The organism is Anabaena azotica SJ-1 (assembly GCF_047275885.1).
GTDB lineage: Bacteria > Cyanobacteriota > Cyanobacteriia > Cyanobacteriales > Nostocaceae > Trichormus_B > Trichormus_B azotica_A.
In genome coordinates this window covers 4,554,360-4,612,030 of the sequence record NZ_CP178454.1, presented here as the reverse complement: position 1 = coordinate 4,612,030, position 57,671 = coordinate 4,554,360, and the positions used below count along the sequence as shown (strand labels likewise).

Annotated in this window: 29 protein-coding genes; 14 read left to right on the top strand and 15 right to left on the bottom strand. The window is 38.1% G+C overall.

Annotated features, from left to right (window positions below; translation table 11 throughout):
• Positions 1–146 precede the first annotated feature (146 nt).
• The 6 genes from ACLLO5_RS20035 to ACLLO5_RS20010 all read left to right on the top strand — a co-directional run bounded on the left by ACLLO5_RS20035 (position 147) and on the right by ACLLO5_RS20010 (position 14,183).
• On the top strand, positions 147–1,298 hold the full coding sequence (locus ACLLO5_RS20035) for an ABC transporter ATP-binding protein (protein ID WP_413172251.1): 1,152 nt from the start codon (positions 147–149) through the stop codon (positions 1,296–1,298).
• A 5-nt stretch (positions 1,299–1,303) separates the two neighbouring features.
• Positions 1,304–2,386, top strand: coding sequence for a spermidine/putrescine ABC transporter substrate-binding protein (locus ACLLO5_RS20030; RefSeq protein WP_413176141.1), 1,083 nt, complete (start codon positions 1,304–1,306; stop codon positions 2,384–2,386).
• A gap of 84 nt (positions 2,387–2,470) precedes the next feature.
• Positions 2,471–3,388, top strand: coding sequence for an ABC transporter permease (locus ACLLO5_RS20025; RefSeq protein WP_413172250.1), 918 nt, complete (start codon positions 2,471–2,473; stop codon positions 3,386–3,388).
• A 154-nt stretch (positions 3,389–3,542) separates the two neighbouring features.
• Positions 3,543–3,803 (top strand): UPF0175 family protein, encoded by a 261-nt coding sequence (locus ACLLO5_RS20020; RefSeq protein ID WP_413172249.1) that lies wholly within the window; start codon positions 3,543–3,545, stop codon positions 3,801–3,803.
• Complete coding sequence (locus ACLLO5_RS20015) at positions 3,796–4,290, top strand: DUF3368 domain-containing protein (protein WP_413172248.1); 495 nt, start codon at positions 3,796–3,798, stop codon at positions 4,288–4,290. Before ACLLO5_RS20020 ends, ACLLO5_RS20015 begins: the two co-directional genes overlap by 8 nt.
• Before the next feature lie 308 nt (positions 4,291–4,598).
• Positions 4,599–14,183: a Calx-beta domain-containing protein gene (locus ACLLO5_RS20010; RefSeq protein WP_413172247.1), complete on the top strand. Its 9,585-nt coding sequence runs from the start codon at positions 4,599–4,601 to the stop codon at positions 14,181–14,183.
• Between the two features lie 251 nt (positions 14,184–14,434).
• Here the strand turns inward: ACLLO5_RS20010 and ACLLO5_RS20005 are convergent, their stop codons facing one another.
• From ACLLO5_RS20005 to ACLLO5_RS19950, 12 genes are all read right to left on the bottom strand, one after another.
• Positions 14,435–18,103, bottom strand: coding sequence for a response regulator (locus ACLLO5_RS20005; RefSeq protein WP_413172246.1), 3,669 nt, complete (start codon positions 18,101–18,103; stop codon positions 14,435–14,437).
• Positions 18,104–18,199: 96 nt separating this feature from the next.
• A complete protein-coding gene (locus tag ACLLO5_RS20000) occupies positions 18,200–23,161 on the bottom strand; it encodes a GAF domain-containing protein (protein ID WP_413172245.1) in 4,962 nt (1,653 codons plus the stop codon).
• 375 nt (positions 23,162–23,536) lie between these two features.
• Positions 23,537–24,010 (bottom strand): chemotaxis protein CheW, encoded by a 474-nt coding sequence (locus ACLLO5_RS19995; RefSeq protein WP_413172244.1) that lies wholly within the window; start codon positions 24,008–24,010, stop codon positions 23,537–23,539.
• Positions 24,011–24,116: 106 nt separating this feature from the next.
• Positions 24,117–24,479: a response regulator transcription factor gene (locus tag ACLLO5_RS19990; RefSeq protein ID WP_413172243.1), complete on the bottom strand. Its 363-nt coding sequence runs from the start codon at positions 24,477–24,479 to the stop codon at positions 24,117–24,119.
• Positions 24,480–24,970: 491 nt separating this feature from the next.
• Positions 24,971–26,206: a response regulator gene (locus ACLLO5_RS19985; protein WP_413172242.1), complete on the bottom strand. Its 1,236-nt coding sequence runs from the start codon at positions 26,204–26,206 to the stop codon at positions 24,971–24,973.
• Positions 26,207–28,298: 2,092 nt separating this feature from the next.
• The gene (locus ACLLO5_RS19980; RefSeq protein WP_413172241.1) at positions 28,299–29,564 is read right to left on the bottom strand and encodes a glycosyltransferase; all 1,266 of its coding nucleotides are present in this window, start codon (positions 29,562–29,564) and stop codon (positions 28,299–28,301) included.
• A 107-nt stretch (positions 29,565–29,671) separates the two neighbouring features.
• On the bottom strand, positions 29,672–30,931 hold the full coding sequence (locus ACLLO5_RS19975; protein WP_413172240.1) for a glycosyltransferase: 1,260 nt from the start codon (positions 30,929–30,931) through the stop codon (positions 29,672–29,674).
• 89 nt (positions 30,932–31,020) lie between these two features.
• Entirely contained in the window at positions 31,021–31,488 is a 468-nt protein-coding gene (locus tag ACLLO5_RS19970) for a DUF2141 domain-containing protein (RefSeq protein ID WP_413172239.1), read from the bottom strand.
• Between the two features lies 1 nt (position 31,489).
• Complete coding sequence (locus tag ACLLO5_RS19965; protein ID WP_413172238.1) at positions 31,490–32,494, bottom strand: glycosyltransferase family 2 protein; 1,005 nt, start codon at positions 32,492–32,494, stop codon at positions 31,490–31,492.
• Positions 32,495–32,538: 44 nt separating this feature from the next.
• On the bottom strand, positions 32,539–33,543 hold the full coding sequence (locus tag ACLLO5_RS19960; protein ID WP_413172237.1) for an NAD-dependent epimerase/dehydratase family protein: 1,005 nt from the start codon (positions 33,541–33,543) through the stop codon (positions 32,539–32,541).
• Positions 33,544–33,587: 44 nt separating this feature from the next.
• Positions 33,588–34,766 carry an ABC transporter permease DevC gene (gene devC / locus ACLLO5_RS19955; protein WP_413172236.1) on the bottom strand — a complete coding sequence of 393 codons (1,179 nt, stop codon included), beginning with the start codon at positions 34,764–34,766 and terminating at the stop codon, positions 33,588–33,590.
• Between the two features lie 153 nt (positions 34,767–34,919).
• Positions 34,920–36,128, bottom strand: coding sequence for an ABC exporter membrane fusion protein (locus ACLLO5_RS19950; protein ID WP_413176140.1), 1,209 nt, complete (start codon positions 36,126–36,128; stop codon positions 34,920–34,922).
• A 1,837-nt stretch (positions 36,129–37,965) separates the two neighbouring features.
• Here ACLLO5_RS19950 and ACLLO5_RS19945 point away from each other — a divergent pair.
• The 7 genes from ACLLO5_RS19945 (at position 37,966) to ACLLO5_RS19915 (ending at position 54,511) form a co-directional block, all read left to right on the top strand.
• Entirely contained in the window at positions 37,966–43,404 is a 5,439-nt protein-coding gene (locus ACLLO5_RS19945) for a beta-ketoacyl synthase N-terminal-like domain-containing protein (protein ID WP_413172235.1), read from the top strand.
• 229 nt (positions 43,405–43,633) lie between these two features.
• Positions 43,634–45,364 (top strand): SDR family NAD(P)-dependent oxidoreductase, encoded by a 1,731-nt coding sequence (locus ACLLO5_RS19940; RefSeq protein ID WP_413172234.1) that lies wholly within the window; start codon positions 43,634–43,636, stop codon positions 45,362–45,364.
• A gap of 160 nt (positions 45,365–45,524) precedes the next feature.
• Positions 45,525–46,886, top strand: a complete 1,362-nt coding sequence (locus ACLLO5_RS19935) for a polyketide synthase (RefSeq protein ID WP_413172233.1) — start codon at positions 45,525–45,527, stop codon at positions 46,884–46,886.
• Positions 46,883–50,206, top strand: coding sequence for a PfaB family protein (locus ACLLO5_RS19930; protein ID WP_413172232.1), 3,324 nt, complete (start codon positions 46,883–46,885; stop codon positions 50,204–50,206). Before ACLLO5_RS19935 ends, ACLLO5_RS19930 begins: the two co-directional genes overlap by 4 nt.
• 144 nt (positions 50,207–50,350) lie before the next feature.
• Positions 50,351–52,021: a PfaD family polyunsaturated fatty acid/polyketide biosynthesis protein gene (locus ACLLO5_RS19925; protein WP_413172231.1), complete on the top strand. Its 1,671-nt coding sequence runs from the start codon at positions 50,351–50,353 to the stop codon at positions 52,019–52,021.
• 2 nt (positions 52,022–52,023) lie between these two features.
• Entirely contained in the window at positions 52,024–53,541 is a 1,518-nt protein-coding gene (locus tag ACLLO5_RS19920; protein WP_413172230.1) for a thioester reductase domain-containing protein, read from the top strand.
• 166 nt (positions 53,542–53,707) lie between these two features.
• A complete protein-coding gene (locus ACLLO5_RS19915) occupies positions 53,708–54,511 on the top strand; it encodes an SDR family NAD(P)-dependent oxidoreductase (RefSeq protein ID WP_413172229.1) in 804 nt (267 codons plus the stop codon).
• 109 nt (positions 54,512–54,620) lie between these two features.
• Here ACLLO5_RS19915 and ACLLO5_RS19910 read toward each other — a convergent pair whose 3' ends face one another.
• From ACLLO5_RS19910 to ACLLO5_RS19900, 3 genes are all read right to left on the bottom strand, one after another.
• On the bottom strand, positions 54,621–55,640 hold the full coding sequence (locus ACLLO5_RS19910) for a cyanophycinase (RefSeq protein ID WP_413172227.1): 1,020 nt from the start codon (positions 55,638–55,640) through the stop codon (positions 54,621–54,623).
• A 348-nt stretch (positions 55,641–55,988) separates the two neighbouring features.
• Positions 55,989–56,372, bottom strand: a complete 384-nt coding sequence (locus tag ACLLO5_RS19905; protein ID WP_413172226.1) for a type II toxin-antitoxin system VapC family toxin — start codon at positions 56,370–56,372, stop codon at positions 55,989–55,991.
• Complete coding sequence (locus ACLLO5_RS19900; RefSeq protein WP_413172225.1) at positions 56,369–56,566, bottom strand: hypothetical protein; 198 nt, start codon at positions 56,564–56,566, stop codon at positions 56,369–56,371. Before ACLLO5_RS19900 ends, ACLLO5_RS19905 begins: the two co-directional genes overlap by 4 nt.
• Positions 56,567–57,024: 458 nt before the next feature.
• Here ACLLO5_RS19900 and ACLLO5_RS19895 point away from each other — a divergent pair, with 458 nt between their 5' ends.
• Positions 57,025–57,582, top strand: coding sequence for a heat-shock protein (locus ACLLO5_RS19895; protein WP_413172224.1), 558 nt, complete (start codon positions 57,025–57,027; stop codon positions 57,580–57,582).
• Positions 57,583–57,671 lie beyond the last annotated feature (89 nt).

Here is a 57,671-nt window from a genome sequence, read left to right as displayed (position 1 = left end):
CAATTAAGAAGAAAATAATGGCAAGTATATTTTTAATAAGAGTGTTTTCGCCAGCTACAATAAACCACAGTGTTACTTGTAGTCTATTAACATAGACTACATTGATTAACCAAGTTTCGTCATATTATGGCATTCTACTGAAGACTATGGCTCAAACTGTGATGCAGAATCAGAGGGGTGTAATCAATTTTCAGCCGCTTGATGTTGAACTGCGTAACGTATTCAAGTTTTTCAACCAAGAACCAGCAGTACATGGCGTGGACTTGGATGTGAGACAGGGAGAGTTTTTTAGTATTTTAGGCCCTTCTGGTTGTGGTAAGACAACTATACTCCGCCTAATTGCTGGATTTGAAAGGGTTGACGCAGGTAAGTTGCTGATTCAAGGCCAGTCGATGACCAATGTACCTCCTTACCGAAGACCGATAAATACTGTTTTTCAAAGCTATGCTCTGTTTAATCACTTGAATGTGTGGGATAACATTGCTTTTGGACTGCGGTTAAAAAAAATATCCAAATCCGAAGTTGATAGTCGGGTAACAGAAGCTTTAAAACTCGTAAAAATGGAAAGTTTGCGATCGCGCTTACCTTCTCAACTTTCTGGTGGTCAACAACAACGAGTGGCTTTAGCTAGGGCTTTAGTTAATCGTCCTGCTGTCTTACTCCTAGATGAACCCTTGGGAGCATTAGATTTAAAACTGCGTAAGGAAATGCAGGTTGAACTATGCAATCTCCACAAGGAGTTAGGATTAACATTTGTGATGGTCACACACGATCAGGAAGAAGCATTATCTTTATCTGATCGCATTGCGGTGATGAATCAAGGCAAAATTGAACAAGTTGGTACTCCCAGCGAAATTTACGAACATCCTCAAACCGCTTTTGTCGCTGATTTTATTGGTGATACTAATTTATTCAGTGGAGAAATTACCACAGTTGAGCCTGAGTGTGTCAAAGTGTTGACCAAAACAGGACTATCTATTGTTGCTGCTCGTACAGAAGATACACCTACTGGATTATTGGAAGCAGTAGTATTAAGTGTGCGTCCAGAAAAAATTCAAATTTCTCTTTATCAACCAAATTTACTCAGCAACTGCTTTGAAGGCAGGTTAATTAATATCATGTATTTGGGTACTCATGTTAATTATGTTGTGGAATTAGCCAATGGTATAAATGTTAATGTTTTACAACCCAACACTTTTGGCAGCTTACCAGATTGTCACACACCTATCTATATTTGGTGGGCAGAAGCTGACTGTTTAGCTATTAGTCAAGCATCAAGGGTGAAAAATCCATCATGACTCAAATGACTAACAGAAGACTATTCCTAAAAAGGATGGTAGCACTTTCTAGCCTGTCTTTAAGCAGTTGTGGCTGGAGATTAGCTAATGTGAGTACAAATTATACTAATTCTGGTCAAAGTGACAGCCTATCTATATACACATGGAGTCAATATACTGATTCAGAATTATTATCTACTTTCACCACCCAAACGGGGATAAAAGTGTTAGCAGATATTTATGATTCCAATGATGTGATGCTGGCTAAATTGCAAGCTGGAGGTGCAGCTTCTTACAGCATTATCTATCCATCTGACTATATGGTACAGAAGATGGTAGATAAAAATTTATTAACAGAAATCAATCATCAACGCTTAATAGGTTTAGAAAATTTATTTCCCCAATTTCAAAACCCTGGTTATGACCCTAATAACCGTTATAGTATTCCCTTTAATTGGGGAACAACCGGGTTAATTTACAACTCAGAAAAGCTGACAAATCCACCAGAAGATTGGGAGTATCTTTGGCGATATAAAGATAAACTTTATAAGCGCATGACCTTACTCAATGATGTGCGGGAGGTGATGGGTGCAACATTAAAAATGCTCGGTTATTCTTACAATTCACAAAATGAAATTGAAATCAAACAAGCCTATGAAAAATTGTTGTCATTGAAACCTGCAATCGCAGCTTTTGATACCGATGCTTGGCAAAACCAACTTCTGGCAGGAGATTTATTATTAGCCATGTGTTACTCTGCCGATGGAATCAAAATATCCAAAGAAAACCCCAAACTTAAATATGTGATTCCTCGCAGTGGTTCTTCACTCTGGACAGATACTATTGTCATTCCCAAAACAGCGAATAATCTCCCTGGAGCATATAGTTGGATTAACTTGCTACTAAAACCAGATGTAGCAGCTGCAATCAGCAAACGACTAAATATTGCTACTCCCAATCGTGCTGGTTTTGAACAATTGCCAAGTCAGATTCAAAATAATACTAACCTCTTTCCTCCACAGGCAATTTTAGATAAGTGTGAACGAGTCTCTCCTATAGGCAAAGTGGAAGAGGTTTATGAGCGATATTGGACTCAATTGCTAGCATAAAGCAGCAGGAGTTCAGGCGGTTTTTCTTCCCTTACACCCTTTTCTTCCCCTTACATTCTGAAAATCTAAAATTGGTACTTAGTCGTGTCTATTCAAAGTCCTAATTCCCCAACAGAATCCCCTGGTAATTTTGCCAAAAAAGTGAAATTAAATCGCTATACTAGAGATTTTTTACCACCGGTAGCATTACTTGCTCCATCTGGGATTTGGTTATTACTATTATTGTTACTACCAACATTCATAATTTTTCAATTAAGTTTAGTTACGGATATTCGTCCAGGAGATATTGTTAATCCTGATGGTATTCAAAACTATATACGTATCCTTGAACCACTTTATTTACAAGTTATATTCAATTCTTTATTGTTTGCAATCAAAACAACAATCATTTGTTTAATTTTGGGTTTTCCGGTTGCTTATTGGATTGCTCAAATGGCACCAAAACGTTGGCGTAATTTGCTGTTATTAGGCTTTGTTTTACCATTATGGACTTCTTCTTTATTACGTTCCTATGCTTGGATTACTATCCTACGTCCTACAGGATTATTGAATAGTTTACTTACCAGTTTAGGTTTACCTGCTTTGGAATTATTAAACCGTAACCCAGCGGTATTAATTGGTATGAGTTACAGTTTATTACCCTATATGGTTTTAGTTTTATATGCTTCTTTGGAAAAACTAGATCAACAGTTATTAGAAGCTGCTGCTGATTTGGGTGCTAATCCAGTGCAGACTTTTTGGAAAGTGACAGTACCGCAAGTTTTTCCAGGTATTGCGGCTGGTTCTTTGTTGGTATTTATTATTGCTTTGGGGGATTTTATTGACCCAGAATTACTGGGTGGTGCTTCTAGTATGACAGCAGCACGGTTAGTTTATAACCAATTTCTGGGTGCTACTCAAAACTGGGGTTTTGGTTCAGCATTGAGTATGACGTTAATTTTGGTGGTGAGTATAGCGATCGCACTCGTGATTAAATTTGGTGAGGTGACACCGAAAAAATAATTTGGGAGTCAGCAGTCAGAATTTGTGAGCAATCAATAGATTCTCTAATCAGGATGTAAGCAATATGCTGGGACTTTTCCATTGATGGACGGACTCTATTTTTACTTGACCAAACCCTAAAATTTTTTCTATGGTAATTGTAGAGCAATTATAAATGCGAATTATGCACACCTTATCCCTAGAATATCCCGATGACTTACTCATCACTTCTGGTAAATCACCCCAAGCATTAGAAGCAGAACTTAAATTTTTACTCGCAGTCAAACTATTTGAACTACGTAGATTGTCTCTGGGTCAAGCTGCCGCTTTTTGCAGCATGAATAAACCAAAATTTATGTATGAATTAGGACGGTTGCAAGTTCCAGTGATCAATCTCGATGATGACCAAATCGCTGATGAGTTACGTGATGACTAAATCCGTTATAGTTGCCGATAGTAGTCCTCTGATATCGTTGTCAATTATCGCGCAATTGGAACTTTTGCCTCAACTTTATCAGCGAATATTACTTCCTCCTGCGGTATGGGACGAAGTAACAGTACAAGGTGCAGGTTTACCTGGTTCACTAGCGGTTAGTCAATTAACTTGGCTGGAAATTCAGACCCCAGAAGCCTTAATATTAGAACCATTATCAATCTTAGTTGATCGTGGAGAAGCAGAAGCCATTGCCTTAGCTCAGTCTACTCCAAATAGTCTGGTGCTTTTGGATGATGCTAAAGCCAGACGAGTTGCAGAACGTTTAGGAATTCCCAGAATAGGCACTCTTGGCATTTTACGAAAGGCGAAAAAATCTGGCTTGATTACTGAGGTTAAGCTATACATTGATAAGTTACTAGCCAATGGAATTTATATTCAACCTAGCCTAATTAATGCGGTATTACGAGATATCGGGGAAATAGAATAATCTAGGAGTTACGCATTGACAATCAATGTTAAATATGTATTTTCAAAAAACCATATCTTTCGTAGGGGTTTAGCATTGCTAAACCCCTACCCCTACAATACTGGTTTATTTACAATCAAAATAATTTATGAAAGCATATCATGATTAATTTTTACAGTGCGTAAATCCTATTATGAATGTAATTTATGCTGATTAATATCAATAGTCACGGGGGTGACTGTTAAGCTATGTCACTTATTTACGTAAATATAGTTACTGAGATATACTATTGCGAGGAATACTTTTAATACTAAAAATTGCTCATATCTATGAATATTATACTTCAACCCGTCCTCACCCTGACCTATAACCAACTTAGCACTTTTTCTGGTTTCGACAATTTCTGGAATCTGTTTGATACGGCTTTTGGTACACAATACAACCGCAGCGTCGCAGAAATTCTGCGTTTACAATGGCAAGCGGGTGATTTTAGTCAACTTCCGCAAATTGAGATTCTTGATAGTAGTATTCTTGGCAATGCTAACGGCGCTTATGCCAGTAGCACTAATAAGATTTATTTATCAAATAGCTTTTTAGCAACCGCTACACCAACAGCGGTTAGTGCGGTTCTGTTAGAAGAAATTGGGCATTTTGTGGATGCTTATATCAATACATTGGATAGTCCTGGAGATGAAGGGGCGATTTTTGCAGCGTTGGTACGGGGTGAAAGTTTAGATGCAAAGACTTTAGAGGCATTAAAAGCAGAGGATGATCACGCAACGATTACGGTAAATGGGGAGGTAGTTGCTGTTGAGCAGAATTCGGGAACTATAGCCTTTAGTGCAGCAACCTACAGCGTTAATGAAAATGGTACACCTGTAACTGCTGTTACCGTAACTCGTACCGGGGGAAGTAGTGGAATAGTCAGTGCAACCCTTAACCTAACAAATGGTACTGCTAATGCACCTTTTGACTATCAAAATACCCCAATTACCGTTAATTTTGCTGATGGAGAAACCAGTAAAATCGTTAATTTTAGTCAGGTAAGTCAAGGATTATCTTTTGATGGAGTTAATGATTATGTAAATGTCGGTGCAAAATCAAGTTTAGAAGTTTCTAATGCGATAACGATTGAAGCATGGATTAATCCTACAGGTGGTGGAAGCGAAATTCTGGGAGGTGGAATTATTGTTAACAAGGAAGGAGAATATGAAATTGCCCGTTTTTCCGATGGTACTATTCAATGGGCATTTGCTAATGATAACCCAAGCTGGACATTTATTAATACAAATTATGTTGCTCCCTTAAATCAATGGACTCATATTGCTGTAAGTTATGACTTAGGAGTAATTAAAACCTATGCTAACGGGGTTTTAGTCCATACCTATAATGGTTCAGGAAATATAGGAGATATTCACAATCAAGATGATTTTCGGATTGGTGGGAGACAGGAAGAGAGCCAATTCTTCCAAGGCTCAATTGATGAAGTTCGTATTTGGAATAAACCCAGAACTCAAGCAGAAATCCAAGCTAATTTGAATAAGGAACTAACAGGTGCTGAGAGTGGATTAGTTGGCTATTGGAATTTTAATTCTGTTAAAGGTAATACAGTTGATGACTTAACCAGTAATCACAATGATGGTACAATAATCGAGGCTCAAACTACCGCAGGATTTGGTGCTATTTTTGGGACAATTCCTATCATTAATGACAACCTGAGAGAAGGTAATGAAACTGTTAACTTAACCATAACTAACCCCACTAATGGGGCAACAATAGGAACGCAAAATCAAGCAAAGCTGACGATAGTAGATAACGATCTCCCCCAAATGGGTAACTGGACAACAGTGACGAATGGGGGATTTGAAACAGGGGATTTAAGTGGTTGGTCTAATACCTCTGGGGCAAATTTATGGACGATAACAAGCGATCGCTCCATTTCTGGTAATTTTAGTGCTAAGGCAGTCACGAATACTGGTTTTAATGGTCCTGGATATAGTTTGCAAAGAACAGTTACAGGATTGATAGCAGGAGAAAAGTATGTTTTAAGTGGTTTTATTTACACAGGGGAGTTAACAAGCGGAAATACTTATCTCGATCTAAACGATATTCCTAATGATCCAAACATTGGTGCTGGTTACAGTTTCCAGACTTTAAATGGTATTAATCAATGGCAATTTGTTTGGAAAGAATTTGTTGCTCCCTCTAACCAGGTTACAGTCAGATTGGTACGAGATGAAGAAGTTAAAGCAGGAGAATCTGCCTATATTGATGACGTAGCAATTACACCTATTAGCCAATTTATTCCTCTTATTTCATCAGGGGTTTTAGCTTTTAGTAACACAACTTATAGTCTTAAGGAAGATGGTACTGCGATCGCCTCGGTGACAGTTAATCGCACTGGTGGAAAAGATGGAGCAGTAAGCGCAAAAATTAATTTCAAAGATGGAACAGCTAAAGCACCAAGCGATTACAACAACACACCAATTACTGTTAACTTTGCTGATGGAGAAATTAGTAAAACCGTCACCATTCCCATCGTTAATGACACAAACATAGAACCTGATGAAACCCTCCAATTAATCCTCACAACCCCAACCGGAGGGGCAACAATTGGCACGCAAAACAGCGCCACATTGACCATTATTGATAAAGATTTACCCTTAATTACCGGACTTCCTCAAGGTTCATCAGGAAGTAATAAAGGTCAAACAACAATCGTTATTTCAGGACAGAATTTTTCACCCAACGATCAAATTAGCTTAATTTCTGCCACTGGTACACCAACCACTGCTAGTAAAGTTTATTGGGTAAATGAAACCGAAGCATGGGCAACTTTTAACTTACAGGGATTAGCTACTGGAAAATATGATGTTAAAGTTGTCAATGGACAAAATAGTTCTGTTGCTAATGATGTTTTCACTGTCACTGATGGTTCACTAGGAAATATTCAAGTTACGTTGAGTTATCCAGCAAATGGTGTAATTACACTTGAAGATACCGTAGTTACAATTGTATATACCAATGCCGGACAAACAGATGTTGTTGCACCTTTATTCAGAATTACTCCCACAAATGCCCAGTTAACATACCCAGAAGAAAATACAGTTAGTGCTACTCTGCGTCAACTGCTAAATTTAAGTTTAGGAACAAGTGATAATGGACCTGCTGGTGTTTTAGCACCTGGGGAACGTGGTCAATTTTCCTTTGCTTATACTCCCAATGGTAACGGTTTAATTAACTTTGCTGTTACCCAAGTTCAACCCAATGAAGTAATTAATTGGGCAAGCATTAAAGCCGAAACTCGCGCAGATTATAGTTTTATTGACACTGCTGCTTGGGATGCTATTTGGAGTAATTTAACAGCTAATTTAGGCACAACTGCGGGACAGTTTCAAACTGTCATGACGGAAAATGCTAATTATTTAAGTCAACTGGGACAGGAAACCAGTGATTTAACCCGATTATTTGCCTTTGAATGGAAACAAGCAGTTAATACTCTAACTAATGTTAGCTTAATCAGCACAACCGATGTAGTTGATGCTGCACCAGGACTATCTTTAACATTTAACCGCACCTTCTATCAATCTATTGCTGAACGCTACAATTTAGGCAGTTTAGGACGCGGTTGGGCTAGTCAGTGGGATTTACGCGCCACAACAGATAGTAAAGGTGATGTAATTATTCGTAGTGTTGGAGATTTACAGCGCGTTTTTGAGAAACAATTCGAGAAGTGGGACGGTGTTACTTACCTTGAAGATGGTGGTGCAACTCTTACAATTACCAATGGTCAGTATCGCTTAAAAGAAGCTAGTGGTTTAATCTCATTATTTGGGACTGATGGCAAACTCAGCTATGTTGAAGATACTAACGGTAATCGAATTACTCTGCAATATACCAACAATAATCTGACTAAGTTGGTTCACTCCAATGGCGATAGTCTAACTTTAGCTTACAATGCCCAAGGACGTATTAGCCAAATTACCGACTCCACAGGACAAATTACCAGCTATAGCTATAACGCTTCTGGGGAAAACCTGCTATCTGTCACCAGTCCTGATGGAAAAATAACTTATACCTACGATACAGGTACAGTAGCAGCGAAAAAACATTCTTTGTTATCGGTAAAATCAAGTTTAGGTTATCAGCGTACTTTTGAATATGATAACCAAGGTCGTCTAACTAAAGAGTTTAGCAATGGACAAACCCAAAGCCTAACCTATAGTTACGATAATGTTGGTGGTGTCACGATTACCGATAGTACAGGTGCATCTCAAACTATCCTACTGGATGACCGAGGCAATGGTGGACAAATTCGCGGTGTTAATAACCAAAATCTGATTTTCAGCTATGATGCGGATGGAAATTTGACTGGTGCAACTCTTCCTAATGGTAGTGAAACTGGTTACACTTACGATACAAATGGGAATTTAACTCAGCAAACAAATTTACTCAATCAAGACGTTAAATTTACCTACAATACCACCTTTAATCAACTAACTGGGTTTATAGATCCTAAAGGTAATGGCGTTAATTATACCTACGATACCAAAGGTAATCTCACTAAAATTACATATCCCGATGGTAGTAGCGAACAGTTTAGCGTTGATGCTTTGGGGAATATTACCAGTGCTGTTAATCGTCGTGGTAGCACCATTGGATATACCTACAACACCAGTGGACTGTTAACTAAAAAACAATATGCAGATGGTTCTAGCGTTAGCTATGGCTATGACACCAAAGGAAATCTTACCAGTGTCACCGATGCCACGGGAACTATTGCCATGCAGTATGATGCTGCAAATCAGCTGACTAAAATAACCTATCCTACAGGACGTTCTCTCACCTATACCTACAACGCTGATGGTCAACGGACTAAACTTGTCTCTCAAGATGGTTATACCGTTAATTACAGTTATGACACCGTTGGACGCTTAAAAACTTTAACCAATGCCACAGGACAAGCCATTATCAGTTATGACTATGATAGTGCAGGTCGTCTGATTAAAGAAACCAACGGCAATGGAACTTATACGACATATCAATATGATCAACAGAGTCAGTTAACTCAGTTAATCAACTATAAAGCGAATAATACCGTTAACTCTAAGTTTGAGTATGCCTATGATAACTTAGGTCGGCGTACTAGCATGACCACATTGGAAGGAACTTTTAAATATGGTTATGATGCCACTGGTCAATTAACATCTGTGGTTACGCCGACAAATCGTACCATTAACTATCAATATGATGCGGCGGGAAATCGTATTGGGGTGACGGATAACGGGACGACTACCAACTACAACACCAATAACCTGAATCAATATACCAATGTCGGTAATGCTGTCTATACCTACGACAAAGATGGGAATTTGATTAGCAAAACCCAAGGAGGACAAACTTCAAATTATACTTATGATGTTGAAAATCGTCTGACTAAAGTTGTCACTTCTCAAGGTACATGGGAATATCAATATGATGGGTTAGGAAATCGTGTTGCGACTGTTTTAAATGGTCAACGCACAGAATATTTACTTGATCCGACTGGGTTAGGGGATATTGTTGGAGAATATAACGGGAGTACGTTAGTTGCTAACTACACTCATGGGTTTGGTTTGGTTAGTCGGGTAAGTGGTAGTAATAGCAATTATTATGATGCAGATGCGATCGGTTCAACAATTGGGTTAACAGCAACGGATGGGAGTTATGTTAACCGTTACAGTTATTTACCTTTTGGGGAAGATTTAACTAAGGTTGAAGGCGTTGCTAACCCCTTTGAGTATGTGGGTCAATGGGGAGTCATGGATGAGGGTAATGGACTCGATTTCATGCGGGCAAGATTTTATGATAGCGGGTTGGGAAGGTTTACGGCGGTTGATCCGATTGGTTTGAATGGTAGGGATACAAATTTATATCGGTATGTTTTTAATAATTCAACTAATCTAAATGATCCTCAAGGAACTATTGTTTTTGTTCCGTTGCTTTTTGTAGTAGGATTAAATGCAGGATTAGTAGGAATAAGCGCGGGTATAATTTTAGGTTCAACCACTTACGGTGAGACTATAGGTAGAATATTAGATTATAATGGACTTGTTCTTAGCTTATTCGGGGGAGTTGTATTAGGAAGTTTTACAGCAGGTGTGACAATAGGGATAAATCTTGTAAAAGATCTGAAACCCAAAGCTCCATCCCCTAGTGGCAGCTCATCGGGCGATCCTCACCTGACAACCTTCGACGGCATTAACTACGACTTCCAAGGAGCAGGAGAATATACCTTCGTCAAATCCACAACAGACGACTTAGAAATCCAAACCCGACAACAACCTTGGAACGGTAGCACTTATGTTACGGTTAATACCGCCATTGCAATCAAAGCTGGTGGACAACGTATCGCCTTGTATTTGAATGACGCAAACCCCTTAAAAATTAACGGTACTGCCATAACCCTTCCCAACGGTGAACTTTATGCAGCCGGACAAAACTTCATTACCCGTTCAGGCGATAAATACAACATTTTTACAGCCAATGGCGATCAAATTCAGGTAACAATGTATGGCAATACTTACATTAATATCAACCTTGGTCTTGCCGATAACCGCAAAGGTAAAGTAGTCGGACTTTTAGGTAACTATAACGGAACTACTAACGATGACTTTGCCCTCCGTGACGGTACAGTTATCGGTGGCACAATTACAGATCAACGACTCTACGGTGATTATGATGACAGTTGGCGGATTACTCAAGCAAATTCCCTTTTTGACTACACTTCAGGGCAAAGTACCACGACTTTTACCGACCTCAACTTCCCACCCAGTGCGATTACTCTAACCGCCCAACAACGCGCCAATGCCGAACAGATTGCCCGAAATGCAGGAATTACCGATCCAAATATTTTAGAAAATGCCATTGTTGATATTGCCCTTACCAATGGCGCACCCGAATTTATTCAGGGTTACGTTGACTTACAACTCCAATCCTCTAACACCCTGACGAACCCCGATGGTTTGGGAACTCAACACTATTTAACCGCCAATGCAGTAATTCCCTACACTATCCGCTTTGCCAACACCGCAGCAGTAGGTACTACCCCAGTTGCCCAAGTTACTATTACCCAAACCCTTGATACCGACCTAGACCTCAACACCTTCACCTTACAGGACTTTGGTTTTGGGGCTATCACCATTGATGTTCCCAACGGCGTACAAAATTACAGCCAACGCCTCGACCTCCGTACTACCAGAGGTGTCTATGTTGATGTCAATGTGGGATTAAACACTACCACAAGAGTCGTCACTTGGACATTTACCGCCATTGACCCCATCACAGGTAACACCGCGAATAGTGCCACTCAGGGCTTTTTACCTCCCAATGATCAAAATGGGGTAGGAAGTGGTTTTGTAGGTTACAGCATTCAACCTAAAGCCAATTCCGCTAATAATACTCGCGTTGATGCCCAAGCTAGTATCACCTTCAATACCCAAACGCCTATTCAAACGATCGCAGTCTTTAATACCCTGGATAGTAATGCACCGACCAGTCAAGTAACAGCCTTACCTACCAACAGTAACGCTAACTTTACCGTATCCTGGACAGGTACAGATAACGGTAGTGGTATTGCCTCCTATGATATTTATGCAGCTACCGATGGCGGTCAATATGTGCTGTGGCAAGATGATATTACAGCTACTTCGGCTATTTATAACGGTCTAGCTGGAAAAACATACACTTTCTATAGCGTCGCTACCGATAACTTAGGTTTAACCGAAACAGCCCCAACTCAAGCGGATGCGACAACAACCGTAGCTACTATCACCAATGCAGGGGTTATTGCTTTTAATGCTGCCAACTACACCGTTAATGAAGATGGTACAACCAATGCAACCATCACCTTAACTCGTAGCAATGGTAGTAATGGTGCGGTTAGTGTCACTGTTACCCCCAGCAATGGTACAGCTACAGCACCCGCAGATTTTAACAGTAATGCCATCACCGTTAACTTTGCCAGTGGTGAAACCAGCAAAACCGTTACTATTCCTATTGTCAACGACACGGTTTATGAACTCAGTGAAACCATTAACCTGACTCTATCCAATCCTACAGGTGGGGCAACACTAGGTACACAAAAAACCGCTGTTTTAACTATTACTGACAATGACTTAGCTAATGCACCGAAAATCAACATTACTAACCCTACCACTGTGATTGAAGGTGTAGATAGTAACGTTGTGTTCACAGTCACTCTTTCCGCTGCCAGTCCCTATCCTGTAAGTGTCAATTACACTACAGCCAATCTCACCGCAAAAGCTGGAACTGACTACACCACAGCCACAGGAACACTGACCTTTGCTGCCAACGAAACCAGTAAAACCATTGCTGTTCCCATCCTCAACGATAACCTCATTGAAAGCAACGAAACCTTTACTCTCACCCTCAGTAATCCTACTAATGCTACTCTAGCAACTGCCCAAGCCACAGCCACTATTAGTGATACATTGATAGCCAGTACAACTACCACACTTACTGCAAACGTTGAAAACCTCACCCTCACCGGAACTGCAAATATCAACGGTACTGGAAACGCAGGAAATAATAACCTGACAGGTAATAGTGGTAATAATACACTCACAGGAGGAGATGGTAACGATAATCTCAATGGTGGAAATGGTGTTGATACCTTGGTTGGTGGTTTAGGCAATGATAGTTATCTTGTCAATACTACTACCGACACTATTACCGAACTTGCCAGTCAAGGAACTGATACAGTCAGATCCTCTGTCACCTTCAGTTTAGCTAATCTTGTCAATGTAGAAAACCTGGCTTTAACTGGTAGTGGAGCTATCAATGGTACAGGTAATGCGGGAAATAATAACCTGATAGGTAATAATGGCAATAATACACTGACCGGAGGAAACGGGAACGACACTCTCAATGGTGGAATTGGTGTTGACACCTTAATTGGTGGTTTAGGCAATGATATCTATGTTGTTGATAGTACAACTGATGTGATTACCGAAGTGACTAATGCGGGAACTGATACCGTTCAATCTAGTGTCACCTTCAGTTTAGCTAACCTGGTCAATATTGAGAAACTGACTCTCACCGGCACAACTGCTATTGATGGTACAGGGAATGCAGGTAATAATACCCTGACAGGCAACAATGGCGATAATACACTGACCGGAGGAGATGGGAACGATACTCTCAATGGAGGAAAAGGTATTGATACCTTGATTGGTGGTTCAGGCAATGATATTTATATTGTTGACAATACAGGTGATGTAGTTACGGAAACATCTACCTTAGCCACGGAAATTGATACTGTTCAATCCTCTATCAGCTATACCTTGGGAGTAAATCTAGAAAATCTAACTCTCACAGGTACTGCTGCAATCAACGGTACAGGAAACGGCCTCAACAACACCATTAGAGGCAATGCTGCTAACAATATCCTCAATGCAGGTGTGGGTAATGATAGTTTATTTGGTGACACTGGTAATGATACTCTCACTGGAGGACTAGGTGCAGATCGCTTTGTCTACTCTAATTTTAATGATTCGCTGTTAGCTACATCCGATCGCATTATTGATTTTAATCCAGGTCAGGGCGATCGCATTGTCGTTAATTCTCTACCTACTGCCCTTTTCAATACTGGTATTTTATCAACCGCTACCTATTCTACATTGAATGCTGCTGCGATCGCTGCCTATCAAGATGCTAATCCCAATCTTGCTGGAACACAACCTTTAGCTGCTAACCAAGCTGTATTCTTTGGTTGGAACGGAGGTACTTATCTATCAGTTAACGATAGTCTTGCGGCCTTTAATTCTAGTAGCGACCTGTTAATTAACGTTACAGGTATAACTGGGACAATAGCTACTGGTTCGTTAACTACAAACAGTTTCTTTTCTGTATAACTGAATGCCTAATTCAAAGTGTTAGTTTCCAGGTTAGGGTAAACAAACACATCCCTGTTTACCCTAGAGAGTCGATTGTAGGGGCAAAGCATTCGGGCGATAACCTATCGCTAAAACCATAAATATTCTATCCGAATGCTTTGCCCTTAAGTGTTCTAGCGAACCTCAGAGCGATCGCACTCGTGATTAAATTTGGTGAGGTGACACCTAAGAAATAGGAATCATTGGTAATTAATAATAACTAGTAAGCCCTAATTTAGCTTACTGTTGGCTAAACTTTCAACCGTAGCCAGAAATTCATGCTCTAAATAAGGCTTAGTTAAATAAGCTGTTGCACCCAATTCTTGAGCTAATTGACGATGTTTTTCAGAACTACGAGAAGTGAGAATTACCACAGGTTTTTTAGCCAAAGCAGGATTTTGACGAATATGGCTTAACAATTCAAATCCATTCATCCGTGGCATTTCTAAATCAGAAATGATCACTTCAACTTCCGGATGTAACTGCAATTGTTCGAGAGCTTCTACCCCATTTTGGGCTGAAAATACTTGATAACCAGACTTTTGTAAAGTCATAACCAAAGTTTGTCGAACACTAATGGCATCATCTATAACTAATACTGCTTTTGGTAATTTTGGTGTGATGCCTACATAAGAAGTGAGTTGAGATTCTCTAGCCTTTACGGGAGTTGATGCAGTTAGTAACGGTGTAGATGCAATCGTATCCTCTGACATTGGTAAGGCTTGTGTCTGAGAACTAGCAGTGGCTGGTAAAGTCCTAATATCAAGTGTGGCTTGCATCTGTTGAGAATCAATCAGCAAAGTACCGTCAATCACTAAAATCAGATTGCCATTAGCGAGACTACTACAACCATAAATATATTTTGGTGGAGTCATCGCACTACCTAAAGGTCGAATTACTAATTCTTGTTCACCGATAATATGGTCAATTTCTAAACCCAATATTCCTTGATTGTGCCGTAGTAATAGCACAGGATTTTTCATAATTTCTGTATCAGGATTATGGGGTATATTATTTAAATAATTACTGCCAATCAGTGAACCATTATAATTCATTAAATTTGCCAGCTTGATGAGGTTGACCATCATTTCATCCTCACCAGAATGCCAATATAAAATTTGTTTGCCTTCAAAATCCTTAATTTGCTGTTCAGAAGGGATAAGTATTTTTTCGATACTATCTAGCAGTAAGGCATAAATCACACCCCCTGCTTGGACTAACATGAGTTTATCTGTGGTCATAGAAAAGGGAATCTTGAGGATGAATGTTGTTCCTTGATGGGGAGATGATTGCACGGAAATCAAACCGTTTAGTGCTTGCAACTGAGTACGAACAATATCTAATCCCATTCCACGTCCTGACATTTCACTCACTTTACCAGCGGTGGAAAATCCTGGTGTGAACATGAGGTTGATAAGGTCGGATTCTGTCAAGTGATGATTATAGCCTTGAGTGTTACTATCATCTGGTATCAGATTAAGTTCAATTGCTCGACTACGAATTTTTTGCAAATTTAATCCCTGACCATCATCCCGGATTTCAATAATAGTTTGACTACCTTGATGGTAGGCACATATTTCTATTAATCCTTGTTCATTTTTGCCTTGATTACGACGAATTTCTGGTGCTTCAATGCCGTGATCAAAGGCATTGCGTACTAACTGTACTAAGGGATCATAAAGTTTTTCGGCAATAGCTTTATCTATCAAAACTTGTGTACCGGTGAGTTTTAAGTCTACAAGTTTGGAATAAACATTTCCTAGATTGCTGACCATTTGCGGGAAGCGATTTAGGATAGTTGCTAAAGGCAACATTCTTGCCTCTACTAAATTGTCTATAATATTGAGAGTTAGGTTATATTTTTGGTCACTAATTTGAGCAGATTGTCTCATGAGCAAGTCAAGAGATTCCGCTGTTTCTTGCATTTGTAATGTTTCTTCTAATGATTCATGTAATGTTAAATTAAATTCTGTATATACATCCATTTCTAATGTATCAAAGTGCATATTAGAAACATTTTGGATGGGTTGTGTGGAAACATTATTTCCCTGCAAAGGCAAATCACGCAATTGATTTAAAATAGATTGATGTTTACTCAATTGCTGACTTAATCGTTCAATTAGTTCTAGAACCTGTTCGTCATATAAAGTTCGTCGTTTTTGATAAATTAATAATTCTCCTGTCAAGTAATTGAGGCGTTGTAATCCTTCTACGTCAACACGCACAAATGAAGGTTGTCTGGCATTTTTATTTGGAGAAAATTGGGATTTATCTTCTATTTCTGTTGGATTAGTCTGGGAATCATTTTCAATAATCTCTAAGCTGGATTCAGTTGTATTTGTGAGTACCTGATTACTAATAACTGATGATGTTACGCTTCCTAAATAATCATCATTTTTAACATTTTCTGCGGTGTGGGATTGGACATCTTGCTCTGCTGTGGCTGAGATATTAACTCCTCCCCATATTTCTTCGACTAGATTATAGTCATTGTTGGCAGGAGCAGGAGCAGATATTTCTTTGATAACTAGCAATTCTTGTAATTTAGGACTATCAAGCCATTTTTTTTCTTCTTCTGTGACAGGAAGATAATTTTTATATTCTTTTCCTAATTGGCGAATTTGTTTTCGCAGGGCGCTGCTAACTGAGATGCAACTATCATTTTTTAAGACTGAATGCTGAAATTTAGCCAGAGCTAGAAGAATGATTAAAATCACGCCTCGACGATAAAGGCAAAGGTTTGGTTGATCTTTTTCATTTTCAATAAAATCTAAAAATTCCTTGAGCCATGTTGTAATATATGCTTCGGAGTTCTCTGCTTTATTAGTTGAAGAAATTAACAATGTTAAACTTAGTTCAGATTCTGGTATTTCTCGTTTGTGATTGAACCAGCCAAATATATAGCGGATTACTTTTAAATAAAATTTAGCATTGGCTGGTTTTAAAGGTTCATTATTAATATCACCTGATGTAATTAAAAATTGGTAAAAGTCAGTGGTGAGGCTGAAAAATTTTTCAGCAAAGGAGTTATTTTTATGGGTAATGGCTGATTCATTTTTGGGTAGTGTGGCTAATGAGCTATTAGTGGTTGTGATGACGGGTTGATGTGTTGCTACTTGGCTCATTGCTTGTAAAGCCAGAGAAGGAGAACCACCGGAAGTGCGATCGCCTGATAAAACTGCTCTTTGTGCATCCTGTAAGTCAATTAAAGCGATTTTTGCTATTTGATGCACTTGCTGAGGATTGGCTTTGAGTGCAGCCATAATGGTCTGAGACAGTTCTCGCAAACCCGGTAAATTTAAAGATTCAGCTAACCCTAATAATACTTCAACTTGAGAGTTTAAAAAATCGCCTAATTCCTGATTATTTAGTGAATTATTAATTGCTTGAGCAATGCTTTCTAGCCGTTGGGTGACTCCAACTTCAAAGATAGATTGGACAATATCAAATCCCAATTCTTCAGATGTAGGAATGTGAGATTCTGCACCAATGGCATCACCTAATTTAGTTTGTAGTTGGGCAAATACAGAAGTTGCTCTTTGGAGAACTTCTTCGTTACTAATATTGCTAAAAGTTAATTCTGCGGTGATAGCTAATTGGAGACATTCGTAAGCTTCTAGTAGGAATGTTTGCAGTTCTCCATCTATTTCTACATCAGGACTATATAAAGCTTTGAATATATCTTCTAGGGAATGGGCAATCATCTGAATTGTATCTAGCCCAACGGTAGCTGCACCCCCTTTAATTGTATGAGTTGCCCGCATTAAATTATGGACTTTAGCAATACTATGATCTTCCAATAAACTAAATAAGTCTTGTTCTATTGCTTGTAATAATTCGGGAGCTTCAGCTAAAAAATAAGCATAGCCTTGTTGCCGAATTTCAGTGTCTGTAATCATAATTTTTGATTTTAGATTTAGAAATTATTTAAAATTGGCTTGGTAATTGGAAAGAGTTTATTTCCTATTACCAATTACCAATTAATTACCCGTGCCTTACTTAACTTTGAACTTACCAGCAGTTGTTAATAACGATTGTGCCATTTCTGATAAGTTTTGGAAGACTATGGCAATATCCTGAGATTCACCAAAGGTCTTGTTGGCTATGACTGCGACATCATTCATTGATGTTGTGACTGTTGCTGATTGATCCATTTGTTTTTGAGTGGCTTCAGTAATGCGCTCAATTAGTTGGCTAATTTCCGCAGTTGCTGAAACGATCGCATTCAAGTTTTGACGGGTTTCATTAACTAAATTTGTCCCTTCTACTACTTGCTTAATGCCTGTTTCCATTGCTAGGGCGACTTCCCCTGTTTCAGCTTGAATTTCTTGGACTAATTTTTCAATTTCAATGGTGGCTGCGGCGGACTGACGAGATAAGGAACGAACTTCATCTGCTACCACTGCGAAGCCTTTACCATATTCACCGGCACGAGTTGCTTCAATGGCAGCATTCAAAGCGAGTACGTTGGTTTGGGTGGCAAAGTTGCTAATCAAATTCACCACTTTGGAGATTTTTTGTGATGATTCGCTCAGACGTTTAATTTTTTTGCTGGTTTGGGCTACGGTTTCGCGAATGGCCTGAATGGCGTTTACTGTTTGGTTCATGGCTGTGTCACCAGAATCTACAGTTTTGTTGGCCTGTTGGACTGCGACTTGCACCAGTTGAGCGTTGGCTACTACCGCTTGGGTAGAATTTACCATTTGTTGAATATCGCGTAAAGCTTGGGTGATTTCGTCGGACTGTTCTTTTGCTAAGTCAGTTAGTCCTACGAGGGAAGAACTACTATTGATAGAGGTTTGAGCAACTTGTTGAGATGCGGTTTGTACCTGAATAACGATTTGTTGTAAGGCTTGCAGAGTGCCATTATAAGCATCAGCAATTGTCCCTAATTCGTCTTCTGTGATGGGAGCGCGGACTGTTAAATCACCACTGAGTGCGGGGCTGATGGCTTTGAGTAGTTGGATGGAACGTTGTTGTAGCAATTCTTTGGCGGATTTTTCCCTTCCGGCTGCTTCTGAGAGTTTGGAAGATTGGGTTTGTAGTTGTTTCAAGTATTCCGCTTGTTGTAAAGCTAGTCCCAGTTGGTCGCCGATCCGTGCTAACAAATTAATTTCCGATTCTTCCCAGTGACGAGGTGCGGAGTTTTGATAAGCTGCCAGTAAACCCCAGAGTTTCTCTCCAAATAAGATGGGAGTAATGATATATCCTCTAGCTTCATACTTTTCAATGATTTCTATGTAGCAGGGGTCAAGGGTGGCTTTATAAATGTCATTGACTACTAAGGTGTCACCTTTTTTATAGCGACCGCCTTCATTGTCTTGTAAGCAAGGGTCGTTGAGGGTGGTTTTAATACCTGGTGCAACTAGTTTGATCCAACCACTAGCTACTGATTCGGCTACAAATTCGCCTCCCCAATCGGATGTAAATTGATAGACGACTGCGCGATCGCATTTTAGTAGTTGTCTGACTTCTTGTGTGGTGGTTTTGAAGATTTCTTCTACGTCTAAAGATTGGCGGATGCGGTTGACTATCTTGGTAATGGATTTTTCTTGTTCGGCAATCTGAGCGAGTTTATCAGATTTAGATTGTACTTGTTCTATATAATCTATCTGCGATTTTGCCAAACTAATTTGCAAGCCAATCTGCTCTAAAAAGTTGATTTCTCTGGGTTGCCATTCCCGATTTCCTGTGTTTTGATAAGCTGCCAATAATCCCCACAGTTTTTCTCGATAAAAGATGGGAACTATCATATAAGCTTTGGCTTCAACTTGCTCTAAAATCTCAATATGGCATTGAGAGTGACCGACTTGATAGATGTCATTAACTGCCAAGTATTCGCCTTTGGCATATCTACCGCCTTGGGTTTCTTGCAAATAGCTATCTGCCCAAACCATTTTAAAGTCGGGAGACGCAACTTTTATCCAGCCACTAGCTACTGATTCGGCTACAAATTGTCCACTCCAATCTGGGTTGAAGTAGTAAACAGCAACGCGATCGCACCGCAAGGACTGACGGACTTCTTGAGTAGCTGCTTTGAAGATATCTTCTAAATCCAAGGATTGGCGGATACGGTTGACTATTTTATTGACTGTTTTCTCTTGTTCTGCAATCTGACTGATTTCCTGAGATTGCGATTTTACTTGGTCTATATAATCAATTTGGGATTTCGCTAAACTAAATTGCAAGCCAATCTGCTCTAGAAAGTTGATTTCTCTGGGTTGCCATTCCCGAGTTCCTGTGTTTTGATAAGCTGCCAATAATCCCCACAATTTTTCCCCATAAAAGATGGGAACTATAATGTAAGCTTTGGCTTCAACTTGCTCTAAAATCTCAATATGGCATTGAGAGTGACCGGCTTGATAGATGTCATTAACTGCCAAGTATTCGCCTTTGGCATATCTACCGCCTTGGGTTTCTTGCAAGTAGCTATCTGCCCAAACCATTTTAAAGTCGGGAGACGCAACTTTTATCCAACCACTAGCTACTGATTCGGCTACAAATTGTCCACTCCAATCTGGTTTAAATTGATAAACAGCGACGCGATCGCATTTTAGAGCTTGACGAACTTCTTGAGTAGCTGCTTTGAAAATGTCTTCTAAATCTAAGGATTGGCGGATGCGGTTGACTATTTTGTTGACTGTTTTCTCTTGTTCCGCAATCTGACTGATTTCCTGAGATTGCAATTTTACTTGTTCTATATAGTCTAACTGTGATTTAGCCAGACTAAATTGCGAGCCAATTTGTTGTAAAAAGTTGATTTCTGATTCTTTCCATTCCCGTGGGCCAGTGTTTTGATAAGCTGCCAATAATCCCCATAGTTGTTCCCCAAAAAAGATTGGTACAATCACATAGGATTTGGCTTCAAACTGTTCCAAAATAGCAATATGGCAAGGTGCAAGACCCATTTTATAGGTGTCATTAACCACAAAAGTTTCGCCTTTGGCATACCTACCACCTTTTGTTTCTTGTAAGTAGGTATCATCTAAGATTGTTTTGATATTTGGTCCGACTAATTTTGTCCAACCAGTACCGACGGATTCAGCTACAAATTTACCACCCCAATCAGGTTTAAATTGATAAACACCGACGCGATCGCATTTGAGGGCTTGGCGAACTTCATGAGTAGTAGTGATGAAGATTTCTTCTACATCTAAAGATTGACGAATGCGGCTGACTATCTTGTTGATAGTTTTTTCTTGTTCTGCTATCTGTGCCAGTTCTTCCGTTTTTAAGCGGACTGCTTCTAGATAATCTATTTGAGATTTTGCTAGATTGAATTGCAGGGCAATTTGATTCAAAAAGTTGACTTCTGAAGATTGCCATTCACGAGCATCAGAATTTTGATAAGCTGCCAACAATCCCCACAGTTTATCTCCAAAAAATATGGGGACATTGATATAAGCTTTGGCTTCAAATTGCTCTAATAGTTCTAAGTAGCAAGGCGTAATATTTTCTTGATAGATGTCATTTACCCACAAGCTTTCACCTTTGCCAAACCTCGCTCCCTTGGTTTCTTGCAAGAAGGTATCTTCCACCAAAGTATTGATATCAGAACCAACCAGTTTTATCCATCCAGCTGCTACTGATTCAGCGACAAAATCGCCACTCCAATCTGGATTGAAGCGATAGATGGCGACGCGATCGCATTTTAGTGCCTGCCGGGCTTCTTGTGTGGTCGTTTTGAAGATTTCTCCTAATTCTGAAGATTGACGAATCCGGTTCACTATCTTGGTTAAGGCTTTTTCTTGTTTCGCAATCTGTGCTAGTTGTTCAGATTGTTTTCTGACTTGTTCCAAATATTCTCCCTGGGAAATAGCCACACCAAATTGCAAGCCAATCTGTGTTAAAAAACTAATTTCCCAGTCTTTCCATTCCCTTGCCCCGGTATTTTGATAAGCTGCTAATAAACCCCACAATTTTTCCCCAGAGAAAATAGGCGCAATGACATAAGCTTTGGCTTCAAACTGTTCTAAAATTTCAATATGACACTGAGCTAGACCGATTTTATAGGTGTCATTAACGACAAATGTTTCTCCTTTGGCATATCGTCCACCTTTTGTTTCTTGGAGGTGGGTATCTTCCCAAACCATTTTAAAATCAGGGGTGACGACTTTTGTCCAATTATTACCCACTGATTCAGAAACAAATTTACCACTCCAATCTGCCTCGAAGCGATAAACACCAACGCGATCGCATTTTAGCAATTGACGGACTTCTTGAGTAGTCGTTTGAAAGATTTTATCTACATCTGGCTGCTGTAAAATTTTGGTGATAACTTTAGCTACTGATTGCTTGGCTAAAACAGACTGTTGCAATTCTTTTTGTAATTTAAAACTCTGCAATCTGTAGGTAATTTCTGTGGCAATCTGCGCCAGTAAAGTAGTTTCTGTCTCTTGCCACTGGCGTTCTGAACCACAATTATGAACAACCAGTAAGCCCCATACTTTATTATCAACAGATATAGGCAAACTTAAACTAGCTTTAATTTGAAATTTATCTAGCAGTTGTTTTTGATAGGGAGTAACTTGAATTTGATTAACATCATCAATTACTACGGCTTCAATATAATCTTGATCAGTATATAAACCAAACAAAATAGCTGGTAGATTCTCACCCAAAGATGGTGTCCAACCAGTGGTTCTTGATTCAGCTAATATAGTTCCAGAATCGGAGTTAGTAAATTGATAAATCAACGCGCGATCGCCACCAATTTTGTCCCTAATTTGTGCTACAGTTACCTTTAATAAAGTATCCATATCTGGAACATGGCGCATTTGAGCAGTTATGTATTGGAAACGTTGCCGCCAGATTTTAAATTCCTGAGTAATTTCATTAGATGTAGCTAAATCTTTGGAGACATCATTTGTTAATGTCCCGCCATTTTTATGCTCTGATTTCTCTACTTCAGAAAAGATATTTCCTCTATCTTCGTTACTTTGATATAAAGTAGTCATCTGCTTGTCCTCAATACTAATTTAGTTACTAATAACTTGAACTTTCGAGCTAACAATCTTAACTAATTAAGATGAAAAATGCTTGTTTGAACTCTTTTTTCTAGTGCCGCATAGCGAACATACCTATCCACTGAAAAAGGTTAAAAAACCGATCCAGCTTTTTTCCCTCATACTTCCTGCCTCCTTGTGCTAGTACAGTACGCTGTCAATAAAGCAACTATTTAAAATAGATATAAACCCTGAGTTATAAGCCTTTCAATTTTTGACTTTCGCCTCACAATACTAGTACAGTACGGCGTAAATAGAGCAACCATTTCAAATAAACAAAAAGCCTACTTCATCAGACTTTTGGTTTTTGACTTTCACCTTATGGGACTAGTTATGAATACTCCACATTGGCGATTGGATAATCGCTGGAGCATCTAAACTAAAAATCATCTCCTCTGCACCATTAGCAAAATATCCATGCAAAAATGACGACATGGCTGGATAAAAAAGATCAGCAGATGGAGTCTTCATTTGCTGAGTATCTAACCACTCAATATCCGTCAATTGACGCACTAAAATACCCAAGTATTTACCCTCATTTTCTAACACAATTGCCATCATTTTGGAGAGTAAATTAGAACTTTGAAAAAGAGGTGGATAACCTAACATTTCTTCTAAATCAATCAACCAGAGCATTTCACCACGCCAGCTATAAATACCCAATACACAGTTAGGCATCTGTGGAACTCCACATATCTCTGTCAATGATACTTGTAATACCTCTGTGATATGCTGTAAAGAAATTACTGCTTTATCTCTTGCTCCTAAATTAAAACTCAAAAATTTTTGTTTAGTGTTCAAAGTCAATCTTCCTTTGTCCTAATCTGATTTTTGAAGTCACTATTTTAAAATCAACCCCCAATTTTCAATAGTGACTATTTTTGACCAAAATTGAGATATTGCCTAGTTACTTAATCAATTTACTCAAAGTAACTTCTAACTCTTCTCTATTTACTGGTTTGGATAAGTAAGCTTTAGCACCCAACATATTCCCCCAAATCTTATCTACTTCACTATTTTTCGTAGAGCAGAAAACTATAGGTATCTGGCTGGTATTAGGATTATTTTGTAATTCTCTACAAATTTCATAACCGCTTTTACCTGGTAAAATAACATCAAGCAATATTGCATCCGGTTTATTCGCATCTATTTTTATTTGTGCCTCTTCGCTACTGGTGGCAGAAATTACGGAATAACCTGCCTGTTGTAAGTAACGGCTGATCACTTCCATATCAGTCAAACCATCTTCAACGACTAAAACAGTACTCATGGGAATTACCTATATAATTACGTTCACTGCGGGATAATACGTAGATATGCAATCAGACAGATTAAAATATTACTAGTCTGTATTGTTATTCTATTCTGACTTATTGTATAGATATTTCCGACCGAAAATTTACGTATTCAACATAAGTTTACATCATTTATCTTACTGATTTGGGTATTATTAAAAACGCATCAAAAAGTTTATTTGAATTCAAAAAACCAACTTATAGCAGCCAACAGTCAGCTTTTTAAAACACTTATTTCTAACCTCTGCTTACCGTACAACATAGCAAGCTTTTAATGATATGAGTATTCTATGCTTGTCAGAATAATCTCAGCCACTGCTGTAAAAATAAGTGTCGATTGCCGGAATAAGTAATACAGGCATCAGGTAACTAACCATTAAAAACTCCTAAAAAGCTTGTGTAATCTGCTTTTTTAATTTTTAATTTTTACTTCCGCCATGCGGTAGTAATTTAGCAACCGTCTTATTCAGTGTGAAATCCTAACATTATTCTGACTAGATGCTTCTAAATTAGGTGTATTTCTGACTGTTGAATTAGCTTGTATAGGTAAATATTTGCGGATTGTACCTAGCACCCGATCAGCTACTATTGGTTTAGAGATAAAATCTGTTGAACCAACAACCTTGGCACGAACCCGATCCAAAAGACCATCATTGCCAGTTAAGATAATTACTGGTGTATTAGCAAAAGCAGGAATGCGTCGTAATTGAGTACAGATTTCATAACCACTGGCTACTGGCATAATTAAATCCAAGAAAATCAAGTCTGGCTTTTCCTGAATTAAAACAGGTAAAGCTTGCACAGCATCTTGAACTTTAACAAACCTCAAACCATTAGCAACAATAATATCCTCTAACATTTTACAAACCAGAGGGCTATCATCCACACAGGCAATGAGTGGTGCATTTCTCTGATTCGGTTGACTTCTACCTTGTCTTGAGGCAGAGTTTTCACCATCACTGACTTGTAGAGGTAAGTCAGGTACTTCTACTAGCTCAATAATACCTTTAAGGATATAGGGAAGTAAGGAACGAGAAACAGGCATAACATCCTGTTTCATCTTCAGTGCTAGTTCCCGCAGAGTATACTTACCATTAATTAAATTGACAAAGTTTTTATAAACAGAGGGACTTACCATTTGCTGAAGTTGTTCTGTTCTCCGCAAGATAGGTGATGAATTGGGAGAAACATTTGCTAAACCCACCTGTGACCATATCGCCCATGAATCTTGCATCTGTTTGATAGACATATCTGCACTTGTAAAGCTCATAGGCATATCTAGAACCACTTCTTGGCTAAGACTACAAGTTACAGAAGTAAAATCTAATTCCTGAGCTAGATCAAAAAATAGCTCTGCAATTGTGTTTTCAACAATAGCTTGAATTTGTTCACGTTGAATTTTTTGCCTTTTGTATAAGATATCCAACAGATTATAATCCCAGTAATCTATGGCAAAATCTTCAGCCCGGCAGCGAATCTTATCTAACTCAATTTGGGGACAATATTGAGTCATTTGCCTACGCCAACGTCTAAAGGGATGAGTCCCACCTGTTGCCCACACAATTCTCCCAAGGCGATAATAAAAAGTCCATTCACGGTCTTTGGAACTCTTAATATTTAACTTGCCATTGTATTGGAATTGAGTACAGGTTTTAAACTCATTGAGTAAGTTATGAGATTCCATGAGTTCTGAGTTCATCATACTTTGTTCCTTGTCATCAATAAGTCAGCCTCTAAAGAATCTAATACTAGCCACATATTAGTCAGCAATCCTCTGATTTTGACAAAAGTATCTGGTCTACACGCTATGAGTGGCAACTACTGTTTTTCTATAGTATTGCTGTATAACACTTGCTTGATCTTTATTCAAAAGCAATCGTCAATATGAGTCGGTAGGAGATTTATTTATTACTTTACACCCTGCCGATATTTCCGACTATATTTATTGACTTTGATGGAATTGACAGCAATATTTAGGTATTTAGACGTATTTGCCCCTAGAATTCTATTTTACTCACTCTTTACTTAATAACATATCCGTATTAATCCTGATTTTAAATTTCATTAAATTAGAGTTTCCACCATATGTCGGAATTTTTCTAAGTATTTTGTGGAGTAGAATTTTAACAAAAGAAACAACCTATTAGATAAATATACTCTAATTACTGAAAAAACTAGGAGTTATGAAAGTTTAATTTGATATTATTGATAGATTTAAATTTAACTCAAAAATGGCAATTATTAAAAAAAAACAAATTACTTTAAATTAACTTAACTAAAGTTAGAACTTATTAATAATCTCTAGTTTTTAGTCGAAATTGTCTGATTATATGGGTTTAATTTAAACAGGTATTAGATGAACCCTTTTAACCTTGTTTCAACAAAACATAAAAGCTTTTAAAAGAAACGGGTGATAGATAACAGGAAAGATAGGGAGCATAGTTACTAAAAATATAATCAAATATTTGCTTAGTAAGGCTTACACCTTACTGATACTCACTACAAGCCGCTCTATTGAGTTTCTATCAAAGATAGACTCCCCAACTACCTTTCTTAATATATTCAGAGAAGCGTTTAGTTTTTTGTACATCAACGTAAGTATTCAGCTATAGCACTGTTGGTACCCAGATATCCGACTTCTGAGATCAATTTATCATTTATGGAGATAATAAATAAAAGAAGTCGGGGATTCTTATTACTTCACCTGAATTCTTACACATCAACAATGACTGTACTTGTAGGTAGTTGCGTAGCTTTAAGTTCACCACGTTTCTACATTCTCCCAGCAGTCTGATAGCTTATTCCTTTTGATTTTGCATAGTCAGATAGTTTTATAACACGAATGATTATGTTTGACTATATTTTTATTATTTAAACTAAATACCAATTTGGCAAAAACACAAATTGAAGATATAAAAAAAGTCCGCAGAGGCGGACCATGGACATTGGATAAGGTTAAGTTGTCACCAAGAGAGCCTACAAGATGTTAGACTTATTTGCATTTTTGCTGACAGAACCTAAAAAATCAAGTCTATAACTGTAATTATTAGGACATAACTCCAGGAATTAAGTCTAATAAATAAATGATTTTAGTTGAGAATATATAGCAATACAAATAAATTACACCTACTCTATAACTCCTATTAATACCAATAAATTAATCATCTAAAATTTGTCAGTATTTTTGTAAACAGTAAAAATATTTGTCTTCTTCTTTATTCTTTAATCGCCAGATATTGGACTTTTATTTGATGTTTATTATCCCTGAATAGGCTGAAAAATTAGACATAATTAAAAGATTTATGTCGGCAAGTTTTTTAAACTTAGGACTTAGGCAAGATTTGACTAAAAACTTGATTCTTGCGTAGAGGTAATTCATGTAGCTTGCTTCCCGTTAGGGTATTACCTCTATTTTTGTTCTGTTTGCGTAAATCCTGAAACTGTCAGAAATTATGCACTCAGATAGGAATCTTATTTGATTCCTATATTTGATAATTAACCAATTTCGCAAACATTCTGAAGCCTGACTGTTGAATTCTTACGTCCTAATTCTAATGAAAGACCTCATAAATCATCACTTATGAGGTCTAATGATTTTTAGGCACAGTTGAGGACGTTACCAATAGTTATCAGTTGGAGTAGGTCATTTCTCTACTGATAAAATTTTGGTAAAGTTTGTTAATATCTCAAACCTGCAACCTAAAAGCCCACAGGTCAATTACTTCAATACTCTACCAGACATTATTAAAGATAAGTAGCCAAATTGGCTGTTTTTATCAACCTGTGGATGATGACTAATTATTAGATAACTCCACTATTTTGGGTATTCCCACTAATTGGTAGAGCTTATCTTCAAATTTTTCGCTACATATTGACCAATCAAATTCTAATATTGAAGGACGAGCTTGCTGAGATAATTGTGCTTTGAGGTCAGGATCTTCGAGGATTTTAATTACTTTTTCAGCAAAATCTTTGGGGTTGTTGGGTTGAGCCAGAAAGCCATTATAACCAATTATCACTTGTTCAGGAGTTGAAGGAGCCATAGCTGCAACTACAGGAGTTCCAGAAGCTAAAGCTTCGTTATTTGTAGTGCAGAAATTTTCCGTGACTGAAGGGTTAACAAAAACATCGGCTCTAGCAAACCATCCCAAAAGTTCAGTACCGTGAGATTCACCCCAAATTGTTATTCCAGATGGAAAAGCTTGAGCGCGGCGACGAATTTCTTGATCTAAAGGTCCGCTGCCAATAATAACTAAGTGGACATCGGGAATTTTAGCAGCAATGAATGGAAAGGCATCTAAAAGTTGAGTGACATTTTTTTCTGCGGTGATGCGTCCAACGAAGATAATAGTTGGGCGTTTATCATCAGGTATTGGATCATAACAGATGTTCCGGGGGTGAAATTTTTCGCAATTAATTCCCTGATAAGGAACATATTCAACTCGTTTACATTTTAGCTTTTGGTATTTAGATAGTTGTTCTCTAGATGGAAATAAATTGAGACTATAAGCATCACTAAATTGCTTCACTAAAATAGGAACAATTGGACGCACTAAACTGAAGAATACATCTCCTAAATAATATCGGATATAAGCCACGATATCAGTATGAAAAACGGAGATAATTGGGGTTTTAGTACGTTTAGCGTATTCAACTCCTATCGGCCGACCATAGCCTTGCAAGAAAATTGAGTATAACCCCCTCATCTGTGCTGCTTCTTCAACAATGATGATATCAGGCTGAAATTTCTCTAGTAATTTAGTATCGCTCCAATGACGATAGTTAAGTGGTTGAGGTAGAGATTTGTAGAAGATTAGAGGTTGTGTAGGGAAGGCGTAAGATGAAAATTTAGGGAAAGATTGTAGTTCTTCTAGTCCCGGCATGGGACGATTCCCAACTATTTTAGGATACTGACTGTTTATTTCTGGGTGGATGAGAAAAACTTGATGTCCTTGTTCAAGTAACCAACGTACTCGCTGATGTACTGCGACTGAAACTCCTGTTAGGAATGGAGCAAACAATCCTGTAAATAAAGCGATGCGAAGAGGTTGTTTTTTCATTAGAAAATAACTATTTCATGAAATGGCTGGGTGAGGATTTACGCAGCGACTCTTTCATGAAAATGTTGGTGTTTGTATTTGGAGATTAACAAAATACCAACATAAAATTACAGAGAAATTTTACCATCAATTGGTTGATCTAACCATTGATAAGGATGATATTCAACTAAGCGAATATTCCAGGGACCTTGGATTTTATAGGTAAGTCCGCGCCATGTAACTGTTGACATCCAAAGGGAAGATAGCATTGCCAATCCATAAACCCACTGTGTGAGAGGGATGGCAATTAACATTTTTATGATTGTGGTTAGTGAAATTTGAGGAGTCACTTGACCTTGAGAGCGAATTACTTCTTGTACTCCTAGTTCCATGACTAGCATCAACAAGAGTAATCCGATAGTGTAGATGCTATAGGATTTAAATAGGGAAACTGACTGATTCCATTCTGTTGCTAACAACAATCCTAAAGCTAATACGATAGTCAAGGTGGGAAATAGAATACTGGAAACAGCATCACTGACTAAAGCTAACCAATTGGGGTGATAGAGTCGTGAGCAAAGTATTAAGCGTTTGAGAGATGTTAATAAATTGGGTAAGTTGCTTTCTTCTCGGTTAACCATTAACAAGGAAGGGACGAATTTAATTCGTAATCCATGTTTTTTGATAATTTTATGCATGAGCATATCATCACCAAAAGCTTCTCCCCATTTTTCAAGTAATTCTGTTTGGTTTAGCAGTTCTTTTTTAATTGCTAAACTGCCACCCCAAGGAACTTGAAATAGGAACATCTGCACAACGGTTGAGACGTTGCCGGTATAGCGTACTAAAGAACCCCAATATTTGCCTGTGGGTACATACCAACGGTTTCCTGTTGTTAATCCCACTTTTTCATCAGTGAGAGGACTAACTAATTCTCTTAACCAGTTGGGATGAACTATGGTATCTGCATCTACTAATGCAACTACTTGGTAAGAATCGTCTAAATCGGAAACAGCTTGTACCAATGAACTGCATTTAAGGCTACAATTATGGCGTACTGTTCTCAATGTGCTAATTTGAACATTAGTTGCACCGATTTCGGCGATCGCTTCTTTGACTATTTTAAAGGCTGGATCTTCTGGACTATCAATGATCAGCTTGAGATCATACTGGGGGTAGTTTTGTTTTAAGAGCGATCGCACACAATGTGGTAAATATGGATCAGCACCTCGTAAACAAAGAATTACTGCCGTTTTAGGTAACTGGTCATCTGATAATAAAGGTTGTTTGTATGAACGCAGATACCATAAAAATACCAGCGTTAAACATACTTGAATTACCAACCAACCTATCAAAGACTTAGACAGAAAGGTGGTCAAATCTTCCATATAATTAGGGGTTGGGGACTGGGGATGAGAGAATAGGGAAACATTAATCAATGCCTCTTTCCTATTCCCTGCTGATTTTCACCTATTCTCTAGGGATCAAGAGAATATTTCATGGTGATATTGACAGTGGTATTTTTGGTCATTTTAAAACTGGCTTTTTGGAATTTTGGTGTACCAGTTTGGATAGAAACAATGGGATTTTTGGAAATTCCAAAACCTTCTTGAGGAATACCAAAAAAGTCCTTATTGAGTTTCTTATCACCGTTTTGATCGTCCACTACGGCAACAGCATAAGTACCAGGTTTTACTCCCGAAAATACTTTCTTCACAGAACTGCCAGTAATTTTAGTACAGCCACTTTTAACTTCACTAGAATTACTCATAGGAAATCCTTTTTCAGAATCGTAAACTCTGAAGCAAATTTCACCTGTTTTGTTACGGATACCATTTACTACTACAGTTAGTGTTGTAGTTGGTTCTGCATGAACAGTGTTAGCACAGGTGAAACTTAATAAAGTCGCCAGCAATAAATAAGAGAAGCGAGATGTTTTCAACATATTAATTGATGCCAGAATAATGGGATGAAACTTGTGCTTTTGCTGCTTTGGCTGTTGCCAATTTCCTGGAAAGCAATATTTTTCCAGCCATCCACAAATCTTTAACTAATAAAAATTCGTTCCCAGATAGCTTTTTGCAAAGGAAAAAATAACACAATAATTGCTCATAGAGATTCAGTGAACTCTGACTAATTGAAAGTAGATATTCTTTAAAAATTCGCCAATGGGGAAATAGAATTTTCCCTTGATTACTAGAATCAAACCACACCGAATACTCATAAAAATCTGGTAGCATATCTAATGAGTATTGAGGGTTGTTGTTAGTAATTTCCAAGTAATTTGGAAAGAACATACTCAAAGATTGTTGAGAGTGACTCCTTGCAAAAAATAAGTATTCAGGGATTTCATAAAACTGTCCAATCATACCCAGTCTTAATAATAAAATCCCATCTGCATTACCGTAACCACCCATAGGAGGTATTTTTTCTAAAGCAGATTTGCGAATTACACCATACATTTGATAGCCCAAATGTTTAGTTAATAATTCATTAAATCTAACCTGTAATTTTGCTGAATTAGTATTCAGATTAATGTTGTAATTTTGCAGAAACTTACCCTGCTCATCAATAAAATATGTGTGAGAATGACACAAGATATAATCAGGGTTCTGCTCAAGTATCTGCATACATTTACTGATGAAATCAGGTGCGTGTAAATCGTCATAAGCTGCCCATTTAAAGTATTCGCTTTTAGACAATTCCAATACACGATTAAAATTACGCGCACAACCAATATTACTATCTTGACGATAGTAACAAATACGTTGATCTTGTGCAGCGTAATTTCTACAAATTTCTTCAGTATTATCTGTGGAAGCATTATCTGAGATAATTAGCTCAAAATCACCAAAAGTCTGATTTAATAGGGAATCTAACGACTCTTGGATAAATTTTTCACCATTGTATACAGGTAGCCCAATACTTAGTTTTGGCTGAAATTTGTACATACATTATTCCCCAATAACTTCTACAACTTCTACTAATGCTTGTGCTACTTCATCAATTTTTGGATATCTGTTTTTTGCAACCATTGATGTGTACGCTTCATCCCTTCTTCCAAATCAACTTTGGGTTTATAGTTTAATATGTTCGTAGCTTTAGCAATGGAATAAGGATATAGACGACTCATAAAATCGACGGATTCAGGAAGAATATCAGCTTTTTTGCGAAATAATTTTTGTCCTTGATTTCTGACCCGTAAAAATAATTTCATTTCCTCTTTAGGCAGAGACATAGGTGCAGGTAAACCTTCCATTGCTGCCAGGTGAATAAAATAATCTTTCCAAGAAGTTTCTTCACCATCTGTGACATTAAAAATTTCGCCGTAAGCTTCTTTTTCTATTGCTAAAAATATGGCATCAATCAAATTATCTACATATAAATGATTCATGACTCCTTTACCATCATTGGCATAGGCAAATAATTTTTGTCGCATCATCAGAACTGGTCGTACTATCCAAGGCAGACTTCCTGGGCCATAAACATCTCCAGCACGAATGATAATCACACCAAAATCTGGTGGTGAATTCAGTTTTAAAACTTCTATTTCGGCTTCAATTTTTGTTTGACAGTAGGGATTATTATCGCTGGCAACTGTTCCCGTTTCTGTAATTTGATTGGCATAGTTAAAGCCATAAACTAGGACAGTAGAAAGATGTAGAAATGTTTTCACACCAGCTTGCTTTGCGGCTTTAGCTATATTGAGAGTCCCACCAACATTTATTTCTCGAAAGGGCTTAAGTTCTCCAGCTTCTTCTGCTAATTGAGCAGTATGTAAAATAATGTCTACTCCCTGACAAGCTCGTTGAGCAATTTTTTCGTCAGTGATGCTACCAACGATTATTTCAACTCCTAAATTTTTTAGAGTTTGATCCTGAACTGAAGAACTTTGTATTCCCTTGACTTTCATGCCTTGAGCTATAGCTAATTCAGCGGCACGTAAGCCGATAAATTCATCAATTGCGGTGATGAGAATAGTTTTATTGTTGAGGTTCATAGTAGTGAAATATTGATGAGGTAGGTGAATTTAAGGCAAATTTTCTAGAAGATATCAGCCGGATCTGCGGAGCGAAGTTTATTAATTGCTAATGCTCCAGAAGTGATGCAAATTAAAACTGTAGAGGTTAAGACGATAAGGGCATTATTAGTAGTCATAACGATGGGTAATTTAGTTGATTCCATAGCAAAATCATATAAAGCGACGGAGAAAATAAATCCTGGTATATAAGCTAATAAAGCTAAAATTAATGCCTGTTGAAAAACCACATTTAATAAATAACCATTAGCATAGCCAATAGCTTTTAAGGTTGCGTAGGCAATAAATTGAGTAGCGATATTGCTGTAAAGAATTTGATAAACAATAACTACACCCACCACAGAAGCCATAGTTAGCATCAGATTAAGTATGAAACCTATGGGTGTTCTCGCTGCCCAATATTCTTTTTCAAAATTAATAAAGCCTTTACGAGTAAATATCTGTACATCATTAGGTAGACTTGCTTGCAAATTTTTTAAAACCTGATCTGGGTCAAAACCTGGTTTGAGTTTAATAATACCTACATCTATGTTTTCTGCATGACGGGTATTAGGATTAATCTTTAAAAAAGTTGAGTCGCTAACAATTAAATTTCCATCGACACCAAAGGAAGGACCTAAACCGAATAAACCACCGACTCTGACCCGATAACCTTGAAGAGAATCAAAGGGAAAGATTTCAATTGTTTGTTCAGTGTCTCCGTGCTTAAATTTTTCTGCTATTGGACCGAATTCTGGTCGAGAATTTTGGTCAAATAACATGACACCAGTAATTTTGAGTATATCCAAATTTTTCTGGACTTCCGGGAGATTCATGACTGGTTTTCCTGGGTCAAAACCTATGACATAGATTGAATATTTTTCGCCAGTAGCAGGATTTTTTAATTTGGCAAATTGCAAATATATAGGGCTGACTGATTCGACACCATTAAAACCTAATGTTTGGTATAAACGATTTCGAGAAAAACTTTGATTAGCAGTCAAAGCTTTATATTGAGAACTGACTAAAAATAAATCACCTTTGAGATTTTGATGTACTGCTGTAGCACTAGAATATAGTGCATCTTGGAAGCCAAGTTGAATAAACATCAACAGTACAATAAAGGCTATTCCGGCTACAGCTACGAGAAAACGTACTTTTTGCTGGGCAAGCTGTAGCCATGCTAAAGGAATTTTTACAATCATATATTTTGTTAGTTGTCAGTGGTAATTGGTAAGTGGTAATTGGTAATTGGTAATTGGTAATTGGTAATGGAATTATTCATCTTTCTGTCACCTGTCACCTGTCACCTGTCACCTATTCCCTATTCACTGTCACCTGTCACCTATTATTAATGACTAAATTTGGATAGCGACATCTACTTGTAAGTTGGTCAAGCGAGATACTTTTTTGCTATCATCAGGATTATCTATGGATATTTTGACTTCAACTATTTTGCGGTCTGTATCTGAGTTGGGGTTAACACTAAAGATGTTTTGTTTGTCAATTTGCCAACCAATTGCTTTTACAGTTCCATGTATTTTTTCAGGAAAGGTAGTACTAGTGATGATGGCTTTTTGACCTACACGCACTTTTTGAATATCGGTTTGATAAACTTCAGCAAGTACATTCATTTCTGCTGTTTTACCAAGTTCAGCAAAGCCGGATGTAGTGATGACTTCGCCATTTTTAGAACGAATTTTCAAAACTCTGCCATCTATAGGAGATTTGATGTAGGTTAATTCGTGGTCTGCTTTGGCTTGTTGAATAGCGGTTTCGGCGCTTTTGACTTCACCTTCTGCTAAGGCCACATCAACAGTGCGTACTTCTTTAATACTGTTGAGTTTAGCTGTGGCTTCTTTAATTTGATCTTGGAGTGTGTTTTGAGTACGGAGAAGAGTGGCTTTAGCTTCTGTTAACTGTTGTTGTGATGTTTTCAGTTGTAAGGCTTTGGTATCTGCAATGGAAGCAGAAATGGCACCGTCTTTGTTCAATTGCTGATAGCGATCGCTCTCTTTTTGAGCATTATCTACTTCAGCTTGAATACGGTTAATTGTAGCTGTTTGAGCCGCAATTTCTCCTTTTAGTTGGGAATCTAAACGAGCTATTGTTGCTTTTTGAGCATTGATATCTCCGGGTTTAGCCCCAGCTTGTACTTGTGCTAGTTTGGCTTTGGCAATTAGCAATTTATCAAAAGCTTGTTTAATCGCTGTCTTAGAGCGAGCATAGTCATCTAAATAAGCTAATGGTTGTCCTGTTTTTACTTCGTCTCCTTCACTCACTAACAGTTTTTCTACACGCACACCGTTAATGGAATTAGGTGCAGATAAATAAGTAATTTTACCTTGTGGTTGCAAACGTCCCAAAGCGGTTACGGACTGTTTTACAGGAATTGGTTTGGGGGTACTAATTGAGGAAAAATGAACCTGAGAATTAGCTTTTAATTTTAATTGAGAAAAACTGTAAAAAGATAGTAACCCTGTAGCTAAAGTAATAGAAGCGGCTAAAATAATTTTCCACTTCTTAGCGACTCTTTTCAATAACCGACGTTCTTTGTTTAATGCCATATTTTTATTCCATTTTTTTTCATAGATAGTTGTCATAGCTATATCAGTGTATGTATTCAGCCAAAATAGATCAGGCTGAAATTTAACAAGGATAGCTATTTACAAAGTTGTGACTTTCTGCAAAGTAACACGAATGAATTGGCTACAATCGGGTATTAGCTGACTGCTAAATGGAATGCTGAATTATTACGTTTTTACTTCCTGAAGCCAACGTAATTGAGGAGCTATAGATTACAGCAACAAGAGCAGAATTAACGGTGATATTACTTTTAGGTATCCTCAGTTGTATCTTGAATGGGTATTTGATCACGTAGCGGTAAATACCAAATTGCTAATCCACAATCTCAATTTCTAGATGTGAGAAATGGTTGATATACTCAACTAAAAAACTAGATAAACTTAAATTCAATCTTGCCAAAAATATTTGATTTTGTCAACAAATTAAATTTGCTTGTTTAATTTTCATCTGCATCAAAATTATTTTTGTACTCATAAACCTAGCTCAAATCATCTATTTACTCTGGGGTATTACATTAGCAACTCATAATTTAAATATTAAATCTGTAATTCTCTTATCAAATCAGGCTTTATCAACTAAAAATATCTAAATTTCCTTACATTTTACTTGGTTTCCCAGCCGCGGCTAATCCATTGGTGTTGAAGTAAACACATCCTAAAAATTAATATTTGCTTTATAAATAACTATTTTGAGTAATAAATTGAGTTATCTTATAAATTCATCAAAAAACGAGGCTAAATTATCATGTTTTGGTGAAAAACCGATATTTATGTTCATGGCGATAAATTGTGTATTTAATGATTTGTAACTAGCTAGACAATCTGTTAATTTAGCTTAATAAATCAAGGAAACACTACTCAATTGCACCTAAGCACTAAAACCCCTGTTGTAGGAATTATGTCTAAGATTATACGCTTGTAGGGATGAGATGTTGAAAAGTAAGTTCATGAACCAAATATCTTTTTTCTAAACTTACTTTAAATGAACTATTCAATTTCTAGAAGTTGTGTTAGTCTTTGTATTAATTCAATATTTAAAAGCAGCAAGGCAATTACTCAACCAACTGAAAGTAAAAAGGAAAAAATACTATAAACCAGCCACATTGTGTTCAGAACAGTTTAAGTGTTTTTCATATCGTATGAATTTTGATTCAAGGTAGTGTTCTTTCTGTAACGAGTTTGGCAGCTTTTATTAGTCGAATCCCATAAAATGTATTATCCTGGACGGTGAAACTGGACATGGTATTGAATAAGATTCAGGATGTTGCAATTAACACCAGCTACAGTTCAAAATGTGCAAGGGAAAAATCCATTTCTGATTTCATGTCTAAAGGTCAATTTTTATTGTTTAATTGGGATTCAATTCTTGAAAATATATCCTATGCAGATTGGATACTACAGCAGGATTTAGGATTCAGGGGTAAAACTCTCTTGCTGTCTAGGTTTAAATTGAGATTCTGTACCTCATTGATCTGCAATCTGCTGTATTTACCAATCTAGTATCGCAACAAAGCCCAGAATATCTTACCAATTTTCGGAATTTGACCGACCAGTTACCAAAATATCAAGGGTCGTACATCGTATAGTATTTTCTCACTATTACAGCGTTGCCACATTCCCTGAAAACACCAAGAATGCCAATTATTTAGATGCTTAAACAAGGTAGTATTTACCGTGTGGTGTTGATGGATGAAAAGCTTAATTGCTTACGCAGCTACGTGAAACACTGTTTCTTAAAAGAGATCGCTTCATTATTTATAAGCAACAGAAATTACTGTAGCTAAACAATCCACAGTCCTCAAGATTACTCTATGCCATTATGTCTGCTGATTCTATTAATACTGCCTTGGCAGAGTTAGAGAGCCTTGTTAACAGTTGTGAAAAGGATTTGATTAGGTTTATAGAGGGAAAAAAAATGAAATCAGAAAACCAAATGTCAACTCACAAAATTAACAGACAACTCCAACAAAATCCTATTGCAATTGTTGGTATGGCTTCTCTATTACCACAAGCCAGAAATTTACGCCAATATTGGGCAAATATTGTTAATAAAATTGATTGTATTACTGATGTTCCTGAGAGCCATTGGAGCGTTAAAGATTACTACGACCCTAACCCCAGAACACCAGAAGATAAAACCTATTGCAAACGCGGTGGATTTATTCCTGAAGTTGATTTTAACCCGATGGAATTTGGTATTCCTCCCAGCATTTTAGAAGTTACGGATGTATCGCAACTGTTAAGTTTGGTAGTTGCGAAAGAAGCGATGGAAGATGCGGGTTATGGTGAAGCTCGTGAATTTAGTCGCGAGAATATAGGGGTGATTTTAGGTGTAGCGCAAGCCAAGCAATTAGGAATACCTCTATCTGCAAGATTAGAGTATCCGATTTGGGAAAAAGTTCTCAAAAGCAGTGGTTTATCTGACGAAGATACTCAGAAAATAGTCGATAAAATCAAAAGTGCTTATATCAAATGGGATGAAAATGCTTTCCCTGGAATGTTAGCAAATGTGGTAGCTGGAAGAATTGCCAATCGTCTCAATTTTGGTGGGACTAATTGTGTAGTTGATGCTGCTTGTGCTAGTTCCTTTGGTGCTTTAAAAATGGCTATTAGTGAGCTAGTTGAACATCGTAGCGATATGATGCTGACTGGTGGAGTAGATACAGATAACTCCATTATGGCTTACATTTCTTTCAGCAAAACTCCTGCTGTTACTCCCAGCGATAATGTGAAACCGTTTGATGCTAAATCGGATGGGATGATGTTGGGTGAAGGTATCGGGATGATTGTTCTGAAACGTCTCGAAGATGCCCAAAGAGATGGTGATAAAATCTATGCAGTGATTAAAGGTATTGGCACTTCTAGCGATGGCCGCTACAAGAGTATTTATGCTCCTCGGAAAGAAGGACAAGTTAAGGCTTTAGAACGTGCTTACAATGATGCTGGTTTTTCTCCTGCTACTGTGGGTTTGATGGAAGCACATGGTACAGGAACGATGGCTGGAGATCCAACTGAATTTGGATCTTTGCGAGATTTCTTGAATCAACATGACAACAAAAAACAGCATATTGCTTTAGGTAGTGTAAAATCTCAAATTGGACATACTAAAGCCGCAGCAGGTGCAGCAAGTTTAATTAAAACTGCTCTGGCACTACACCATAAGATTTTACCACCAACTATCAATATTACTGAGCCAAATCCTAAGCTCGATATTCAAAATTCTTCGTTTTATTTGAATACTGAAACTAGACCTTGGATACGTGCAGAAGGTGAAGCACCAAGACGTGCGGGGGTAAGTTCCTTTGGTTTTGGTGGTACTAATTATCATGTTGTTTTGGAAGAATACGAAGCCGAACAACAGCAAGCTTATCGTTTACATAATGCACCGAGTGAAGTGTTACTATTTGGTTCTACTCCGGCAGAATTGATTACGAAGTTAGAGGCAACTTTCAATAATTTGCAATCTAACGAGGGAGAAAGACATTATTCTCAATTGGTTCAAGAATCGAAGTCTGTAGCTATTCCTCAAGCTGCGGCCAGAATTGGGTTTGTAGCTGAGAATCTACAAGAAACTTGTAAGTTACTGAAAGTTAGTATTGATTTGCTCAAGAATAAGCAGTCAGCAGTTGCTTGGGAACATCCTCAAGGTATTTATTACCGTGCTGCGGGGATGGAATTGGGTGGAAAAGTGGTGGCTTTGTTTTCTGGACAAGGTTCTCAATACCTAGAAATGGGTAGGGAAGCGGTGATGAATTTCCCTGCTTTGCGTCGGCTGTATAGTCAGATGGATGGTTTGTTAATTAAAGATAATTTGCAGCCTATTTCGGAGATTGTTTTCCCCCGTCCGACTTTTGAAGAAGCAGAGAAAAATGCTCAAATTGCGGCTTTGCAAAGAACTGAATATGCTCAACCGGCGATTGGGGTGTTTAGTGCGGGACTGTATTCTATTTTCCAGGAAGCTGGGTTTAAGTCAGATTTTGCCGCTGGACATAGTTTTGGTGAATTGACGGCTTTGTGGGCGGCGGGAGTGCTGACTGAAGAGGATTATTTGTTCTTGGTTAAGTCTAGAGGTCAAGCGATGGCTGCACCGAAAGACCCAGACCATGATGCGGGTAGTATGTTGGCGGTGAAGGAAGATATTAATAAAGTAGAAGCGGTGCTGCGGAGTTTTCCCCAGGTGGCGATCGCTAACTTTAATTCTCCCACACAGGTTGTACTCGCTGGACCGACGGCGGAAATTAAGAAAATCCAGCAAAAGTTCCAGGAATTAGGCTATGGAGCGGTATTGTTACCAGTTTCTGCCGCTTTCCACACACCTTTGATAGCATTTGCTCAAAAATCCTTTGCGATCGCTACTAAGTCAGTCGAGTTTCAAAATCCCAAAGTTCCCGTTTTCAGCAATGTTACTGGTAAACAATATCCCCAAGAACCATCAGGAATTCAAAGAGTTCTGGAAGGACACCTTTCTAGTTCAGTGCTGTTCAAGCAAGAGATTGAAAACATCTATGCTGCGGGTGGTTACTGCTTCGTAGAATTTGGACCAAAGCGAATTCTGAGCAACTTAGTCAAAGATACATTAGGCGATCGCCCTCATATTACAGTATCACTCAATCCCAGCACCCAGAAAAATAGCGATCGCTCCCTCAGAGAAGCAGCGGTACAACTGCGCGTCATTGGTATGGCTTTAAGCAATCTTGACCCCTACCAACTACCCCCAGCCATACCCGCAACTCCCACCAAAAAAGCATTAACCGTCAAATTAAAGGGTGTTAACTACGTTTCCGAAAAAACCAGAAATGCCTTCACCGAAGCATTACAGGATGGATACAAGATTCAAGGAGTTCAAGGAGTTCAAGAAGTTCAGGAGTTCAGGAGTCCAGAATTACCAGAATCCAAGATTTTAGAAGTTAAAAATTCCGTTACCCCTGTCACTCCTACCAATAATGGAAACAACGGAAACGGAAATGGCAACGGTAACGGACACAAGAAAACACCTGTAATCACTTCTCCACAACAATCCCAGATGAATCCAGCCACACCTGTAAATTTAAATCAAGCAACCAAAGAATTATTACCTACAGCACGTTATGCGATCGCAGAACGTCTAGGAGGGAAAATGGAAACATCAGATCAAAATCACAACTTCCAACAGGTTCTAGAAAGTTTAGAAAACCTCCTGAACCAGTTTCAACACAACCAAGGCGATAACTTAGAAATTCACAGCACATATCTGAACCATCAAATGGAATATGCCAAAACATTTTTCCAACTGATGCAACAACAGAACACCCTGTTTATTAACAGCAACTCTTCAGAAACTGCCCACATCAAACAAGTAGTTATGGAAAGCTTCGAGCGTAGCATGATGCAGTTTCACAACCAACAAGCTGAAACCCTCCGCATTCATGAAAAATATCTACGCGAACAAGTAGAATACACCAAAAACTTTTTCCAACTAATTCAACAAGAATATTCACTACTAATTGACGGTACAGAAACAACTCAACCTGTAATTCCCCCCCAATTTACCGAGACACACACCAACAGTCTACGGGAATTGATGCCCCCAAGCCCAGAACCAACTATTACAGAAACAGTTGTTCCCCCTACCGCCAAAATAGTAGAAACCCAACCCGTAATAGAACCAGTAATTCAAACCATCGCACCTGTAATAGAAGCAGTTACCCTGCCTAAAATTGCAGAACCCATCATAGAAACACCCGCCCCAGTTGTAGAAAAGCAACCAGAACCAGTTGCACCTGTAGCATTAACTCCACAACCAAAAACTTCTGGAGTTGATATTAAGGAACTAGGTAAAAACCTCCTCAACATCACCAGCGAAAAAACAGGTTATCCCATCGAAATGCTCGAATACGACATGGACATGGAAGCCGACCTGGGTATCGACTCCATCAAACGGGTAGAAATTTTGGGAGGATTGCAAGAATTATACCCAGACCTACCCAAACCAAACCTAGAAGAACTCGCAGAAAAACGCACCATTGGTCAAGTCGTCGAATATCTGCAAAAACAGGTGACAGGTGACAGCTTACAGGTGACAGAAGAGGTGACAGGTGACAGGTTACAGGTGACAGAAAAGGTGACAGGTGACAGGTTACAGGTGACAGAAGAGGTGACAGGTGACAGGTTACAGGTGACAGAGAAAGTCAAAGAAGAGTTAATAGTTACTCCCCAGCCAGCAAACGACAGCAACGAATATGCTGATTTAGCTCAAACCCTGTTAAACATCACCAGTGAAAAAACAGGCTACCCAGTCGAGATGCTAGAACTAGACATGGACATGGAAGCCGACCTGGGTATCGACTCCATCAAACGGGTAGAAATATTAGGAGGAATGCAAGAAGCATACCCCAACTTACCCAAACCAAATATAGAAGAACTAGGCGACCTACGGACAATTGGACAGATAGTGAACTACCTCCAGAAACTGGTGGGAGGTGAAAAAAAAAAGCTTGATGTTGACCAAATAACAGCAGATTCACACATTCCAGAAGTGGTGGACTTAACCCCACCACCAGTAGTAGACCCAAATCTTCCCCGTCGTCCTGTAAAACTAAAAACCCTACCTCGACCAGATTTTTGCGAATGCAAACCACCAGAGGGACACATTGGTTTAATCACCGATGATGGTTCCCTCACCACCACCAAACTAACTCATGCACTCATCGAACAAGGTTGGAAAGTAGTAGTGTTGAGTTTCCCCCAATCATTAATTCCAGAACAATCACCATTACCAGCAGACGTTACCCGCATCACCTTGGCAAACATGAGTGAAGAACATCTGCAACTACTCCTACAAAGCATAACCGCCAAACACGGAAAGATTGGGGCATTCATTCACCTACATCCACAATTTACCACCTCCTATCCAGAAGCAGAAAAAGCGATAGTTAAACAAGTATTTTTGATAGCCAAACATCTCAAACAATCGCTCAATACAGCCGCTGAATTAGAAGGAAGAGTTAGCTTCTGTACAGTTGCCCATCTCGACGGTGCATTTGGATTAGACCACACAGAAAACTTTGGAGTCATCGGTGCAGGATTATTTGGATTAACCAAAAGTTTGAGATGGGAATGGCCACAAGTTTTCTTAAGAGCAATTGATTTAAACCCAACCTTAGATCCACACCAATCAGCAGAATATATTGTTGCAGAATTGCATGATTCCAACAGATATATCGGTGAAGTTGGTTATAGCTCCAAAGGAAGAGTCACACTCATAGCCCAAGCCGAATAACGGAGGCAGGGGGCAGGAGGCAGGAGGCAGGAGGCCGTTTTTGTAAGGGGGATTTATACCCCGCTCCAAAAACTTCTCTTCTTCTCTTCTTCCTTTCTTCCTTCGCGTCCTATCCCTCCGGGACGCTACGCGAACGCGTCTTCGCGGTTCATTAAATCTTCTCTCTTTGACCCTGCGAGAGAAAAAATAAATTTATTCATCAACACAGAATCAATTATAAAGTTGAATTATGCCAGCAACACTTCAAATTAATCCATCATCTGTCTTTGTAGTCAGTGGTGGAGCAAAAGGAATCACTGCACAATGCACAATTAAATTAGCACAAAACCAACCTTGCAAATTCATTCTTTTAGGTCGTTCAGAAATCACCCCAGAACCAGAATATGCACATGACTGTTTAGAAGATGCAGCCTTGAAAAAACGCATCATGGAAAATTTGATTTCTCAAGGAGAGAAACCAACACCCATGATGGTACAAAAGATATTTAATGAAATTAATTCCAGCAGAGAAATTAAAAAGACCTTAGCCGCAATAGAAGCAACTGGAGCAAAAGCTGAATATATCAGCGTTGATGTTACCAATACAGTAACTTTGCAAGAAAAACTCAACACCGTAGCCCAAAAATTTGGGCAAATTACAGGCATTATTCACGGTGCTGGTAACTTAGCTGATAAATTAATTGAAAAGAAAACATCAGAAGATTTTGAAAAAGTTTATACCGCCAAAGTGCAAGGATTACAAAATTTATTAAATTGCGTTAATCCTCAGCAATTACAGCATTTAGTCCTGTTTTCATCTGTAACAGGTTTTTACGGGAATATAGGTCAAAGTGATTATGCGATCGCCAACGAAATTCTCAACAAATCTGCACACAAAATTAAGCAAAATTACCCCCAATGTCATGTAGTAGCAATTAACTGGGGCGGTTGGGATAGTGGCATGGTGACACCACAATTAAAAAAAGCATTTGCAGAACGAGGAATTGATATTATTCCCGTAGAAATCGGCACACAAATGTTAGTTAATGAACTACATCCCGCCTATGAAAATCATTCCCAAGTTGTAATTGGTAGTCCCATGAAACTACCACCTAGTCCTTTAGGTTCAGAACTCCGCAGCTATCGCGTCAAACGGCGCATGACATTAGCAGAAAATCCATTTTTGCATGATCATACAATTGCAGGTTCACCAGTTTTACCAGCCACCTGTGCTAAATCCTGGATGGTCAATGGTTGTGAAGAAATTTATCCTGGTTATAGATATTTCAGTTGCCAAGACTTCAAAGTTTTGAAAGGAATCACTTTCAATTCAACTCTGGCTAAAGAACATATTCTAGAAATACAAGAAGTCTCCAAAAGCGATGGTAACTTTGTTGAATTTCAGACAAAAATATTGAGTAAAACACCTGAAGGCAGAACTCATTATCATTTCAGTTCTCTGATTAAACTGGTAAAAAATATGCCAGAAGCACCCATTTATGAAGCAATGGATCTCAGAGAAGATAATATTGTCACCACCACAGGTAAAGGATTTTATCAAAATGGCGATTTATCCTTATTTCATGGGCCAGCATTCCAAGAAATTACCAGAATTTTAAACATTAGCCCAGAGAAACTTACAGCCGAATGTTGTTGGCAAGAAATTACAGCCCAACAACAAGGACAGTTTCCCGTCAACTGGCACAATCCTTACATAATTGATGTGAGTACCCAAACCCTATGGTTATGGTTAAATCATTTCCATCAAGAAGTTTGTTTACCAGGACAATTAACCTACTGTGAACAATATTTAGCCGTACCATTCAACATACCATTTTATGTTTCCTGTGAAATGATAGCTAAAACTGATACTGGTGCAACCGTCAATTTCATTATCCACAGTCGTGAAGGAAAAATATATTCACGTATCTTAGGCGCAAAAGCCGTCATTTGGCCGATGAAAATGTTAAATAAGAAGTAAGTAAGTAACAGGTGACAGGTGACAGGTGACAGGTGACAGTGAAATATCATAACTGTTAACTGATAACTGAAAAACCACGTTTGGGGGAACAGCGTAAATCCTAAAAACGGAGGAAATAAAAATTTCCTTCACGTCTTATACCCCAACGAGGATTTCAACAGTGGAAAAAATAGCCATCATTGGATTATCATGCCTCTTTCCAGATGCTACAAATCCTGAACAATTTTGGCAGAATCTCAGCGAAGAAAAAGACTCAACTTCTGATATTAGTGTTGCCGATTTAGGTTTAGACCCTGGCATATTCTACGATTCTAATAAAGGTACACCGGAAAAATTCTACTTTTTTAAAGGTGGATTTATTCGTAACCTTGACTTTAATCCTAGTGAGTACAATTTACCTACAGAATTTGTACAAAGCCTGGACAATACTTTTAAATGGTCACTGTATGCAGCTAAACAAGCGATTGTTAACAGTGGCTATTGGGGAAATCAATCTGCTCTCTCTCAATGCGGCGTAATTTTAGGAACTCTGGCTTTACCAACCAAAGCATCTAATCAATTGTTTGCACCTATTTATCAGCAAACTATTGAACCTGCTATTGGTGAACTTTTACAGGAAAAAGACTTTCATTTAGCAGGTGTACCAACCGCTGCCAAAGCATCACCATATAATGCTATGGTTTCCGGTTTGCCTGCGGCTATAATTTCCCGTGCATTTGCTCTTTCTGGAACTCATTGCTGTATAGATGCTGCCTGTTCATCATCATTTTATGCCATTAAATTAGCATCCCATTATCTCCAATCTGGTAAAGCAGATTTGATGTTAGCCGGTGCTATTAGTGCTTCCGATCCGTTGTTTGTCAGAATGTTATTTTCGGGTATTCAAGGATATCCAGATAATGGCGTTAGCCGTCCTCTTGATAAATCATCACGTGGCTTAATTACCTCCGAAGGAATAGGAATGGTAATGCTGAAAAGATACAGTGATGCTGTTAGAGATGGAGACAAAATTTTAGCAACAATCTGCGGTAATGGTCTATCTAATGATGGTAAAGGCAAGCATCTCCTCAGTCCTAATGCTCAAGGACAAATCACCGCATACCAAAGAGCTTTTACTGAGGCTAATCTTGAACCCAAAACCATTGATTATTTAGAGTGTCATGCTACCGGCACTCTCTTAGGAGATACCACCGAATCTAACTCTGTCCAAGGCTTTTTTGGTGAAAATCAAGCAGCGCCTTTAGTTGGTTCAGCTAAAACAAACGTCGGTCATTTACTTGTTGCTGCTGGCATGGTGGGGATAACAAAGACGATTTTAAGTATGTCTCATGGTGTTATTCCGGCAACTATAAATGTCAGTGAACCTATGGGTTCTGAAAATAATGTTGTTTCGCCGCAAAACATTGTCAGAACTGCCACAGATTGGCCGAGTAAAGGAACTAAGCACGTAGCTTTAAGCGCATTTGGATTTGGTGGAACAAACTCTCATTTAATTCTGGAACAGGGGGAAAGCAGCAAATGAGTATTCAAGAAAACAAGACCGCAAAAATGGCAATTGTCGGTATGGATGCCTTGTTTGGTGAATGTGATGGATTAGATGCTTTTGAAAGTAGTATTTACGATGGTAAACAGCATTTTATTCCCCTACCAGAAAAAAGATGGCTTGGTATTAATGAACAAACAAAGCTACTGCAAGAGTATGGGTTAGAAGCAGGACAAGCACCAACGGGAGCGTATATTACAGATTTTGAAGTTGATACCTTAGCTTACAAAATACCTCCCAACGAAGTTGACAAAATCAACCCACAGCAGACTTTATTACTAAAAGTGTGCGATCGCGCCCTCAAAGATGGGAAAATTCAACCTAATGGTAATGTAGCAGTCATTATCGCCGCAGACACAGAACTATCTGTACACCAGCTACAACAACGTTGGAACTCATCTTGGCAGCTTAAAGACGGATTAAATGGGGCAGAAATTTCTTTACCACCAGAAAAAATCACCCAACTAGAAACCATCATCAAAGACAGTATTCACCATCAAGTAGAACTTAGTGAATACCTCAGTTATGTTGGCAACATCATGGCCAGTCGCATTTCATCCCTATGGAATTTCACTGGACCTTCCTTCACTATTAGTGCCGTAGAAACTGCCGCTTTTAAAGCCTTAGAACTAGCAGAAATGCTACTAGCTACCAACGAAGTGGATGCAGTAGTAGTAGGTGCCGTTGACTTAGCAGGTGGAGTAGAAAACGTCTTACTCCGCAGTCAATTAGGAAAACTCAATACAGGCATCAATACCTTAAGTTTTGACCAAAAAGCCGACGGTTGGACAGTAGGAGAAGGTGCAGGTGCAATTGTCCTCCAGCGACATGATACAGCACTACAAAATAATCAACGCATATATGCAGTAATTGATGGCATCGGTATCGGTCAATCTCCCTCAATGGCCATAGATGCCACTACCATCAACCAAGTATGTCAACAAGCATTTCAACAAGCAGGAATTCAACCCACAGAAGTCAACTATTTAGAAGTCTGCGGTAGTGGAATTCCCTCAGAAGACGAAGCCGAAATTAACGGTATCCTCCAAGCTTATCCCCCTGTAGGAGATGGTTTACACTGTGCCATTGGTAGCGTCAAAGCCAATATAGGTCATACCTTTGTCGCTTCAGGAATAGCTAGTTTAATCAAAACAGCATTAAGTCTTTATCACAGATATATTCCCGGAACTCCTCAATGGTCTGGTGTCAAAACACCGCAAGTATGGGAAGGTAGTCCCTTCTATGTCGTTACTGAATCCAGACCTTGGTTCTCACAAAGAGAAGTCAAATGTAGAATTTCAGCCATTAATAGTATTGGCTGTGACGGCTCTTTTGCCCATGTTATCCTATCAGAAGAAACCCAACAACAAGAACGCAGCAGTAGATATTTAGAATCAAGACCTTTTCATCTATTACCCATTGCCGCTGATGACCAATCCAGCTTATTTGCAGCACTAGACAATCTGCAACAAACAATTGAAAATGCTGATTCTCTCAAAGACATTGCCAGTCAAACATTTGTCAAATTTCAACAGCATTCTCAGGCAAAATATACACTCTCTCTCACCGGACGTAACCAAAAAGAATTACTCAAAGAAATTAATTCAGCTAAAAAAGGTGTAGCTAATGCCTTTGAAAACGGCAAAGATTGGCAAACTCCTATAGGCAGTTATTTTACACCCAAACCACTGGGTAAAGATGGAGAAATCGCTTTTATTTATCCCGCTGCTGTTAACTCTTATCTAGGTATCGGTCGTACCCTCTTCCATCTATTTCCTAAAGCCTTTGATGATGTCATCGTCAAAAGTCTTTACGAACGTGCTGCGGACGTAGAAAAACTAGTATTTCCCAGAAGTCTGAGTAAATTATCAACTCGACAATTAGAAACCCTAGAAAAGAAATTGTTCGATGATTCTCTGGCAATGTTTGAAGCAGAAGTGCTGTTTACCAGACTCATCTCCACAATTATCACCGATGATTTTCAAATCAAACCCAAATATATTTTTGGATATAGCTTAGGTGAAACTAGCATGATGGTTGCTCAAGGAGTATGGAGCAATTTTTATGAAGTAAGTAACACCTTTAACTCATCAGCTTTATTTGGAGACAGATTATCAGGCCCCAAAAATGCTGTACGTGAGCATTGGGGACTACCAAAAGCTACTGAAACTTCAGACAATAATTTCTGGAGCAATTACGTTCTCATGGCCAGTCCAGAACAGGTCAGAGAATGTTTAAAAAATGAAACTCGCGTCTACTTGACACAGATTAATACATCAGAAGAAGTATTAATTGCCGGTGAACCAGCAGCTTGTGAGCGAGTCATTAAAACTCTTGGTTGTAACGCCTTTCCTGCACCTTTTGATCATGTAATTCATTGTCAAGCAATGCAATCAGAGTCAAAAGAACTAGAAAAACTCTACACCTTGCCAGCACAAACAATCCCCGGTATCACTTTTTATTCAGCGGCTGAATATCAACCAACCACACTTAATAGTGAACAAATTGCTCACAACATAGCCAAAGGATTATGTCAGCAACTCGACTTTCCCCGCTTAGTTAATCGCGTCTACGCAGACGGAGCAAAAATCTTTATTGAAGCAGGTGCTGGTGGTATTTGTTCCCGCTGGATAGATAAAAATCTTGGCAATCAAGAACACATCACCGTATCCCTAAACCGACGCGGCATAGATGATCATACTTCACTTGTTAAAGCACTGGCAAAATTGCTTAGTCATGGAGTGAATTTAAACTTATCTCCACTGTATAATCTATCCTCAGAAACTGCCAAGAAAAATAAAGCAACTCTCAAGAAAATTACATTAGGTGGTAATTCCATCACAGCGGCAATTTTGAGTGAAGAAAACCGCCAGATTTTCCAGAAAGATCCTCAGTTCAAGCAACATCAAACAACCCCTAATTACCGAGAGTATAAAATTATCAATTCCCTACAACCTCCGGTAAAAATTACTCCCAACGATATTTACTCCCAGCCAATTGTTCAACCGGAAAAAATCACCATGAAAACGATCATGGATAACGGTTTGAAACCAGGAGATAAATTACAATCTTCTGAGTTAACTGGCACTAAAACCCCACCAACTCAAAAAATTACTCACAAAATCCAGATGAATGATTTAAAAATAGCTCAGTATCAAAAACTGAGTACAAATAATTCAAAATTAACACAAGCTCATACCAGCTTTCTACAAGCCAGACAGGATTTCAGTCAACAAATGAGCAAAATAATTCAATTGCAATTAGCTTGCGCTCAAAACCTACTCACCGAAGAGAAATAAATCATTAATTCTCGTTCCTAGTCTCTGGCTGGGAACGCAATTCCAGAGGTTCTACCTCTAAAGCATCAATACCAAAAAAACTAGATTCTTTGCTAGAGCAAGGAACAAGTCAAACCATTGCTTACAACTTGAGGAACAAATACCGTGACAACACTCAATACGGTACTAAATAAACATGATAATGGACTTAGCTTTTCCACCTTTTCCAACCATCAAAACCAAATTTGGAGAGGTTCATTAGATTGTATAGCATTTGAACAAAACGCTATTAAAGATAAATTCCTTTCATTAGATAAACCTTGTTATATAGTTAAAGTAGCAGATAACATAGGCGTTACTAACGATGGTTATTTAACACCTGCTGACAACGGTTCATCAGCACAAGCAGAGCTATTAATATCACTTCCACCTTTGCGACTGCAACAATTTGGCGATCGCAATTTTCTCACAGATTATGGTGTCAAATATGCCTATATGACTGGTGCAATGGCTGGTGGTATTGCTTCCGAAGAAATGGTAATTGCACTAGGAAAAGAAAAACTTTTAGGTTCTTTTGGTGCAGGTGGTTTACCTCCAGAACGGATAGAAATCGCCATCAATCGCATACAAGAAGCCTTACCTCATGGTCCTTATGCCTTTAATTTAATTCATAGTCCTAACGAACCAGCAATAGAACGCCGCGCCGTCGAATTATATCTCAAATATCAGGTAAGAACTGTAGAAGCATCTGCATTTTTAGACTTAACTCCTAACATCGTTTATTATCGAGTAGCTGGACTAAGTTTAAATACCAATAATCAAATTGAAATCAAAAATAAAGTCATTGCTAAAATTTCTCGTCGTGAAGTTGCGACTAAATTTTTGCAACCAGCACCAGTTAGAATTCTCAAAGAATTAATTCAGCAAGGACTAATTACTGAATTACAAGCAAATCTAGCCAGCAAAGTCCCAATGGCTGATGACATTACCGTAGAAGCTGATTCCGGTGGTCATACAGATAATCGTCCCTTGGTGTGTTTGCTTCCTTCAATTATTAGTTTACGGGATGAAATTCAAGCACAATATCAATATGAAAAACCCATAAGAATTGGAGTAGCTGGAGGAATTGGTACACCAGAATCAGCGTTAGCAGCTTTTATGATGGGTGCTGCCTATATCGTTACTGGTTCAATTAATCAATCATGCATTGAATCTGGAGCTTGTGATTACACAAAAAAATTATTAGCTCAAGCAGAAATGGCAGATATGATGATGGCTCCAGCAGCAGATATGTTTGAAATGGGAGTCAAATTGCAAGTTCTCAAACGCGGAACAATGTTTCCCATGCGAGCGCAAAAACTATATGAATTATACCGCACTTATGAATCAATTGAAGATATTCCTTTAGCCGAAAGAGAGAAATTAGAAAAACAAATCTTCCGTAAAACCATCGCCGAAGTTTGGGAAGGAACAGCCGCTTATTTATCTCAAAAAAATCCTGAAAAATTAGGTAAAGCTGTCAATAATCCTAAATTAAAAATGGCTTTAATTTTTCGCTGGTATTTAGGTTTATCTTCCCGTTGGTCTAGCACCGGTGAAAAAGGTAGAGAAGTCGATTATCAAATTTGGTGCGGTCCAGCTATGGGTGGTTTTAACGACTGGGTGCGCGGCTCATATCTAGCAGAACCTCAAAATCGTCATGTTGTTGATGTTGCTCATCACATCATGTTGGGAACAGCGTTTTCATACCGCATTCAAAACTTGAAAGTTCAAGGTTTGCAAATCCCTAATAACTACAGTCAATATCGCCCACTTCGTTCTACATTGGAGATGTAAATATGACTTTAAAACCTGCTTATACTGCTGAAGATATTCAAGCATTTATGGTGTCTAATCTGGCTGAAGTTATCGGAGCTACACCAGAAGAAATTGACGTTCAAGAGCATTTAGAAAATTATGGTTTGGACTCAGCCCAAGCTATGATTATTATCAGTAAATTGGAGCAATTATTAGGTTTTAAACCTTCTCCAGTGTTACTTTGGCATTACCCAACTATTGCTGCACTTTCACAACGTTTATCTGAAGAAGTACCAGGAGAATCCCAGATACAAGATACAGCATCTGGAAGAGTTGCAACTGTAAATATTGCTCCTCCTTTCCTAGATTTAGGTGCTGAAGCTGTACTTGACCCCACTATTCAACCAGTTGGTACTGCTGCGGTTTCTGTCACCAATCCCAAAAACATCTTTTTAACTGGAGGAACAGGTTATTTAGGTGCTTTTGTAATTAAGGAACTCCTAGCGGAAACCCAAGCAACTATCTATTGTTTGGTGCGTGCTGCTGATGTTGTTGAAGGTAAGAGCAAATTAGAAAAAAATCTCCAACAATATGCAATTTGGGATGATACATATAGTTCTCGAATTATCCCCATTGTTGGTGATTTAGCACAGCCACTTTTAGGTATTGGTGCAGAACAGTTTGAAAATCTGGCTGCTAATATAGATGTTATCTATCATAGTGGTGCTTTGCTGAATTATGTTTATCCTTATTCAGCATTAAAAGCTGCTAATGTTTTAGGAACTCAGGAAGTTTTGCGTTTAGCTTGTCAAACTAAAGTTAAACCTTTACATTATGTTTCTAGTGTCGCTGTTTTTGAATCAACTGCTTATGCTGGAAAGGTTGTTAAAGAACAGGATAATTTTCATGACTGGCAAGGTATTTTCCTTGGTTACTCTCAAACTAAATGGGTCGCAGAAAAATTAGTTAAAATCGCCAGTGACCGAGGACTTCCTGTTACTATTTACAGACCACCTTTGATTTCTGGAGATAGCAAAACTGGAATTTGTAATACCCATGATTTCATCAATTTGATGATTAAAGGCTGTCTACAAATGGGATATTTTCCCGATGTAGATTATATGTTAGATATGTCTCCTGTAGACTATGTAAGCAAAGCCGTTGTTTATCTATCACGTCAGGAAACATCAATTGCTAAGGCTTTCCATTTACAACATCCCCAACCAGCTTCTTTAAAGTCCTTGGTGGAATGGATACGCACTTTTGGCTTTTCACTGGAGATGATTCCCTACGAACAATGGCAAGCAGAGTTAATCAATAATGTCACTTCTCAAGAAAACCCTTTATACACTCTGCGACCATTTTTATTAGAGCGTTGGTCTGATGAACAAATTACTATTCCTGATTTGTACTTGCAAGCTAGAAGACCAATCATTAGCTGTGAAGAAACCCTAGAAGCATTAAAAGGAAGTTCTATTGTTTGTCCTCCCATAGACTCACAATTATTGATCACTTACACTTCTTATTTAATGCAGACGGGATTCCTCAGTCTTGCATAACTAACATTGATGTCGATGTTGGGAAAGAGTGATTGATTTAAAGTAATGAATAAGTTGCAAGAAGATCAATTTAATTTCTTGCTAACTTATTTTTCTTTATTCCTCACTCCGTACTCAACCAGATTCAATTGATTTTACTTTTGGTGAATTTCACCAAACTTTTGACATGAAACTAAAAACCCAAGAACAGTATAAGAAAACTGCTCTTATTACTGGTTCTGCTAGTGGAATTGGTTACGAATTAGCCTGTATTTTTGCTTCTGAGAATTATAATCTGGTATTAGTAGATAGAAATAAATTAAAACTGCTAGAAATAGCCGTTGATTTCCAGAAAAAATATAATATTTTAGTCACAAGTATTGTTAAAGATTTATCTGTATCTACATCTCCTGAAGAAATTTTTACAGAATTGCAACAAGCCGATATTCAAATTGATGTCTTAGTGAATAATGCCGGATTTGGGACTTATGGTTTATTCAATGAAACCAGTCTCAAGAATGAACTAGAAATGTTACAGGTAAATTTGGTTTGTCTGACCCATTTAACTAAGTTATTTCTCAAAGACATGGTGAAGCGGGGTAAGGGAAAAATATTAAATGTTGCTTCCGCTGCTGCTTTTCAACCAGGCCCTTTAATGGCAGTTTATTTTGCAACTAAAGCTTATGTTTTATCCTTTTCTGAAGCTATTGCTAATGAGTTAGAAGGTACAGGTGTAACTGTAACAGTTATGTGTCCAGGCTCAACTATATCTGCATTTCATGAACGCACAGGAATGGCAGATTCTAAGCTGGTTAAGGGTCAAAAAATGATGGATGCTGAAACTGTGGCTCTAATTGGGTATGATGCTTTAATGCGAGGTAAAACAATCGTTATTCCTGGACTTTTAAATAAAATTCTGGCAAAAAGTGTCAGATTTTTTCCTAGAAAGCTGGTGACGAAAATTGTTAGAAGTATGCAGGAAGACAAATAATTTTTCAGAAAATGAGGAGAAAGAATTAATTTTTTTCTTATCTTCCTTTCTCCTCTCTCCTATTGTCTGAATGTAAAAATCATGTGTATAACAACTTAAAAATTCCCAACTATTTAATTGGGTTGCGTTTGAAACCAGCGTATCCACCAGTAGTAAACCAGTATTCCCAACTTCCTCCAGAAGCAGTTGACCAATTATTGAGGTCAAATTTTCCACTTCCTTCTGGTGTTCCGGCAATTCTATATGCTTTAACAGCTTGTCCGTTATGATTCCAAATTACAGGTAAATCCCGTTTAATTTGTTCTGGTTCTGCACGATTAATTTGTAGAAAATAAGCATCTTGTCCTTTATCTGTGCCATTGCCAAATACTTTAGCAATTCCTTTTTCATCAATGGCAACAAAAGCACCTTCCTCTAAACCAATAGCAAAGGCTGAAAGTCGATTGCTATCATGAACAACTCTAGCCAATAAGCCAAAAAGTCTCCCATATCTTGTTTCTGGATGGTTTTTATCAATTCTATCTAAATGTGTGTCAGTAATAACATTTTTGAGAAATGGAACTTTAATAAAATCACTGTGATAAATATCCTTTGTATTGTGGTGAAAGGGGTCATTCAAAATTTCTGAACTCTGTACACCTTGATGGGAAGGTGCATAATAGTAGTCTCCTAAAATAGCCATGCCGGCACTAGTTCCAGCAATAGGAATTTTTTTCTGATTAATCAGGTAGTTAATTGCTTCTTCTACGGCTGTTCCTTCCCAATAATCTTCATACGCATTTTGATCACCTCCAGCTAGAAATAGTGCGTCTGCGTCGCGAATGTATTTGATAACTTCTGGATCATTGGCTGCTTCTCTACTGTCAATAGAAAGTTCAGCGGCTGAACTAATAAAATCTCTATAATGATCACAAATCCAATCAGCTTGTCTACCAACTCCACCAGAACGAAGCACTAAAAAATTTCCCCGGTTTGCTCTTTTAAGAAACCATTGAGTAGCTGCATCTTCTCCAGATTTTTTGCCTTCTGCACCGCCAATTAATAGAATACCAGGAATTGGTTTTGCTGATGTCGATGTAGTATTGACTTTTCCGCATTCTCTAATATAGTCAAAGTTTCGTCTTCCCATAAACATCACCTGTGCTATTTATTGACAATGACAAATCCTGAAAACCTTTTATGTTCAGAAAAGACATTTTTATAAATGATTAATAATAGTGCCAATTTTCAGGTATATTAGCAACAATGTTTATGAGTATGTCGGAATATACTTATCCCATTAATATACAGTAAAAATATGAGCTAAAAATACTATCAGAGAACGAGTAGCGACAACCCAAACCTCAATAATTACTTGAGAGGTCATAAAACATTTATGATTCATTTGTCTGATAGCGTTCACGTAGTGTGCCGAAGGCATAGCGTGGCGTAAGCCATATCAGGATATCCAGGATAAAAGTCACATATTTCTCAATTATTAATTAATAAAAGGATTCTCAATCTTTAGTCCGGTAATTCCTTTAAAATCACTAACGTTTCTTGTTACTAAAAATGCGTCCTGATTTATTGCTGTAGCGGCTATAATTGCATCAGGAAGCTTAATTTTATATTGTCGTTTTAATTGGATGGTTTGATTTTCAATTTCTCGTAACAATGGAACTGTGTTAAACTGCGATAGTAAATCTTCAATAGACTTTTCTTCCTCTTTTGATAAGCCGATAAAACTCAGTAATTCAATGCGAATAATCGGTGAAACTAGAATTTCGTGCAAGTTGAAAAAATCTTCTGCAAACCATGAATTAACTGTTGTATCATCGGCTAGATAGTAAATAAAAATATTGGTATCATAAAGATATCTCATTCTTCCCATTCCTGACGCAGAGTATCTAAATGAGCTAACATTTCTGCTTTTTTATGCTTTAAAATACCTTTGGCTTGAATAATTTTTTCATAGTCCTTTTTCCAATTTAATAGCATTGATTCTGGTACATCGACTGTAATTGAATCTTCATCTTGAGATACAAGATAATGTCTTGGTATTTTGATTAATGGCATAGTTTTATGCTCCTGTTTCCCTCCATTCCGATTGTAACATAATGACGATATTATAAAATTGTCTGATAGCGTGGCGTAAGCCATATCAGGATAACCAGAATAAAAGGATTTACAGGATGGTTATTTGATGAATTTATCTGAATCAGGATAACCAGGATTATAGGATTTTCAGGATGGTTATTTGATGATTACTAAACGTGAATGATGTATTGATGATTACACTAAGTTAAAAAATTAACCTTTCTTCATACTAATCATCAACAACTAACCAATAATCAAACAATCACATCCTGTACATCCTTAAATCCTGGATATCCTGATTCAGACAACCACCACATTCACTACCTACAAATAATTAATAAAAAACATCCTGTAAACTTTAAATACTTGACATTGTGATTTTTATACTATTAAGATTACAAGATTATTGTATAAATCATAGCAGCTTATATTAACTCATGAGTAAAAATTTTAATACAGTCAAGACGGAGGTTAAACACTGGAGAAATTTCACATTTAATGGTCAAGTTTACGACTTATCACATCTTGATGTTCACTGGGTTGAATATACTGATGATACAGATGAAAATAACCCATTCACATACAGATTTATCGTCACATATAGCTCACATTGTTTTACGAAAGAATCGGATGAACTGAGCAGCGAAGAATCAAATTTATTGATGTATAATGCTCCAAGAGAGTCTAGACCATTCAATTTTGAACGATACCACTTATCAAAGCATTTACCCAGTATTATCAAGTCACTGGGTGAAAAAACAACATTGGTATGTCATGCTGGATATGGAAACTTTGCAACCGTTAAAATTGTAGATTCTAATGGTATTGAAGTTGATTATTTTGTTGTTTTTACAGTATTTCGGGAAAGTAAAAAGCTGAGGTTGCACGTAGAAAGCGCCTACCCTAAATATGATGGTATAGGTAAAATCAAAAAAGTTCGCTTTTTTGTGATAGCCAAAAACTTATTAAATAATAAAAAATTACCCAGTCCTTAAATAACAAAGACTCCTTGAGGAGTCTTCGCCAAAAATCAATTTTTGGTATTCAGAACGTCTTTACCGGAATTCCTCGACCATACAGGTAA

Excerpts from the sequence above, each read along its gene's own strand:
- ACLLO5_RS20035 (WP_413172251.1), top strand. The coding sequence starts at position 147 with ATGGCTCAAACTGTGATGCAGAATCAGAGGGGTGTAATCAATTTTCAG.
- ACLLO5_RS20030 (WP_413176141.1), top strand. The coding sequence starts at position 1,304 with ATGACTAACAGAAGACTATTCCTAAAAAGGATGGTAGCACTTTCTAGC.
- ACLLO5_RS20020 (WP_413172249.1), top strand. The coding sequence starts at position 3,543 with ATGCGAATTATGCACACCTTATCCCTAGAATATCCCGATGACTTACTC.
- ACLLO5_RS20015 (WP_413172248.1), top strand. The coding sequence starts at position 3,796 with ATGACTAAATCCGTTATAGTTGCCGATAGTAGTCCTCTGATATCGTTG.
- ACLLO5_RS20010 (WP_413172247.1), top strand. The coding sequence starts at position 4,599 with ATGAATATTATACTTCAACCCGTCCTCACCCTGACCTATAACCAACTT.
- ACLLO5_RS20005 (WP_413172246.1), bottom strand. The coding sequence starts at position 18,103 with ATGATTACAGACACTGAAATTCGGCAACAAGGCTATGCTTATTTTTTA.
- ACLLO5_RS20000 (WP_413172245.1), bottom strand. The coding sequence starts at position 23,161 with ATGACTACTTTATATCAAAGTAACGAAGATAGAGGAAATATCTTTTCT.
- ACLLO5_RS19990 (WP_413172243.1), bottom strand. The coding sequence starts at position 24,479 with ATGAGTACTGTTTTAGTCGTTGAAGATGGTTTGACTGATATGGAAGTG.
- ACLLO5_RS19985 (WP_413172242.1), bottom strand. The coding sequence starts at position 26,206 with ATGATGAACTCAGAACTCATGGAATCTCATAACTTACTCAATGAGTTT.
- ACLLO5_RS19980 (WP_413172241.1), bottom strand. The coding sequence starts at position 29,564 with ATGAAAAAACAACCTCTTCGCATCGCTTTATTTACAGGATTGTTTGCT.
- ACLLO5_RS19975 (WP_413172240.1), bottom strand. The coding sequence starts at position 30,931 with ATGGAAGATTTGACCACCTTTCTGTCTAAGTCTTTGATAGGTTGGTTG.
- ACLLO5_RS19970 (WP_413172239.1), bottom strand. The coding sequence starts at position 31,488 with ATGTTGAAAACATCTCGCTTCTCTTATTTATTGCTGGCGACTTTATTA.
- ACLLO5_RS19965 (WP_413172238.1), bottom strand. The coding sequence starts at position 32,494 with ATGTACAAATTTCAGCCAAAACTAAGTATTGGGCTACCTGTATACAAT.
- ACLLO5_RS19960 (WP_413172237.1), bottom strand. The coding sequence starts at position 33,543 with ATGAACCTCAACAATAAAACTATTCTCATCACCGCAATTGATGAATTT.
- devC (WP_413172236.1), bottom strand. The coding sequence starts at position 34,766 with ATGATTGTAAAAATTCCTTTAGCATGGCTACAGCTTGCCCAGCAAAAA.
- ACLLO5_RS19950 (WP_413176140.1), bottom strand. The coding sequence starts at position 36,128 with ATGGCATTAAACAAAGAACGTCGGTTATTGAAAAGAGTCGCTAAGAAG.
- ACLLO5_RS19945 (WP_413172235.1), top strand. The coding sequence starts at position 37,966 with ATGTCTGCTGATTCTATTAATACTGCCTTGGCAGAGTTAGAGAGCCTT.
- ACLLO5_RS19940 (WP_413172234.1), top strand. The coding sequence starts at position 43,634 with ATGCCAGCAACACTTCAAATTAATCCATCATCTGTCTTTGTAGTCAGT.
- ACLLO5_RS19930 (WP_413172232.1), top strand. The coding sequence starts at position 46,883 with ATGAGTATTCAAGAAAACAAGACCGCAAAAATGGCAATTGTCGGTATG.
- ACLLO5_RS19920 (WP_413172230.1), top strand. The coding sequence starts at position 52,024 with ATGACTTTAAAACCTGCTTATACTGCTGAAGATATTCAAGCATTTATG.
- ACLLO5_RS19915 (WP_413172229.1), top strand. The coding sequence starts at position 53,708 with ATGAAACTAAAAACCCAAGAACAGTATAAGAAAACTGCTCTTATTACT.
- ACLLO5_RS19910 (WP_413172227.1), bottom strand. The coding sequence starts at position 55,640 with ATGGGAAGACGAAACTTTGACTATATTAGAGAATGCGGAAAAGTCAAT.
- ACLLO5_RS19905 (WP_413172226.1), bottom strand. The coding sequence starts at position 56,372 with ATGAGATATCTTTATGATACCAATATTTTTATTTACTATCTAGCCGAT.
- ACLLO5_RS19900 (WP_413172225.1), bottom strand. The coding sequence starts at position 56,566 with ATGCCATTAATCAAAATACCAAGACATTATCTTGTATCTCAAGATGAA.
- ACLLO5_RS19895 (WP_413172224.1), top strand. The coding sequence starts at position 57,025 with ATGAGTAAAAATTTTAATACAGTCAAGACGGAGGTTAAACACTGGAGA.